55 protein-coding genes and 3 pseudogenes (2 of these 58 cut by a window edge) are annotated in these 56,018 nt (G+C 63.2%); 35 read left to right on the forward strand and 23 right to left on the reverse strand.

The window, feature by feature from the left end; genetic code table 11:
• Nucleotides 1-1,174: pseudogene (locus IVA98_RS06680) on the reverse strand (allantoate amidohydrolase); it reaches 73 nt to the left of the window's first position.
• A gap of 399 nt (nt 1,175-1,573) precedes the next feature.
• Between IVA98_RS06680 and IVA98_RS06685 the strand changes: the two are divergent.
• From IVA98_RS06685 to IVA98_RS06710, 6 genes are read left to right on the forward strand one after another with little or no spacing between them, the layout of a single operon-like run.
• Nucleotides 1,574-2,686, forward strand: a complete 1,113-nt coding sequence (locus IVA98_RS06685; protein ID WP_247354534.1) for a BMP family ABC transporter substrate-binding protein — start codon at nt 1,574-1,576, stop codon at nt 2,684-2,686.
• Complete coding sequence (locus tag IVA98_RS06690; protein WP_247354535.1) at nt 2,683-3,795, forward strand: ABC transporter permease; 1,113 nt, start codon at nt 2,683-2,685, stop codon at nt 3,793-3,795. The genes IVA98_RS06685 and IVA98_RS06690 overlap by 4 nt, the downstream gene beginning before the upstream one ends.
• 1 nt (nt 3,796) lies before the next feature.
• The gene (locus tag IVA98_RS06695; RefSeq protein ID WP_247354536.1) at nt 3,797-4,723 is read left to right on the forward strand and encodes an ABC transporter permease; all 927 of its coding nucleotides are present in this window, start codon (nt 3,797-3,799) and stop codon (nt 4,721-4,723) included.
• A gap of 11 nt (nt 4,724-4,734) precedes the next feature.
• Complete coding sequence (gene biuH, locus IVA98_RS06700; protein ID WP_247354537.1) at nt 4,735-5,418, forward strand: biuret amidohydrolase; 684 nt, start codon at nt 4,735-4,737, stop codon at nt 5,416-5,418.
• Nucleotides 5,415-6,947 (forward strand): ABC transporter ATP-binding protein, encoded by a 1,533-nt coding sequence (locus tag IVA98_RS06705; RefSeq protein WP_247354538.1) that lies wholly within the window; start codon nt 5,415-5,417, stop codon nt 6,945-6,947. The genes biuH and IVA98_RS06705 overlap by 4 nt, the downstream gene beginning before the upstream one ends.
• Before the next feature lie 13 nt (nt 6,948-6,960).
• Nucleotides 6,961-7,446 carry a nucleoside deaminase gene (locus tag IVA98_RS06710; RefSeq protein ID WP_247354539.1) on the forward strand — a complete coding sequence of 162 codons (486 nt, stop codon included), beginning with the start codon at nt 6,961-6,963 and terminating at the stop codon, nt 7,444-7,446.
• A gap of 77 nt (nt 7,447-7,523) precedes the next feature.
• On the opposite strand, the gene IVA98_RS06715 is transcribed toward IVA98_RS06710, so the two are convergent.
• Complete coding sequence (locus IVA98_RS06715; RefSeq protein WP_247354540.1) at nt 7,524-8,627, reverse strand: hypothetical protein; 1,104 nt, start codon at nt 8,625-8,627, stop codon at nt 7,524-7,526.
• A 509-nt stretch (nt 8,628-9,136) separates the two neighbouring features.
• On the opposite strand from IVA98_RS06715, the gene IVA98_RS06720 reads away from it, so the two are divergent.
• The 4 genes from IVA98_RS06720 to IVA98_RS06735 all read left to right on the forward strand — a co-directional run bounded on the left by IVA98_RS06720 (nt 9,137) and on the right by IVA98_RS06735 (nt 13,860).
• Nucleotides 9,137-10,726, forward strand: a complete 1,590-nt coding sequence (locus IVA98_RS06720; protein ID WP_247354541.1) for an ABC transporter ATP-binding protein — start codon at nt 9,137-9,139, stop codon at nt 10,724-10,726.
• Entirely contained in the window at nt 10,710-11,801 is a 1,092-nt protein-coding gene (locus IVA98_RS06725) for an ABC transporter permease (protein ID WP_247354542.1), read from the forward strand. The genes IVA98_RS06720 and IVA98_RS06725 overlap by 17 nt, the downstream gene beginning before the upstream one ends.
• Nucleotides 11,788-12,705, forward strand: a complete 918-nt coding sequence (locus IVA98_RS06730; protein ID WP_247354543.1) for an ABC transporter permease — start codon at nt 11,788-11,790, stop codon at nt 12,703-12,705. The genes IVA98_RS06725 and IVA98_RS06730 overlap by 14 nt, the downstream gene beginning before the upstream one ends.
• Nucleotides 12,706-12,783: 78 nt before the next feature.
• Entirely contained in the window at nt 12,784-13,860 is a 1,077-nt protein-coding gene (locus tag IVA98_RS06735; RefSeq protein ID WP_247354544.1) for a BMP family ABC transporter substrate-binding protein, read from the forward strand.
• A 94-nt stretch (nt 13,861-13,954) separates the two neighbouring features.
• Here IVA98_RS06735 and IVA98_RS06740 read toward each other — a convergent pair whose 3' ends face one another.
• Nucleotides 13,955-15,304 (reverse strand): 8-oxoguanine deaminase, encoded by a 1,350-nt coding sequence (locus tag IVA98_RS06740; RefSeq protein ID WP_247354545.1) that lies wholly within the window; start codon nt 15,302-15,304, stop codon nt 13,955-13,957.
• 153 nt (nt 15,305-15,457) lie between these two features.
• Between IVA98_RS06740 and IVA98_RS06745 the strand changes: the two genes are divergently transcribed.
• Nucleotides 15,458-16,285, forward strand: coding sequence for an FAD binding domain-containing protein (locus tag IVA98_RS06745; RefSeq protein ID WP_247354546.1), 828 nt, complete (start codon nt 15,458-15,460; stop codon nt 16,283-16,285).
• The gene (locus tag IVA98_RS06750) at nt 16,282-19,008 is read left to right on the forward strand and encodes a molybdopterin-dependent oxidoreductase (protein WP_247354547.1); all 2,727 of its coding nucleotides are present in this window, start codon (nt 16,282-16,284) and stop codon (nt 19,006-19,008) included. Before IVA98_RS06745 ends, IVA98_RS06750 begins: the two co-directional genes overlap by 4 nt.
• A gap of 179 nt (nt 19,009-19,187) precedes the next feature.
• On the opposite strand, the gene uraD is transcribed toward IVA98_RS06750, so the two are convergent.
• The 4 genes from uraD to IVA98_RS06770 form a co-directional block, all read right to left on the reverse strand.
• Nucleotides 19,188-20,075, reverse strand: a complete 888-nt coding sequence (gene uraD, locus IVA98_RS06755) for a 2-oxo-4-hydroxy-4-carboxy-5-ureidoimidazoline decarboxylase (protein ID WP_247354548.1) — start codon at nt 20,073-20,075, stop codon at nt 19,188-19,190.
• Between the two features lie 7 nt (nt 20,076-20,082).
• Entirely contained in the window at nt 20,083-21,018 is a 936-nt protein-coding gene (gene puuE, locus IVA98_RS06760; protein ID WP_247354549.1) for an allantoinase PuuE, read from the reverse strand.
• Nucleotides 21,015-21,431 carry a DUF3830 family protein gene (locus IVA98_RS06765; RefSeq protein ID WP_247354550.1) on the reverse strand — a complete coding sequence of 139 codons (417 nt, stop codon included), beginning with the start codon at nt 21,429-21,431 and terminating at the stop codon, nt 21,015-21,017. The genes puuE and IVA98_RS06765 overlap by 4 nt, the downstream gene beginning before the upstream one ends.
• A gap of 100 nt (nt 21,432-21,531) precedes the next feature.
• Nucleotides 21,532-21,789, reverse strand: a complete 258-nt coding sequence (locus IVA98_RS06770; RefSeq protein ID WP_247354551.1) for a hypothetical protein — start codon at nt 21,787-21,789, stop codon at nt 21,532-21,534.
• A gap of 462 nt (nt 21,790-22,251) precedes the next feature.
• Between IVA98_RS06770 and IVA98_RS06775 the strand changes: the two genes are divergently transcribed.
• Nucleotides 22,252-23,118 carry an integrase core domain-containing protein gene (locus IVA98_RS06775; protein ID WP_247354552.1) on the forward strand — a complete coding sequence of 289 codons (867 nt, stop codon included), beginning with the start codon at nt 22,252-22,254 and terminating at the stop codon, nt 23,116-23,118.
• A gap of 435 nt (nt 23,119-23,553) precedes the next feature.
• Here IVA98_RS06775 and IVA98_RS37475 read toward each other — a convergent pair whose 3' ends face one another.
• The gene (locus IVA98_RS37475; RefSeq protein WP_524536347.1) at nt 23,554-23,787 is read right to left on the reverse strand and encodes a superinfection immunity protein; all 234 of its coding nucleotides are present in this window, start codon (nt 23,785-23,787) and stop codon (nt 23,554-23,556) included.
• Between the two features lie 88 nt (nt 23,788-23,875).
• Between IVA98_RS37475 and IVA98_RS06785 the strand changes: the two genes are divergently transcribed.
• From IVA98_RS06785 to IVA98_RS06795, 3 genes and pseudogenes are all read left to right on the forward strand, one after another.
• A complete protein-coding gene (locus IVA98_RS06785) occupies nt 23,876-24,112 on the forward strand; it encodes a helix-turn-helix domain-containing protein (RefSeq protein WP_247354554.1) in 237 nt (78 codons plus the stop codon).
• 343 nt (nt 24,113-24,455) lie between these two features.
• Nucleotides 24,456-24,725: a hypothetical protein gene (locus IVA98_RS06790; protein WP_247354555.1), complete on the forward strand. Its 270-nt coding sequence runs from the start codon at nt 24,456-24,458 to the stop codon at nt 24,723-24,725.
• A 1,490-nt stretch (nt 24,726-26,215) separates the two neighbouring features.
• Nucleotides 26,216-26,761, forward strand: a pseudogene (locus IVA98_RS06795) (transposase); the annotation flags it as partial.
• 266 nt (nt 26,762-27,027) lie between these two features.
• Here IVA98_RS06795 and IVA98_RS06805 read toward each other — a convergent pair.
• Complete coding sequence (locus IVA98_RS06805) at nt 27,028-27,204, reverse strand: hypothetical protein (protein WP_247354557.1); 177 nt, start codon at nt 27,202-27,204, stop codon at nt 27,028-27,030.
• A 1,530-nt stretch (nt 27,205-28,734) separates the two neighbouring features.
• Here IVA98_RS06805 and IVA98_RS06810 point away from each other — a divergent pair.
• Together IVA98_RS06810 and IVA98_RS06815 are read left to right on the forward strand one after the other, a co-directional pair.
• Nucleotides 28,735-29,253 carry a hypothetical protein gene (locus tag IVA98_RS06810; RefSeq protein WP_247354558.1) on the forward strand — a complete coding sequence of 173 codons (519 nt, stop codon included), beginning with the start codon at nt 28,735-28,737 and terminating at the stop codon, nt 29,251-29,253.
• 228 nt (nt 29,254-29,481) lie between these two features.
• The gene (locus tag IVA98_RS06815; RefSeq protein WP_247354559.1) at nt 29,482-29,742 is read left to right on the forward strand and encodes a hypothetical protein; all 261 of its coding nucleotides are present in this window, start codon (nt 29,482-29,484) and stop codon (nt 29,740-29,742) included.
• 349 nt (nt 29,743-30,091) lie between these two features.
• On the opposite strand, the gene IVA98_RS06820 is transcribed toward IVA98_RS06815, so the two are convergent.
• Nucleotides 30,092-30,487, reverse strand: a complete 396-nt coding sequence (locus IVA98_RS06820) for a hypothetical protein (RefSeq protein WP_247354560.1) — start codon at nt 30,485-30,487, stop codon at nt 30,092-30,094.
• 291 nt (nt 30,488-30,778) lie between these two features.
• Between IVA98_RS06820 and IVA98_RS06825 the strand changes: the two genes are divergently transcribed.
• Complete coding sequence (locus IVA98_RS06825; protein WP_247280534.1) at nt 30,779-31,036, forward strand: DUF2798 domain-containing protein; 258 nt, start codon at nt 30,779-30,781, stop codon at nt 31,034-31,036.
• A 1-nt stretch (nt 31,037) separates the two neighbouring features.
• Here IVA98_RS06825 and IVA98_RS06830 read toward each other — a convergent pair whose 3' ends face one another.
• Complete coding sequence (locus IVA98_RS06830) at nt 31,038-32,825, reverse strand: chloride channel protein (RefSeq protein ID WP_247354561.1); 1,788 nt, start codon at nt 32,823-32,825, stop codon at nt 31,038-31,040.
• Nucleotides 32,826-32,836: 11 nt separating this feature from the next.
• Nucleotides 32,837-33,490, reverse strand: coding sequence for an L-fuculose-phosphate aldolase (locus tag IVA98_RS06835; protein WP_247354562.1), 654 nt, complete (start codon nt 33,488-33,490; stop codon nt 32,837-32,839).
• 576 nt (nt 33,491-34,066) lie between these two features.
• On the opposite strand from IVA98_RS06835, the pseudogene IVA98_RS37480 reads away from it, so the two are divergent.
• The 8 genes and pseudogenes from IVA98_RS37480 to IVA98_RS06875 form a co-directional block, all read left to right on the forward strand.
• Nucleotides 34,067-34,189, forward strand: a pseudogene (locus tag IVA98_RS37480) (DUF3606 domain-containing protein); the annotation flags it as partial.
• Nucleotides 34,190-34,195: 6 nt separating this feature from the next.
• Complete coding sequence (locus tag IVA98_RS06845) at nt 34,196-35,014, forward strand: gamma-glutamyl-gamma-aminobutyrate hydrolase family protein (protein ID WP_247354563.1); 819 nt, start codon at nt 34,196-34,198, stop codon at nt 35,012-35,014.
• Nucleotides 35,015-35,017: 3 nt separating this feature from the next.
• Nucleotides 35,018-36,205 carry a carboxylate-amine ligase gene (locus tag IVA98_RS06850; protein WP_247354564.1) on the forward strand — a complete coding sequence of 396 codons (1,188 nt, stop codon included), beginning with the start codon at nt 35,018-35,020 and terminating at the stop codon, nt 36,203-36,205.
• 86 nt (nt 36,206-36,291) lie between these two features.
• Complete coding sequence (locus IVA98_RS06855; protein WP_247354565.1) at nt 36,292-36,498, forward strand: LapA family protein; 207 nt, start codon at nt 36,292-36,294, stop codon at nt 36,496-36,498.
• Between the two features lie 114 nt (nt 36,499-36,612).
• Nucleotides 36,613-37,179 carry a YciE/YciF ferroxidase family protein gene (locus IVA98_RS06860; RefSeq protein WP_247354566.1) on the forward strand — a complete coding sequence of 189 codons (567 nt, stop codon included), beginning with the start codon at nt 36,613-36,615 and terminating at the stop codon, nt 37,177-37,179.
• Between the two features lie 151 nt (nt 37,180-37,330).
• A complete protein-coding gene (locus IVA98_RS06865; protein ID WP_247337160.1) occupies nt 37,331-37,714 on the forward strand; it encodes an Hsp20/alpha crystallin family protein in 384 nt (127 codons plus the stop codon).
• Between the two features lie 8 nt (nt 37,715-37,722).
• Entirely contained in the window at nt 37,723-40,104 is a 2,382-nt protein-coding gene (gene lon / locus IVA98_RS06870) for an endopeptidase La (RefSeq protein WP_247354567.1), read from the forward strand.
• Nucleotides 40,105-40,109: 5 nt separating this feature from the next.
• On the forward strand, nt 40,110-40,265 hold the full coding sequence (locus tag IVA98_RS06875; protein ID WP_247302000.1) for a hypothetical protein: 156 nt from the start codon (nt 40,110-40,112) through the stop codon (nt 40,263-40,265).
• A 71-nt stretch (nt 40,266-40,336) separates the two neighbouring features.
• Here the strand turns inward: IVA98_RS06875 and IVA98_RS06880 are convergent, their stop codons facing one another.
• The 4 genes from IVA98_RS06880 to IVA98_RS06895 all read right to left on the reverse strand — a co-directional run bounded on the left by IVA98_RS06880 (nt 40,337) and on the right by IVA98_RS06895 (nt 44,928).
• The gene (locus tag IVA98_RS06880) at nt 40,337-40,639 is read right to left on the reverse strand and encodes an HU family DNA-binding protein (protein WP_084805933.1); all 303 of its coding nucleotides are present in this window, start codon (nt 40,637-40,639) and stop codon (nt 40,337-40,339) included.
• Between the two features lie 283 nt (nt 40,640-40,922).
• On the reverse strand, nt 40,923-42,155 hold the full coding sequence (locus tag IVA98_RS06885; RefSeq protein WP_247354568.1) for an acetyl-CoA C-acetyltransferase: 1,233 nt from the start codon (nt 42,153-42,155) through the stop codon (nt 40,923-40,925).
• Nucleotides 42,156-42,343: 188 nt separating this feature from the next.
• The gene (locus IVA98_RS06890; protein ID WP_247337169.1) at nt 42,344-43,804 is read right to left on the reverse strand and encodes a GH1 family beta-glucosidase; all 1,461 of its coding nucleotides are present in this window, start codon (nt 43,802-43,804) and stop codon (nt 42,344-42,346) included.
• Nucleotides 43,805-43,974: 170 nt separating this feature from the next.
• A complete protein-coding gene (locus IVA98_RS06895; protein ID WP_247354569.1) occupies nt 43,975-44,928 on the reverse strand; it encodes a LysR family transcriptional regulator in 954 nt (317 codons plus the stop codon).
• Nucleotides 44,929-45,011: 83 nt separating this feature from the next.
• Here IVA98_RS06895 and IVA98_RS06900 point away from each other — a divergent pair, with 83 nt between their 5' ends.
• Complete coding sequence (locus IVA98_RS06900; protein WP_247354570.1) at nt 45,012-45,587, forward strand: YybH family protein; 576 nt, start codon at nt 45,012-45,014, stop codon at nt 45,585-45,587.
• Between the two features lie 173 nt (nt 45,588-45,760).
• On the opposite strand, the gene IVA98_RS06905 is transcribed toward IVA98_RS06900, so the two are convergent.
• The 3 genes from IVA98_RS06905 to IVA98_RS06915 all read right to left on the reverse strand — a co-directional run bounded on the left by IVA98_RS06905 (nt 45,761) and on the right by IVA98_RS06915 (nt 47,071).
• On the reverse strand, nt 45,761-46,174 hold the full coding sequence (locus IVA98_RS06905; RefSeq protein ID WP_247302014.1) for a hypothetical protein: 414 nt from the start codon (nt 46,172-46,174) through the stop codon (nt 45,761-45,763).
• Nucleotides 46,175-46,236: 62 nt separating this feature from the next.
• Nucleotides 46,237-46,404: a hypothetical protein gene (locus IVA98_RS06910; protein ID WP_247302016.1), complete on the reverse strand. Its 168-nt coding sequence runs from the start codon at nt 46,402-46,404 to the stop codon at nt 46,237-46,239.
• 322 nt (nt 46,405-46,726) lie between these two features.
• On the reverse strand, nt 46,727-47,071 hold the full coding sequence (locus IVA98_RS06915) for a hypothetical protein (protein ID WP_247337181.1): 345 nt from the start codon (nt 47,069-47,071) through the stop codon (nt 46,727-46,729).
• A gap of 351 nt (nt 47,072-47,422) precedes the next feature.
• Here IVA98_RS06915 and IVA98_RS06920 point away from each other — a divergent pair, with 351 nt between their 5' ends.
• From IVA98_RS06920 to IVA98_RS06930, 3 genes are read left to right on the forward strand one after another with little or no spacing between them, the layout of a single operon-like run.
• Entirely contained in the window at nt 47,423-47,689 is a 267-nt protein-coding gene (locus IVA98_RS06920; protein WP_247354571.1) for a hypothetical protein, read from the forward strand.
• Nucleotides 47,682-47,978 (forward strand): hypothetical protein, encoded by a 297-nt coding sequence (locus IVA98_RS06925; RefSeq protein ID WP_247302020.1) that lies wholly within the window; start codon nt 47,682-47,684, stop codon nt 47,976-47,978. The genes IVA98_RS06920 and IVA98_RS06925 overlap by 8 nt, the downstream gene beginning before the upstream one ends.
• A gap of 58 nt (nt 47,979-48,036) precedes the next feature.
• Nucleotides 48,037-48,315, forward strand: coding sequence for a DUF1488 family protein (locus IVA98_RS06930; protein WP_247302023.1), 279 nt, complete (start codon nt 48,037-48,039; stop codon nt 48,313-48,315).
• A gap of 110 nt (nt 48,316-48,425) precedes the next feature.
• On the opposite strand, the gene rpsU is transcribed toward IVA98_RS06930, so the two are convergent.
• Nucleotides 48,426-48,701, reverse strand: coding sequence for a 30S ribosomal protein S21 (gene rpsU / locus IVA98_RS06935; RefSeq protein ID WP_247280516.1), 276 nt, complete (start codon nt 48,699-48,701; stop codon nt 48,426-48,428).
• A gap of 439 nt (nt 48,702-49,140) precedes the next feature.
• Here rpsU and IVA98_RS06940 point away from each other — a divergent pair, with 439 nt between their 5' ends.
• Complete coding sequence (locus tag IVA98_RS06940; RefSeq protein WP_247280515.1) at nt 49,141-49,350, forward strand: cold-shock protein; 210 nt, start codon at nt 49,141-49,143, stop codon at nt 49,348-49,350.
• 97 nt (nt 49,351-49,447) lie between these two features.
• Nucleotides 49,448-49,684, forward strand: coding sequence for a transcriptional regulator (locus IVA98_RS06945; protein ID WP_247302033.1), 237 nt, complete (start codon nt 49,448-49,450; stop codon nt 49,682-49,684).
• A 222-nt stretch (nt 49,685-49,906) separates the two neighbouring features.
• Here IVA98_RS06945 and IVA98_RS06950 read toward each other — a convergent pair whose 3' ends face one another.
• The 3 genes from IVA98_RS06950 to IVA98_RS06960 all read right to left on the reverse strand — a co-directional run bounded on the left by IVA98_RS06950 (nt 49,907) and on the right by IVA98_RS06960 (nt 54,305).
• Nucleotides 49,907-50,119 carry a hypothetical protein gene (locus IVA98_RS06950; protein ID WP_247354572.1) on the reverse strand — a complete coding sequence of 71 codons (213 nt, stop codon included), beginning with the start codon at nt 50,117-50,119 and terminating at the stop codon, nt 49,907-49,909.
• A 192-nt stretch (nt 50,120-50,311) separates the two neighbouring features.
• Nucleotides 50,312-52,780 carry a TonB-dependent receptor gene (locus tag IVA98_RS06955; RefSeq protein ID WP_247354573.1) on the reverse strand — a complete coding sequence of 823 codons (2,469 nt, stop codon included), beginning with the start codon at nt 52,778-52,780 and terminating at the stop codon, nt 50,312-50,314.
• Between the two features lie 166 nt (nt 52,781-52,946).
• Complete coding sequence (locus tag IVA98_RS06960) at nt 52,947-54,305, reverse strand: histidine kinase (RefSeq protein WP_247302042.1); 1,359 nt, start codon at nt 54,303-54,305, stop codon at nt 52,947-52,949.
• A 210-nt stretch (nt 54,306-54,515) separates the two neighbouring features.
• Between IVA98_RS06960 and IVA98_RS06965 the strand changes: the two genes are divergently transcribed.
• Complete coding sequence (locus IVA98_RS06965; protein WP_157326983.1) at nt 54,516-55,136, forward strand: response regulator; 621 nt, start codon at nt 54,516-54,518, stop codon at nt 55,134-55,136.
• 70 nt (nt 55,137-55,206) lie between these two features.
• Nucleotides 55,207-56,018: the 5' portion of an S-formylglutathione hydrolase gene (gene fghA, locus IVA98_RS06970; protein ID WP_247302043.1), read on the forward strand. The gene runs 34 nt beyond the window's last position; 812 of the gene's 846 nt are visible here — the first part of the coding sequence; the start codon lies at nt 55,207-55,209; its stop codon lies beyond the right edge, outside the window.

Consider the following 56,018-nt stretch of genomic DNA (forward strand, 5'->3'; position numbering starts at 1 on the left):
TCGACATGCTCGTCCGGGTGATGACTGATGCCGCCGCGGCAGCGCACGAAGATCATGCCGACATCGGCAATGTCGATCATCGCCATGTCGTCGTGGCCTGCTCCGCTCGGCAGCTCGAATACTGAAAAGCCTTCCGCTCCGATCGCCTGAGCGATCTGCTCCTTGAGCCAGGGCGCACAGGGTGCCGTGCCGTTCTCGTGCGTGACGTCGAGCTGAAGCACCAATTGCAGGCGCTTCGCGATCGCCTCGATCTGGCGGACGATGTCGGCGACTGCACGCTTGCGATGCATGTCGATTGGCGCGCGCATGTCGATGGTGAAAGACACCTCGCCCGGGATGACGTTGGTCGCGCCGGGCCTTGCCTGGATGTATCCGACGGTCCCGACCAGCCCGCCCTCGTCGGTCCGGCAAAACTGCTCGACAATGCATTCGGCCGCGCCGGCGAGCGCATCACGCCGAAGCGCCATCGGCACCGTGCCGGCGTGCCCGGCCATGCCGGTCAGCCGCGCGGCAAGACGCGTCGCGCCCGCAATCGCGGTGACGACGCCGACAGGCAGGTTCTGTGCTTCCAGCACCGGACCCTGCTCGATATGCAATTCAAGGTAGGCAATTAGCTCGCGCCGCGTCCGTGCAGCCGCGCCGATATGATCGGGGTCAAGGCCGAACGTGATGAGCGCATCGCGCATCGACACGCCGTCACGGTCGCGCGTGTTCAGGACGCTCTTGTGCCGGCCACCGCACGGCTGCCGAGCAGGGTCGAGGCGAAACGTACCCCCTCTTCATCGGCAAAGCCGACGACCTCGATCGCGAACGGCAAGCGCCTGCCGCGGCGGTTGAGATCTGCGACACAGGCGATCGCGGTGATCACGCCGAGAGGCCCGTCCCATTTGCCGGCATCGCGCACAGTGTCATAGTGCGAGCCGAGCATCAGGCAGGGCGCACCCGGCCGCTCGCCTTCGTAGCGGCCACAGACGTTGCCGATCGCATCGAGATGCGCGCTCATGCCGGCCTCGCGCATCCAGCCCAGGATGAGGTCCGCAGCCTCGCGCAACTCCTTGCTCAGATAGATGCGGGTGAGCTTGCCGGCCTCTTGCGAGATCGCACCGAGCTCGTTGATGCGACGCACGATTTCTTCGCCGAGCGATGTCCTCTGAACGGCGTTCCCAGCAACCATCTCGGCTTTCCATCTTTCGGGGACCCCAGCAGCGGAGGTCCTGATGACAATCGATACAAGTTGGATGCGAGCGAAAATCGCGCACCGGCGCTGTCCCAATCCGGGCGTGATTAGCATGAACGCGAGTAGCCCGCCGGCAGTCTCCCGGCATGCACACGCACGGACAGGTTAAAGCTGCTTAACTCCATTGCATACAATTGGGAGTTACTGCCCATAAATTAATCTGTCGATATCCTGATCAGGATTCAGGCAGCATAGAGAATCTTATATTTCAATAGCTTATCCGCAATTGAACACTCCGCAGCCTGTGGCACGAAGCTTGCGACACGTGTCCCGAGCTCCGCCAGATCGGCGGCAGCCGCGAGATCGAGGCGGGGCATCCGCCCAGGGGAGCAAGCAATGGATTTTGGCAGGATTTCACGACGGCATTTGTTGCAAGGCGGTACGGCCCTGACCCTCGGCGCCGCGGCTGGCCTCCGCCCGGCCTTCGCAGCCGAGACGACCATCGGCTTCATCTATGTCGGCTCGCGTGACGACTACGGCTACAACCAGGCGCACGCGCAGGGGGCAGCGGCGCTGAAGAAGATTCCCGGCCTCAAGGTCATCGAGGAAGAGAAGGTGCCGGAGACCGACGCGGTCGAGAAGACGATCGAGTCCATGATCAATCTCGACGGCGCCAGCCTGCTCTTCCCGACCTCGTTCGGCTACTACAATCCGCACATGATCAAGATGGCCAACAAGTACCCGAAGCTCCGTTTCGAGCATTGCGGCGGCCTGTGGAGCGACAAGGATCCGAAGAACGCCGGCAGCTATTTCGGCTATATCGACGAAGCTCAATACATCTGCGGGATCGTCGCCGGCTACACCTCGAAGAGCGGCAAGCTCGGCTTCGTTGCGGCCAAGCCCATCCCGCAGGTGCTGCGCAACATCAACGCTTTCACGCTCGGGGCCAGGCTCGCCAATCCCAAGGCGACCACGCAGGTCATCTTCACCGGTGACTGGTCGATGCCGGTCAAGGAAGCCGAAGCCACCAACAGCCTGATCGACCAGGGCGTTGACGTGCTCACCTGCCATGTCGACGGTCCCAAGACCATGGTCGAGAATGCGGCACGACGCGGCGCCTTCGTCTGCGGCTATCACACCAACCAGTCGCCGCTCGCGCCGAAGGCGTATCTCACCGGCGCGGAGTGGAATTGGGAAGCGCTCTATCCGAAGTTCGTGAAGATGATTGCCGCCGGCGAGAGCATCCCGAACTTCTACCGCGGCGGCCTCAAGGAAGAGATCGTCAAGACATCGCCCTATGGCGAAGCGGTTTCCGCAGAGGCCCGCAAGCACGCCGACGACGTAAAAGCCAAATTCCTGTCGGCTGAAGGCTACGCCATTTTCAAGGGAGGGCTGGTCGACAACAGGGGCAGGACCGTGATCGCGGCCGGCACCGATCGCGGTCAGAAGGATCCCGAGCTCGAGAAGATGGACTATCTCGTCGAGGGTGTGATCGGAGCCACTTCGTGACAACGGAAGCTGCGGATCCCCTTGACGCGGCCGGGACGATCGCCCCGGCCGCCGATCCCGGCTTTCTCCAGCGCCACGGCGCAACAATTGAATACATCCTCATCCCGGGCGCGGCGCTCGTCGGCGCGCTCGCGGTCTTCGGCATCTTCGTCGCGATGTTCGGCAAGAATCCGCTCGACCTCTATTTCTACATGTACTACGGCGCGTTCGGCACCTGGTTCTCCTGGCAGAACACGCTCACGCGCGCTGCTCCCTTGATCCTAACAGCACTCTGCACGGCGCTGCCCGCGCAGCTCGGCATGGTCATCATCGGCGGCGAAGGCGCGCTCCTGATCGGCGCATTGTCGGCAACCAGCGCCGCATTGGCGCTCCAGGGCCTGCCGCCGCTTGTCGTCCAGACTTCCATGGTCATCGCCGGCGTGATCGGCGGAGGCTCGTGGATCATGCTGTCGGGCGGCTTGCGACAGTATCGCGGCGTCAATGAGACCATATCGAGCCTCTTGCTCGTCTACATCGCGCTCGCAATCCTCAACCATCTCGTCGAAGGCGCGATGCGCGATCCCGCGAGCCTCAACAAGCCCTCGACGCGCGAGATCGGCGCCGCCAACATGATCGGCACCATTCCCGGCACCGATGTGCATTGGGGCCTGGTGTTCGGCCTGACCGCCGCGATCGCCGCCTACGTCCTGGTCTATCACACCGTGTTCGGCTTCGCCGCGCGGATTGCCGGCGGCAACATCCGCGCCGCGAAGATCGTCGGCCTCGGCGTCGACAAGCTGATACTGACCGTTTGCTTCCTTGCCGGCGGCGCCGCTGGCCTTGCCGGCATGGTCGAGGTCGCCGCCGTGCAGGGACGCACCAATGCCAACCTTGCGGCCGGCTACGGCTTCACCGGCATTCTCGTCGCCTTCCTTGCGCGGCAAAGTCCGCTCGCCATCATCCCCGTCGCCATCCTGCTCGGCGGTATCAGCGCCAGCGGCGGCCTGCTGCAACGGCGCCTGGGACTGCCGGATGCGTCCGTGCTGGTGCTCCAGGGCATCATCTTCGTCTTCGTGCTGGCCAGCGATGCGCTCTACGGCCGCACCGGGTTCCTGAAGGGAAAATCCTGAGATGGCAGACGGATCGATCGGACTCTGGACCGTCCCGCTCGCCGTGCTCGGCGGCGCCATTCGCGTCTCCACGCCGTTCCTGTTCGTGAGCTTAGGGGAATGCATCACCGAGCGCTCCGGCCGCATCAATCTCGGCCTCGAAGGCACGTTGGTGATGGGCGCGATGAGCGCCTATGGCATCTCCTATCTCACGGGCTCACCGTGGCTTGGCGTGCTCGCCGCCGGCATCACCGGCGCGCTTTTGGGCGCGCTGCACGCCGGCATCTGTTCGCTGCCGCGCGTCAACGACGTTGCAGTCGGCATTGCGCTGATGCTGTTCGGCACCGGGCTTGCCTTCTACCTTGGAAAGCCGCTCATCGAGCCCACCGCGCCGCGGCTGCCCGCGATCGATTTCGGCTGGTGGAGCGACGTCCCGCAGGTCCGCGCTGCACTGCGTGTCAACGTCCTTTTTCTGATCGGCCTCGCGCTTGCGCCGATCCTGTACTGGGCCTTCCGCATCACGCGTTGGGGCTTGCTCATCCGTACCGCCGGCGAGAGCTCGGACGCCGCGCGCGCGATGGGCCACTCCGTGCTGCTGATCCGCCTGCGCGCCACCATGATCGGCGGCTTCCTCGCCGGCATCGGCGGCTCGTTCCTTTCGCTGTTCTATCCCGGCAGCTGGAACGAGGGTCTCTCCTCGGGTCAGGGCATCACGGCGGTCGCACTCGTGATCTTCGCACGCTGGGATCCCCTGCTCTGCCTATGGGCCTCGCTCGCCTTCGGCGGCGCCGCGGCGCTGGGGCCGGCGCTGCAATCTGTCGGCGTCACCTCCGGCTATCACCTCTTCAATGCCGCGCCCTACATCCTGACGCTGGCGATCATGATCGTCACCTGCTCGCCCAAACGCACACTGACCGGCGCCCCGGCCGAATTGTCGATCACCCGCTAGAGAGCAAGATTATGCCCGAGCGCCACATCAAATCCGAACCCTATGCCTGGCCCTACAACGGCGATCTTCGTCCCGAGAACACGGCGCTCATCATCATCGACATGCAGACCGATTTCTGCGGCGTCGGCGGCTATGTCGACAAGATGGGCTACGACCTCTCGCTGACGCGGGCACCGATCGAGCCGATCAGGAAGCTGCTCGCAGTGATGCGCAGCCAAGGCTTCCATATCATCCACACCCGTGAAGGCCACCGCCCCGATCTCTCCGATCTTCCCGCTAACAAGCGCTGGCGCTCGCGCCAGATCGGCGCCGGCATCGGCGATCCCGGCCCCTGCGGCCGCATCCTGGTGCGTGGCGAGCCCGGCTGGGACATTATCCCGGAGTTGGCACCGCTGCCGGGCGAGCCGATCATCGACAAGCCGGGCAAGGGCTCGTTCTGCGCCACCGACTTGGAGCTGATCCTGCGCGTGCGCGGCATCGATAATATCGTGCTGACCGGGATCACGACCGACGTCTGCGTTCACACTACGATCCGCGAGGCCAACGATCGCGGCTTCGAATGCGTGCTGCTGCACGATTGTTGCGGCGCGACCGACAAGAGCAACCATGACCACGCGCTGAAGATGATCAAGATGCAGGGCGGCGTGTTCGGCGCGGTCTCAACCTCCGACGCCGTCATCGGAGCGATTTCGTGATCATCGGCGAAACGCCACCGCCGTCAGGCGCCTTCGGCGTCGACGCCGTCGCCATGACGATGCGCTTCGGCGATTTCTTGGCGCTGGACAATGTCGAGCTGAAAGTGCGGCCGGGCTCCTTCCACGCGCTGCTCGGCGAGAACGGCGCCGGCAAGTCGACCCTCGTCAAATGCATCATGGGCTATTACCACGCGACCGAAGGCGACATCCTCGTCGGCGGGCGCGAGCAGGCGATCGGCAATCCGAAGGACGCCCACGCGCTTGGGCTCGGCATGGTCTATCAGCATTTTACACTGGTGCCCGCGATGACGGTCGCGGAAAACCTCGTGCTGGCCCGCGACGACGTGCCGGCCGTGGTGAACTGGTCGAAGGAGATGAAGGAGCTCGAAGCGTTCTTGAGCCGCATGCCCTTCAAGGTGCCGCTCGGCGCGAAAGTCGCGGACATCTCTGCCGGCGAACGGCAGAAGTGCGAGATCCTCAAGCAGCTCTACCTGAGGCGTCGGTTCCTGATCCTGGACGAGCCGACCTCGGTACTGACGCCGGCAGAAGCCGACGAGGTGCTCGGCATGCTCCGCGATATGGTCGTCAGGGGCGAGCTGACCATCCTGATGATCACGCACAAGTTCCGCGAGGTCATGGCCTTCGCCGATGACGTCACGATCCTGCGCCGCGGAAAGCTCGCCGGAGCCGGCAAGGTCGCCGACCTCACGCCGGACGCGATGGCACGCACCATGATTGGCGCCGAGCAATTGACGGTGCAGCCGCCGCGCACCGGCGCGGCTGGCCAAACCAGGCTCGAACTGCAAAAGCTTCGCGCACTCGACGATGCCGGCGCAGTCGCCGTGCATGACGTCTCGCTCACCGTCCGCGCCGGCGAGATCGTCGGCATTGCAGGTGTTTCCGGCAACGGCCAACGCCAGCTGGTCGAGGTGCTGGCGGGCCAGCGCGAAGCCGAACGCGGCGAGATCCGTGTTGCCGGCGATCCGTACCGCGCCAGCCGTGAGGAAATGCGGCGGCACAAGATGTCGCTTCTGCCCGAGGAGCCGCTGAAGAACGCCTGCGTCGGAGGCATGAGCGTCGCCGACAACATCGCCTTCCGCGAATTCGACCGTGCGCCCTTCGCCCGTGGCGGCTGGTGGCTCAATCGCGGCGCCTTTCGCGACGAGGCAAGGACGAAGATCGCGCAGTACAAGATTAAGACCCGCACGCCGGACACGCCGATATCGGCCCTGTCGGGCGGCAACGTGCAACGCGCCGTGCTCGCCCGTGAGCTAGGCGGCCATGTCGAGGTTCTGATCGCGGCCAATCCCTGTTTCGGCCTGGACTTCGCCGCGGTGGCGCGGATCCACGCCGAGATCATGGCCGCGCGCAACCGCGGCGCCGCCGTGCTGCTCGTCAGCGAGGACCTTGATGAGCTGCTCGAACTGTCCGACCGGCTGGTGGTGATGTTCCACGGCGAATTCGTGTATGAAGCACGGACCAGCGAGGCCGATCTCACCGTGATCGGCCGCCACATGGCGGGACACTGACCAGGGAGTAGCGATGAGCGGCGCATCCGAGCGGGACGAGCACTTTCTGCGTCTAGCCTTCGCGGTCGCCCGCCGTTCCCTCACCCATGGCAATCATCCCTTCGGCTGCATCGTCGTCGATGCCGACGGCAACGTGCTGATCGAGGCCGAGAACGGCTACCTACCGGATCATGACGGCACCGCGCATGCCGAGCGCCTGGCGGCGACGCAGGCCTGCCGCAAGCTCAGTCGGGAGGTGTTGGCGATGGCGACGCTCTATTCCTCCGCAGAACCCTGCGCGATGTGTTCAGGCGCGATCTACTGGGCCAGCATCGGCCGCGTGGTCTACGGTCTCAGCGAGCACCGCCTGCGCGGCCTTACCGGCAACCATCCGGAGAATCCGACGCTCGACCTGCCCTGCCGCGAGGTCTTTGCCAGCGGACAGCGCCCGACCGAGGTGGTCGGGCCTTTGCTGGAGGATGAGGCCGAGGCGCTGCACGAGGGGGTGTGGACGAAGTAGCAGCACATCCAAAAGGGAATGACGCCGCGGAGGTTTGACGCGGCGCCATCGTTTTTCACCTGGAGAGCGTCAGATGACTAGAACTTTACGGTGATACCGGAGTAAAGCGAGGACTCGGTGCAGGAGCCGGTGCTCACCGTCCGGCCACCGACGGCCGTGGTACAGCCGACGGCAAGATTGTGATCGAGGCCGAATTTGTTCTGCCAATAGCGGTAAGCCACCCAGACATCCACGAAGTGGGAGTACTTGTCACCCCAGGCTGCCTTCGAGGCATCGAAGGTTAGACGGATCGGTTCCGAGTTAAGCTCAACAGCGGTGTTGTAGACGCCATTCGCTGGGCTGTAGGGCAGCGGCTCGGTGTCGGTGCCCTTCTTGCCGTACCAGCCGGCACGGCCGCTGATCGAGAAGTACTGCATGTTCGGCGGCAGGAAGCCGAGGTCCATGTAGTAATTGACTTCGACAGCCCAGGTTGGCTTGAATGACGTGTTGCCGTCCGCCAGACACGTGACTCCGGGAACGCCCGGACCGAACAGGCCACACTGGCTGAAGGAATTGTGGTTGGCGAACTCCCAATAGACCAGCGGCGCGACGTTGATGTAGCCCTTGTAGGGCAGGTCGAACGCAAACTGCAGACCGCCAACGACGTCGCGCTTGGCAGCGCCGAAATACCTGTTCTCGGTATTGGCGTCCATGCCGACTTCGAACGAGATGTTGTGCAGCGGCCCCGCGCTGAAAGCCTTGGTGTCGAAGAGCTCGTTCCAGCCGAAGGTCGAACGGAACAGGCCATAGATTTCGGTCGCCCCGGCGCAGGATGCCGGCGTGCCGAAGATCGCGCCCGCATTGGTGCAGGGCCCCGCCGGGTCATTGTGATCCGACTTGTACATCGAGATGGTGAAGAAGTTCGTGCCGTACGCCCAGGCGTCGAAATGGGTGAACGAGTAGACCTGCTTTGTGGTCTTGCTGTTGATCGACCCATCGGGCCGGAACGACCACGCGCCCGGCTGCGAAGCGTTGAAGATGTACGAGAAGGTGACGCGGTTGTCGATGACCAGGAAGAATGGAAGGTCCGGCGCCTTCTTGGCCGCCTTCACTGGCAGATCCGCCGCCTGAGCTAGGCCACCGGTGGCCAGCGTAGCAAGTGACAGCGCCGTTGCTGCCATTGCCGTGTAACGAAACGACATCCTGAATACCCCCAAGTTTGGACGTTCAAAAATGAACGTCCCTGGGTGCGACACTTGCGCCGATCTCCCGGAGTGCGAAGCCTCAACTTTTCACATGGCGTGCCGCTTGTTGCGGCAGCACGCGACGTTTCAAGGAGGAGATTGCAAAGTGGCCGGACGCGGTGAGGACGAGCGGCGAGGATCGCTATTGCCGAACATTCCCGATTGTTTTTATTCGGATTTTCTGATCGCGCCCCGAGCGAAGCCGAGTTGAAGCAGACGTCGCGACCGCTGTGCTCTGAGCGATGGATGGACGGACCTACGATTGCTCAACATGGCGTCAAGCCTGCCCACAGGGTTCCGATTTGGCTTGAACCGTCACAAATTTGCAACAGGCACCGCAGCGATCGTCACACCCATGGACCGGCACACCGGCACTGCCACGCCTGCCGCGGCGTTGAGCAAGGCATGACGCTTTTTCGCATCTTACGCGGCGGCTCAAACTAGCTCAGTATTGAGGCACTTCATCCATGCCGATGCATCAGCGAATGTTCGATCCGACGCCTCAAGGCCTGCACTCCAGCGAGCCCCCGCTGCTTCAAACGGTTGAGCTCACCAAACGCTATGGGGACTTCATCGCCAACGATTCCATCGACATCGAGATCCGGCCGAGGGAAATCCACGCGTTGCTCGGCGAGAACGGCGCCGGCAAGTCGACGCTGGTCAAGGCAATCTACGGATTGATCCAGCCCAGCGGGGGCGAGATCCGCTGGCACGGCGAACCAATCGTGCTGTCCGGTCCCTCCGACGCGCGCAGCCGCGGCATCGGCATGGTGTTCCAGCATTTCTCGCTGTTCGACAATCTCACCGTCGCCGAGAACGTCGCGCTCGGCCTCGATGGCAAGGAACCCTTCAAGGACATGTCGGCGCGGCTGGAGCAGGTGTCGAAGACCTACGGACTGCCGCTCGATCCCCGGCGAGAGGTCTGGCAATTGTCGGTCGGCGAGCGCCAACGTATCGAGATCGTCCGCGCGCTGATGCAGGATCCGAAATTTCTGATCCTGGACGAGCCCACCGCGGTGCTGACGCCGCAGGAGGCCGACCAGCTCTTCATCGTGCTGGAGCGGCTCAAGGCCGAAGGCCGCGCCATCCTCTATATCAGCCACAAGTTAGACGAAGTGAAGCGGCTGTGCGACACCGCAACGATCCTGCGCGGCGGCAGGAAGATCGAGACCTGCAATCCCCAGCGCGAGACCGCCGCCTCGCTCGCGCGCATGATGGTCGGCGGCGAGATCAAGCAAGTGAGGGCCGCATCCGGTCGCAAGACCACTGTGCCGCGGCTCGTCGTCAACGGTCTCTCGCTGGCCCCTGCCGAGGCGCATGGCGTGCGGCTCGAGCACATTTCCTTCGAGTTGAAGGGCGGCGAGATCCTAGGCATCGCCGGCGTCGCCGGCAACGGCCAGGATGAGCTGTTCGCCGCACTCTCCGGCGAGCGCCTGTCGAAGCACTCCGGCACCGTCGTGATCGAGGGTATCGCCGCCGGCCACCTCTCGATCACGCAGCGGCGCAAGCTTGGCGCCGCCTTCGTTCCCGAGGAGCGGCTCGGTCACGGCACTGCACCGCGCATGAAGCTGTCCGAGAATGCGCTGCTCACCGGGCATGCCGCCAGCGGCATGGTTCGTCACGGCTTCATCGATAGCGCCGCCATGCTCAAGACCGTCGACCGCGCGACCGAAACGTTTGACGTGCGCAAGGCCAGGCGCGATCCGGAAGCAGCATCGCTTTCCGGCGGCAATCTGCAGAAATTCATCGTCGGACGCGAGATCCTGCGCAACCCCGCGGTGCTGGTGGTGAGCCAGCCGACCTGGGGCGTCGACGCCGGCGCCGCCGCGATCATCCGCCAGGCGCTGCTCGATCTCGCAACCGCAGGCGCCGCGGTGCTCGTAACCAGCCAGGACCTCGACGAGCTCGCAGAGATCGCCGACCGCATCGCCGTGATGTTTCACGGCCGGCTGTCGGCCCCACTCGCCGCCAGCGAGGCGAGCCGCGAAAAGCTCGGCCTTCTGATGGGCGGCAGCAGCCTGGAGCCGAAGGAAGCCACGCATGCAGTTGGTGCTTGAGAAGCGCGCCGAGCGCTCCAACACGATCGCGCTGATCTCGCCGCTGATCGCGATCGGCCTGACGATCGTGACGATGGTCATCCTGTTCGCGATCCTCGGCAAGAATCCGCTGCTCGCCTTGCATGCCTATTTTATCGCGCCCCTGACCGACGGCTATTCGCTCCAGGAGATCGCCGTGAAGGCGACACCGTTGGTGATGATCGCGATCGGGCTCTCGCTCTGCTATCTCGCCAATGCCTGGAATATCGGCGCCGAGGGACAATTCCTGATCGGCGCCGTCGCCGGAAGCTGGATCGCGGTGAATACGCAAGGTACTGACGTCGGCCCTTGGGTTTTGCCGGCCATGCTCGTGCTCGCCGCCGCCGCGGGCGCGCTCTATGCGCTGATTCCGGCGATCTGCAAGGTGAAGTTCGGCGCCAGCGAAATCCTGACCAGCCTGATGCTGGTCTATGTCGCCGACCTCTTCCTCGACTATCTCGTGCGCGGGCCCTGGCGCGATCCGCACGGCTTCAACTTCCCGACCACGGCCGAGTTCGATCCGATAGCGACGGTGCCGCTGCTGATCGAAGGCGGCAGACTGCATCTCGGCGCCATAATCGCCCTGCTCGTCGTCGCAGCCGTGGCGGTCCTGCTGGGGCGCACCATCAAGGGCTTTGAGATCCGCGTGGTTGGCGCAGCGCCGCGTGCCGCGCGGTTCGGCGGCTTCAATGCCAACCAGCTCGTCATCCTCACCTTCGCCATCTCCGGTGCGCTGGCGGGCCTCGCCGGCATCATCGAGGTCGCGGGCCCCGTCGGGCATCTCCAGCCCGGCATTTCGCCTGGTTACGGCTTTACTGCGATCATCGTGGCCTTCCTCGGCCGCCTGAACCCGCTTGGAATATTAATTGCAAGCCTGTTCCTCGCATTGACCTTTATCGGCGGCGAGCAGGCGCAGATCGCGATGAAGATTCCGTTGGATGTCACCAAGGTTTTCCAGGGCATTCTGCTGTTCTACGTGCTCGCCTGCGATTCCCTCATTCTCTACCGTTTCAAGCTGGTCTTCCCGAACCGACAGGTGACCCGTGGAGCTGGTTGAGGCCATCATCCTCGCGGTGCTCGCGGCGTCGACGCCGCTGCTGATTGCTGCGAGCGGTGAGCTCGTGACCGAGCGCTCCGGCGTGCTCAATCTCGGTGTTGAGGGCATGATGATCGTCGGTGCGGCCTGCGGCTTTGCCGGCGCGTGGCTCACTGAATCCACCTTCATTGGTGCGCTGTTCGGCATGGTCGCGGGCACGTTGATGTCACTGATCTTCGCGCTGATGACGCTCGGGCTCGCCGTCAACCAAGTTGCAACGGGTCTCGCGCTGACCATCCTCGGCATCGGGCTCTCCGGCCTGATCGGCGCCGGGTTCGTCGGAGAGCGCATCACGCCGGCAGTGCACCTCGCCATTCCCGGCCTCACCGAGATCCCGCTGATCGGGCGCGTGCTGTTCGGCGAGGACGGTTTCGTCTACTGCTCGGTCGCACTGATCGTCGGCGTCTGGTGGTTCCTGCACCGCACGCGTATGGGATTGATTCTGCGCGCCTGTGGCGACAATCATGTCTCCGCGCATGCGCTCGGCTATCGCGTGCTGCGCATCCGCACCTTTGCCGTCATGTTCGGTGGCGCCTGCGCAGGGCTTGCGGGCGCTTATCTGCCGCTGGCCTATACGCCGTTCTTCATTCCCGGCATGACCGCAGGTCGCGGCTGGATCGCACTGGCGCTGGTCGTGTTCTCGTCCTGGCGGCCGGGCCGGCTCGTCGTTGGTGCTTATCTCTTCGGCGCCGTGACGATCCTGCAATTGCACGCCCAAGGCTGGGGCGTCGGCATTCCCTCGCAGTTCATGTCCGCGCTGCCCTACCTCGCAACCGTTATCGTCCTGGTCCTGCTCTCCCGCGCGCGCACCGGCGGCTCGACCGCGCCGGCCGCGCTCGGCACCGTGTTCGTACCTGACCGCTGAGTTTTCATTTCCGCAGCGTGCGCGATGGGGCGCGTGCGTTGCGGATCGTGGCTTTCCCCTGATCTTTGGAGACTGATGATGAGGAAATCACTTCTTGCGGTGGCTGCCGGGCTTTTGCTTGCCGGGAGCTTCGGTGCAGCCTCCGCCGCCGACAAGCTGAAGGTCGGCTTCATCTATCTGGGTCCGATCGGAGACCTCGGCTGGACCTATCAGCATGATCTCGCGCGCCAGGCGCTGGTGAAGGAATTGGGCGACAAGATCGAGACCACCTATCTCGAGAACGTACCCGAAGGCCCGGACGCCGAGCGCTCCATCGAGCAGCTCGTCCGCGCCGGCAACAAGCTGATCTTCACGACGTCGTTCGGCTACATGGACCCGACGCTCAAGGTCGCCAAGAAGTACCCGAACGTGCATTTCGAGCACGCCACCGGCTACAAGCGCAACCCGAACATGTCGACCTATTCGGCGAAATGGTATCAGGGCCGCTACATTCAAGGCCTGATCGCGGCCAAGATGTCGAAGTCCGGCGTGCTCGGCTATATCGGCTCGTTCCCGATTCCGGAAGTCGTCTCCGGCATCAACGCGACGATGCTGGCGGCGCAGACCATCAACCCGAACATCAAGGTCAAGATCATCTGGGCCAACACCTGGTTCGATCCGGGCAAGGAGGCCGACGCCGCCAAGGCGTTGATCGATCAGGGCGCCGACGTCATCATGCAGCACACGGATTCTCCGGCCGCGATGCAGATCGCGAGCGAGCGCGGCAAGCTCGCCTTCGGCCAGGATTCCGAGATGATCAAGTTCGGACCCAAGACCCAGCTGACCTCGATCCTCGACACCTGGGGCCCCTACTACATCGAGCGCGTCAAGGCCGAGCTCGCCGGCACCTGGAAGTCCGAGGACACCTGGGGCGGCCTCGACAGCCACATGTTCGCGATGGCCCCCTATACCAACATGCCTGATGACGTGAAGAAAATGGCCGAGGATGCCCAGGCCGCGATCACAGCCGGCAAGCTGCACCCGTTCAAATGCCCGATCGTTGGGCAGGACGGCAAGCCGCTCGAGTGCAAGGGCGGCGATCACCTCGATGACAGCCAGATTCTCGGCATGAATTTCTACGTGAAGGGCATCGACGACAGGCTTCCGGGCAAGTAGCACGCTTCTTGCTTTGACCAGATCACCTGCTCCTCCCGGAGGAGGTTCGGAGGGGGTGGCCAGAAGCACCCGGCACTTGTGGTCGCCCCCTCTTTTATCCCAGATGCATGCTGCGCGCCGCCGAACTGTGGCGGCGGATGAGGTCCGCCACATCGAGGCCCGGGATGGCGCCATCAACCACGGCCCATCGTCCCGCAACCATCACCCGATCGGCCCGATGCGCCCCGCACAGCACCAATGCCGCCAGCGGATCGCCATGGCCGGAGAAGCGCAGCTCGTCGAGCTTGAACAGCGCGAGATCGGCAGCCTTGCCGATGGCGATCTCGCCGAGTTCCGGACGGCCCACGCACGCCGCCGAGCCCCTGGTGGCCCAGCGCAGCGCGTCCCTGTGGCTGACCTTTCTCACACCGTAGCGGGCCCGTTGCAGCAGGAATGCGGCGCGCACTTCCTGCATCAGGTTCGACCCGTCGTTGGAGGCTGAGCCGTCGACGCCGATGCCGATGCCGACGCCGGCCTCCTCCATCTCGCAGACGGGACAGCAGCCGGACGCCAGCAGCTGGTTGCTGCACGCGCAATGGCTGATGGTCGTCCTGGCCTTACCGAGCCGCTTGATCTCGTCGGCGTTGAAGAAAATTCCGTGAGCCAGCCAGGTCCGCGCATGGAGCCAGCCGCATTGTTCGAGATAGTCGAGCGGGCGGCAGCCATACATCTGCTCGCAGAACTTGTTCTCGTCCTCGGTCTCGGCGAGATGGGTGTGCAGGCGCACATCGAGCTTGTCGGCGAGCTCGGCAGTGGCGCGCATCAAGGATGTCGTCACGGAGAATGGCGAGCACGGCGCGAGCGCGATCTGCACCATCGCATCCGCGCCGCGCTGGTCATGCTTGGCGACCACGCGCGCACTGTCGGCGAGGATGGTGTCCTCGTCCTGCACGACGCTGTCGGGCGGCAGGCCGCCGTCGCGCTGCGACAGGTTCATCGAGCCGCGCGTGAGCAACACGCGCACACCGAGGCGCTTCGCCACCGCCACTTCGATATCGACAGCATCTTCGAGTCCTGCCGGGAATACGTAATGGTGATCGGTCGTCGTCGTGCAGCCAGACAACAGCAGTTCCGACATCGCGACGGTGACGCCGAGCTCCAGCGCCTCCGGCGTCAGCTTCGCCCACACGGGATAAAGCGCCTGGAGCCAGGGAAACAGCTCGCGATCCATCGCCGCCGGCAGCGCCCGCGTCAGCGTCTGGTAGAAATGGTGATGTGTATTGATGAGGCCGGGCAGCACGACGTGTTCACCGGCATCGAACACCGCGACATCCGCGGTCGCAGGCGTCCCGCCAGCCGGCACCAGTTCGACGATCCGGCCATCCTTCACGACGATCCCGCGCTCCGCCCCGTCGGCGAAGACGGCCAGGGGGTCCCTGATCCAGATCGCACTTGCGTCGGTCATGATTGCCGCTTCTCCTCACATCCGCTGATGGCAGGCCTGCAAGGCAGAGGCCAGCCCGATTGCGTTCCGGCTGCGACTTGTTGTTGCGACTTGGCTCCGGTCTTGCGAGACTTTCTCTTGTCCGATTCACCCGGCGGAAGCGTTGGCGCAGCCATGGATTTGAATACCATCACAGCCGTCGTCCATCCGCAAACGCGGGCGCAGCTGCCCGTTTGGACGGCGGGCGACGCGTGGCTCGCAGGCGGCACCTGGCTGTTCTCGAAGCCGCAGGTCCACCTGACGCGGCTGATCGATCTCACCGACCTGAAATGGCCGGCGCTGAGGATCACCGAGAGCCATCTCAGCATCGCCGCCACCTGCACCATCGCAGAGCTCGATGGTCTCGCCTGCCCGTCCGACTGGCTCGCGGCGCCGCTGATCGGCCAGTGCTGTCGGGCCTTCCTTGCTTCGTTCAAGATCTGGAAGACGGCAACGGTCGGCGGCAATCTCTGCATGTCGCTGCCTGCGGGACCGATGATCTCGCTCACATCAGCGCTCGAGGGCGTCTGCACCATCTGGAAGGCTCACGGCGGCGAACAGAGGATCTCCGTCGCCGACTTCGTCACCGGCAACCAGCGCAACCGCCTGACGTCAGGCGACCTGGTCCGGCAGATCGATATCCCGATTGCCGCGTTGAGGCGCCGTACCGCTTTTCGCCAGATCTCGCTGGCGCCTGTCGGCCGCTCAGCGGCGCTTCTGATCGGCAGCCTCGATCCGGACGGCACGCTGACTTTCACGGTTACCGCATCGACGGTGCGCCCGATCCAGCTCACCTTTCGCAAGGCCCCGGACCCGAGTGCGCTTCGCGATGTGATCGCGCAGCAGATCACGGACGACCTGTACCATACCGACATCCATGGCAAGCCGCTCTGGCGCAAGCACATGACGCTGCGGCTCGCAGAGGAGATCCGCGGCGAGCTCCTGGGGGGATCGCCATCATGAGCTTCGAGGTCAACGGCAAGGCGTTTGCGCAGGAGCCGCGCGCCGGCCAGTGCTTGCGCACGCTCCTGCGCGAGCTCGGCCATTTCGGCGTGAAAAAGGGCTGCGATGCCGGTGATTGCGGGGCCTGCACGGTGCTGCTGGATGGCGAGCCGGTACATAGCTGCTTGATCCCGGCGTTCCGCGTCCAGGGGCGCACCGTCACCACGATCGAAGGTCTTGGCGGGGACCACGGCGTCCATCCGATGCAGCAGGCGTTCCTCGATGCGCAAGGCTTTCAATGCGGCTTCTGCACCGCCGGCATGATCCTGACCTGCGCCTCGCTGAACCAGGCGCAGCGCACCGATCTCGGCATAGCGTTGAAGGGCAATATCTGCCGCTGCACCGGTTATCGTTCGATCGAGGATGCGATCCTCGGCAAGACCAATGTCGAGGCGAGCGTCGAGGCCGGCGCCGCATTCGGCCGCAGCCTGCCGGCCCCTGCAGGTCCCGACATCGTGCGCGGCAAGGCGCGCTACACCTTCGACACCGCCATCGACGGACTGCTGCACATCAAGCTGCTGCGTTCGCCTCATGCCCACGCCAGGATCGTTGCGATCGACAAGTCGGGCGCCCTTGGCGTCCCCGGGGTCCACGCCGTGCTGACGCATGAGGATGCGCCGCCTGTCCTGATTTCGACCGCGCGGCATGAGAAGGAGTGGATGGATCCCGAGGACACCCGCATCCTCGACGACGTCGTCCGCTTCGTCGGCCAGAAAGTTGCCGCCGTCGTTGCCGAGAGCGAAGCGGCCGCCGAGGAGGCGTGCCGTCGGCTGAAGGTCGATTACGAGATCCTGCCCGCGCTGATTGATCCGGAGCAGGCGATGGCGCCGGGCTCGCCCGTCGTTCATCCTGCCCGCACCATCGCGAACCGCGTCGCTGACGCCCAGCGCAATCTCGTCGCGGAGACGCATGGCGAATTCGGCGACGTCGCCGCTGCGCTCGCGACCTCCGCCGTCACCTTCGAGGGCACCTTTCACAGTCATCGTGTGCAGCACGCCGCATTGGAGACCCATGGCGGCCTGGCCTGGCTCGACGACGCGGGCGTGCTCAACGTCCGCACCTCGACGCAGGTCCCGTTCCTGACCCGGCGTGCGTTGGCCGATATCTTCAAGCTTCCCATGGACAAGGTCCGCGTGTTCTGCGAGCGCGTCGGCGGCGGTTTTGGCGGCAAGCAGGAGATGTTCGTCGAGGATGTTCTGGCGCTCGCTACGCTCAAGACCGGGCGGCCGGTGAAACTCGAGCTGACCCGCGAGGAGCAGTTCATCGCGACCTCGACGCGCCACCCGATGCGGGTCCACATCAAGGCCGGCGCGGATGCCGCAGGCAGGCTCACCGCGCTCCAGCTCGACGTGCTCTCCAACACGGGCGCCTATGGCAATCACGCCGGCCCCGTGATGTTCCACGCGCTGGCGGAGTCCATCAGCGTCTATAATTGCCCGAACAAGCGCGTCGACGGCGCCGCCGTCTACACCAACACGGTGCCGGCGGGCGCGTTTCGTGGCTACGGCCTGCCGCAGACACTGATCGCGGTGGAGGCCGCGATCGACGAGCTGGCGAAGCAACTCGGCATCAGTCCCTACGAAATGCGCCGGCGCAACATCGTCAGGCCCGGCGATCCCATGCTGTCGCCGCCGCCGTCCGAATATCACGACGTCGTCTATGGCTCCTACGGGCTCGACCAGTGCCTCGACCTCGTCGAGCGCGCGATGCAGGCCGATGGCCCGCAACCGGACCTGTCGCCGGAATGGCTGATCGGCGAGGGCATCGCGCTGACCATGATCGACACGGCGCCCCCGGCAGGCCATATCGCCGACGCCATGATCGCGCTCAACGACGACGGCGCTTTCGACCTGACCGTCGGCACTGCCGAGTTCGGCAACGGCACCAGCACCGTGCACCGGCAGATCGCGGCAACGACGCTTGCGACCACCGTCGACAGGATCCGCCTGCGCCAGTCCGATACCGCCCATGGCGGCCACGACACCGGCGCCTATGGCAGCGCGGGCATGTTCGTTGCCGGCAAGGCGACGCATGCGGCGGCCATCCAGCTTGCGACCGAGCTGAAGGCGAGGGCCGCAGACGCCTGGCTGTGCGATGCCGGGAGTTGTGCGCTCGAAGCTGACGGCGTCGTTAGCGGCGACCGGCGCATGCCTTTTACCGAGCTGGCGAAGCTCGCGCGCGAACGGGGACAGCCGTTGGCAGGCATCGGCAGCTCGGACGGCACGCCCCGCTCGGTCGGCTTCAACGTGCAGGGTTTTCGCGTCGCCGTGAACAAGGGCACCGGCGAGCTCAAGATTCTCAGGAGTGTGCACGCGGCCGACGCCGGCGTCGTCGCCAATCCCATGCAATGCCGCGGGCAGGTCGAAGGCGGTGTTGCGCAGGCGCTCGGCGCCGCGCTCTACGAGGAGATGGTGATCGACGCAGGCGGCCGGGTCACCAACCCGAAGTTCCGCGACTACCACCTGCCCTCCTTCGCCGACGTGCCCCGCACCGAGGTGTTCTTCGCCGAGACGTCCGACACGATTGGACCGCTGGGCGCGAAATCGATGAGCGAGAGTCCGTACAATCCGGTTGCGGCCGCGCTCGGCAACGCGATTGCCGATGCCACCGGCATCCGCTTCACCGCGCCGCCTTTCAAGCCGGACCGGCTGTTTCCGGCGCTGCTCGAGAAGTTTGGCGGCTAGAGCTGGATGGTTCGCTTCACCTCTCCCGTAGGGAGAGGTCGGAGCGCATCGAAGATGCGATCCGGGTGAGGGGTTTGGGTCTCACTGAGTCCCACCGCCCCTCACCGGATTGCTGCGCAATCCGACCTCTCCCCGTCGGGGAGAGGTGAACCACCGACAGCCCGTCGAACTTACATGTTTTAACTGCCGCGATAGGTCGAATAGCTCCACGGCGTGACGAGGAGCGGCACGTGATAGTGCCCTTCCGGCTCGCTGAGAGCAAAGCGCAGCGGAATCTCGTTGAGGAACGGCGGGTCGGACAACGGCACGTTACGTTCGGCGTAATATGTGGCAACGCTGAACCTGAGCTCGTAGCGGCCGATCGGTATGGGGCGACCGCCGATCAGCGGCTGATCCGTGCGGCCGTCCGCGTTGGTTACTGTGCGCGCAATGACACGGCTGTCGCCGAGGCTCGCAAGCTCGACCAGCTCGACCGGGATGCCGGGCGCGGGCTTGCCGGTGTGATTGTCGAGCACATGCGTCGACAGCCGGCCGTGCACCCTCAGCTTGTCGTCGGCGACGATGAGCTGATCCAGCCGCAGCGCGGAGATGCGGCCGATCTCCTCGATCGCACGCCTTGTCTCGGTCTTGACGATGTTGAGCAGCCGCATCTCGAAGTCACGCAGGATGGAATCCCTGGTGTGACGGCGCACGCAGACGATGTAGGGGAAGCCGAACTTCTCCCGATAGGCATTGTTGACACGCTCGAACGCCGCGAATTCGGCGTCCGACAGCCGGTCGAGGCCGGCGCTGTTTTGCTCGTCGGTCGATTCCGCCGTGAGACCGGCGGCGCGCTGCGTCTTGTTGGCGAGATCGGGATGCGCCCGGATCAGCGACAATTGCACGTCCGGTTCAGCGCTCTGGATCGCCGCCAGCAGCGCGGCGTGCAACTGGTTGATGCCCGCGAACGGCCGCTTGCCGGCGAGCTGCTCGGCGATCCATGGCGAATATTCCACGACGTTGGCGAGTGCCGCGACGAAATCGGCTTTGCTTGCGGCGTTGAGTTCGGCCAGCGAGATCTGCGACATCACCCTCTCACTCGATCTCGAATGCGTCGGCCGCGAGGTGCGCGTGCTTGTCGTGCCAGTGCTGCGCGATCTGCAATCGCGTCGGCACCCAGACGCGCTCGTGCCTGCCGATGTAATCCAGGAAGCGCATCAGCCCCGCAGCGCGGCCAGGCCGGCCGGCAAGGCGGCAGTGCAGGCCGACCGACATCATCTTCGGCGCGGTCTGCCCTTCCGCATAGAGCACGTCGAAAGCATCCTTCAGATAGGTGAAGAACTGCTCGCCGTCGGCAAACCCTTGCGGGTTGATGAAGCGCATGTCGTTGGCATCTAACGTGTAGGGAATGATGAGCTGCTTGCCGCCTGCGCGCTTGACCCAATAGGGCAGATCGTCGGCATAGGAGTCGCAGAGATAGAGGAAGCCGCCCTCCTCCATCAGGAGACGGTTGGTGTTGATGGAGGAGCGCCCGGTGTACCAGCCGAGCGGCCGCGATCCGGTCGCCTCGATGTGGACGCGGATGGCTTCGGCGATCTCGGCGCGCTCCTGCGCCTCGGTCATGTCCTTGTGCTCGATCCACTTCAGGCTGTGGCTGGCGATGTCCCAGGCTGCCTCCTTCATGGCAGCTACGATTTCCGGATTGCGGTTCAGCGCGGTCGCGACTCCGAACACGGTAGCCGGCCAGTTGCGTTCGCCGAACATCCGCCACAGCCGCCAGAAGCCTGCGCGCGAGCCATACTCGAACATCGATTCGATGTTGGCGTGGCGCTGGCCCGGCCAGGGCTGCGCGCCGAGCACGTCGGACAGAAAGGCTTCCGAGGCGCGGTCGCCGTGCAGAATATTGTTCTCGCCGCCTTCCTCGAAATTGACGACGAACTGCACCGCGACCCGCGCGTTGCCGGGCCACTCGGGATGCGGCGGATTGCGGCCGTAACCGCGAAGATCGCGCGGGTAGCTTGCGTCGGTCACTCAACTTCCTCGAAGCGGATCGGTAGTGCGCCCTTCCACAGCACGCTCTGGCCGAGCGTCGCCAGATTCTCCAGGCCCGAAGTGAGCGTGATGAAATGGTTGCCGGCGAGCTGGCCCATCTTGCTCGCGAAATGCACGCCGCCATAGGCGAGCAGGATCTCGGTCTCGCTGATGCCGCCGGGATAGAGGATGATCTGCCCGGGCGCGGGATAGCTCGTGTGGTTCTCGTAGCCGACGCCGAAATCGAAATCGCCGAGCGGCATCCACACCCCTTCGCCACTCCAGCGCACATGGATGATGTGACTTTCGAACGGCAGCGCCTTGCGGAAGGCGGCGACAGTCTTGGGTGCCAGCTGCTCCTCGAAGCGGGCATCGAAGGTGAAATCGCCGGTGCGGATAACGAGTTTGCTCATCTCATCTCTCTGGGTCGGGGGCGTAGCCCACCGTGGGCTCCTCGGCAAAGAGCATTCCGTCGGGCTTCGCGCAAGAGGCGTGGCCGCATCACCGGCGGTCCTAGGACCAGCCGAAAATGCCGCTCCGCTGGACCTCCGGCTCCGCGGCAGGCAGCGGCGCCTCCTTCAGCTCCGTGTGCAGCGACGGGAGCGGCGCATGCAGGGTCTCGCATGTCATGGAGTAGACCAGCTTGCCATCCGCCGTACGCCCGATCGGGGCACAGGGGTCCGGACGTGCGGCCGTGGTCTGCGGCTTCATCTTGACCTGCGCAGCCGCCGGCGCGGCGATCAGCAGCAGAATCAGCAGATATCTCGACATTGTTGTCGCCTGAAAACTCAACGCGGCCATTGAACCGGATTGCGGCGGGCAAGTCCACCGGCGCGGCGGGCACGATTGCCGAATATTTAGCCGGGCGCCCGGTCGTCACGGCGAGCGCAGCAATGCAGCCCTCTCGTGTCCCGGACAAGCTGCCACGCGCCAGCGTTGCGGCGCAGAGCCGGGACCCAGAAAGCCACACGACAGAATGCGGAGAGATGGGCCCCGGCTCTGCAGCGCACCGCTGAAGGGCGCTGCGCTGCGTCCGGGGCACGAGGCGAATGAGGCAGTGCTCGCATGTGTGCATGTTCACTAATTCGCTGATTGGATCGCTCCAGCGGAGGACGAACCGATGCGCGACAACAGCTATGACCGACGATTGAGCGCAATTATCTGCAGAAGTGGCGTTTTCTGATCCCGGAGTATGAGGCGGTGAAGGCTGGCCTATCGCCGTTGTTCAAGCGGATGGGCGACTTCTATCGGCACCACGGGACCTGCTCGCAGACCTTCCGCAAGTATTACAATCGCTATCTGCAGAGCGGCGATGAAGCGGACCTGCTGCCGCGGCGGCGCGGCCCGAAGTGGCGGGAACGGCGCGAGCCGGAAGGGATCGAGGCGGAGATCGTCACCCATCGCAAGCGGGGGATGAACCGTTATGAGATTCATGCGGTCTTGCGCGAGACGCGCGAGACGGTACCTTCGCCGATCACGATCTACCGGGTGATGAGGCGCTACCAGCTGAACCGCCGCACGCCGGCGATGCGCGAGGAGAAACGCCGTATTACCAAGGACAAGCTCGGGGAGCTGGGCCACGTCGATCTGCATCAATTGCCGCGCGATATGTTCCTCGCGCCACCCCCGGTCACGGCCTACATCATCAGCCTGATTGACAGCTGCTCGCGCCTGGCCTGGGCCGAGGTCCTGACCTCCAAGAAGGCGCTGCCGGTCATGTTCAAGACCCTGAAGATGATCAATACCCTCAACGTCACTTACGGGCTCGTCTTCCAGGAGATCCTGTCCGACAACGGCGCCGAGTTCGCTGCCCCCACTAACCCGGACGAGCATCCATTCGAGGCCATGCTGCTCGGGCTTGGCATCAAACACCGCTACACCCGGCCCTATCGGCCACAGACCAATGGCAAGGTCGAACGCTTCTGGCGCACCCTCGATGATGACGTCATCGAAGGCGCGACCTTCGACAATCTCGACCACTTCGCCAACGAACTGTTCGACTATCTCGTATACTACAACCAACCACAGACCCCATTAGGCCTTGGCAGGACAAACTCCCAAGGCCTTCGCCGCTACCAAGACCACCGCGCGCGCCGCTGAGCGTATCCTGCTCGCTGACGAACCTGCGCCGCCTGTTGATGACCTTCGTCAGACACGTGAGCTGGCATTGTTGATCTGCAAGAGCGAGGACGCAATCGAGACTTTCATTGCGCACTGCGAGATTGCCGCTCGTGACCTGCTGATGCCTTATGGCGATCTTCTGATGGTTGTCTCGACTGTCCTTCGGATCAAGCGCACGCTGGACGGTATCGAGATCGACAAGATCATTTGGGACGTGCAGGTCCGCAGTGCGCTAGAGAAGGAGCGTCTGAGGCGTAAGCAGTGGCAAGCCACCGTCGAGGGCGCGAGGCGTTCAACTCAGTGTAGGCCATACGGCGAACTCAGCAAGGTGGCGGATGTACCTGCCCCGCTGATGGGGCGGTCCTGGCTCCGGCTTGGGCCGTCCCCGTGCGATGGAAGCAAGTCGCGAGGCGGCTATTCGGACCTCACGACACGCTCCACCAGAACGATCTCCGTCTTGGCGGGTGAGGTAAGCGACCAGACGAAAGCCACGATCCAACCAAGAAACGTCCAGCCAAGAAACAAATTGACGACCCAGATCGCCACAGCGTTGTGATGGTGGCGCGTTGAAGCAACAATCCCGGGCAGCGCATAGAGCGCAAGAAGCGCCAGAGTTACGATCCAGTGCCAGATCGATAGACTGCCCATACCTTAATCCCCCTTCAGCTTCCTCCAGCGCCAACACCGGATCAGTGCTGGCAATTTTGTCTACTCAACAAGAGGCATCAACTCCCGCATGGATCTGCGGGAGAGATTCGCCACTAATTTGCGCCGTCTGCGCAATGACAAGGGATGGTCTCAGGACGACCTCGCCCTTAAGGCGAAGATCAGCCGCAGCTATCTGAGCCAGCTTGAAAAGGGTGTCTACTACGTTAGCATTAAGGTTATCGGCCGACTTGCCGAGAAGCTGGATGTAGAGCCGGAAGAGTTCCTAAAGCGGCCTACGAAACGGATTCGAACGAAATCAGGATGACTGTGATGCGTAGCGTCGGTCATAAGGCTCCCGGACCTTCACCTTAGTCCCCAAGAGGTCTCGAGACGATTCGCTGGCACGGAAGGCACTTGTAGACCCGTACAGCTTGCCGATCAGCGATTGCGCGCAAAGCTCCGACCGGCACCATTTCGCGGGTGCACTTCTCGCAAGCAGGAGGTGCCAGGGCTTTGCTGTCAGCTCGATTCATAGCAACTAAGCGCATACCCGAACCCAGGACCGGCGAACACTTGGGAAAAATACGGGTGGCAGAAGTCGCCGTTGCTTATTTCGGCTGTGGTTCTCTTTCGGGAAAAAATGGGTACATTCCCGGAGAGGAACGACCATGAAGGACATGCAAGCCCACCTAGAGCTACTTCGCGGGCAAATTGCAGAATGCCAGCGCATGCAGCAGGCCGCGAAGAGTGAACTCAAGCGGGATGCGCTCGCGAGGCTGCTCGTGCGCTACAGCGCTATCGCGGTCGAGCTTGAAGAGGCGATTGCAAAAATGCCTGCTCGAGAGACTTTCAAAGGTCGGACCAAGGAAGTACGGCAGCTCGCCAAAAGAGCTGCCGATGACCTGCTGGTGCTAGCAAAGAAGCTCCGTCCTGATTGAACTAAGCCCGCTTCAGCGGGCGGCCGCTTTCGTTCGTGAGCATCGAGCGCCAACGTGGTGGGCACGCGGTCGCGCTGAGCGTCGCGGCAGCGAGGCCTAAGCCGTTGAGCTGCTTTGGCGCCGACGTTCCAGCGCCGCCATGATTCGAATATGCCGATGATGGACCCGAGCAAGACGGTTCCTATGGTCAGCGTGATGAGAAGCATACCCAGCATAATCTGGCTAACACTCGATACGGCCAGGCTATCCAGCCGGGGGACGAGGTTCCTACGAATATTGATACGAAAGCGAGGCCCGCCACAGCGAACCTGCGGCCCGCATAGGTAAATCAGGAGCACTCGTCCACAGCAGCTCGTCGGCCGCGGCTATCGAGCTCGGCGGCGTCTCACCAGCCAATACACGCCATAGCCAACCGCGAGAAGGGGAAGACCTGCGCCCGCGATGGGTCCAGGGGCCCCACTGACGTTGCCCGGTTTATTCTGCCCCGGCGCGTTCTCGCAATTCCCTTTGCCGTTGCAAGCGAACGCTGTCGGCGAGCCCATCGTCAGAACGACGGTCAAAGCCGCGGCGGAGAGTAAGGACGCGGTGAGTTTCATTGATCTTCTCCATCCCATGATCAACCGACCCGCCCTCGCAAACTGTACCCCTTTTTCGCAGCGCGGCAACATTAAATAAATTAATGCGACATAATAATTTGAACAATGGCGTCGCTAGCTCACTTCGATTTATCGATGGCAGAGAGACGGCCCCGGCTTCAGGGGGCTTTTGGGGTAGGCCGGGGCCGCTCCACCAGCTCGGCAGGCAGCTGGCTAAGCTCAAGCAGCAGGCCGCGCTAGTGTTCCTTCGAAATCCGCGGGGCACGGTGGCGGCGGCCGCCTTGAATTTCGCCTTGCAATTGCGTCCATCTGCCGACGTAATGCTGAGATTGCCGGGATTATTTACACCCTTGTTTGTTTTGAGGTCGTAATGAGTGTTTCTGGTCGAACTTCCTATGCCGCCAGCACCTTGCTGCAACGTATCGCACTTCTAGAAAGTCAGATTGCAGAATTGAGCGTACTGCGAAATCGATTGGCGCAAGCCGAGTTACGCCGCTCTTCGTCAAGATCGCTTCGGTCAGCTTCCCGAAAACTACGACGACGAGCTAGGTGTAGATAATCGTGGCGACGAGGCTCGGGATGCCCTGTACAGGTTTTCTGGGCAGTAGCGCAAGCACGGATGACGCTTGTTGCGGCTACATTCGCTTGGGATGCGATCAACATCTACCTAGCAATAATCGGCCTCATAGCGGCCGGTGTCTTGGCTGATTGGCTACGCGCTCCGACGCGGAGATGATGTCATCTCGAAACTCAACCGAGACAATTAAATGGAGGTCGCCTCAGCGGGCGACCACTTTCGTTTCGGTGAAGTCGCTTACTGGCCCAGGCTGTGTGAAAGGCTCTGTTTGCTGTGATTCGCGGGGTAACATTCCCGGTGATTTTGCGGGGCATCTGATGAAGCGCTTTGTTGAAGGATTGGATCGCGGGGAGCACACTGTTTCCGGCATCGCTCGACGACTTTGTGACCGCTGATAACCCGGTGCGGGCGGTCGACGTGTTTGTCGACGGTCTCCATCTCAACAAGCTCGGGTTTGTCGGTGTCCAGCCACTCGACACTGGGCGACCCGGCTATCACCCCGGCATGATGCTCAAGCTCTACATCTACGGCTACCTTAATCGCGTGCCGTCGAGCCGACGCCTGGAGCGGGAATGCCAGCGTAATATCGAGATGATCTGATGATCTGGCTGACCGGGCAGTTGGCGCCAGATTTCAAGACCATCGCAGATTTCCGCAAGGACAATGGCAAGGCCATTCGTGAGGTCTGCCGCGAGTTCGTCGCGCTGTGCCGCAAGCTTGATCTGCTTGTTGCAGCGAGCGTCGTCATCGATGGATCGAAGTTCAAGGCCGTCAATGCGCGGGACAAGAACCTCACTGAGGCGAAGATGAAGCGGCGCCTTGAGCGGATAGCCGCACATACGTGCCGCTCTCATGCAGCTCTAGCCAGCCTCGCTCCTGCGCCAACGTGACTGCGGCGCGGAATTGCTCACCCGTCCCGCCCTGCTTCAGGAACGGCACATTGATCAGCTCGATGAAGATGCGTCCATCCTGCACGGGCTTGATGCCGGAGGCGATCTCAACCAGCTTGTGAGCGGCGGTTTCGGCGTCGGCCAAGGGGCGAGCAGAAGCGTATTTCATGGTAGCGATCGATACATTGAGTCGCCGTAGCTGACCAACTAATCGAGCGTATCGGCCTTACGATACGCGGCTACTTCGGCTCGTGCTTGCCAGCTAATTCGCGAGCGGCCAAGCTGAGCTCCAGCTCTCTGAGTTGTTCAACCAAGTGTTCTACGATCTCCTCGTAGTCAGATCGCGAAAGGGAGTTTATGCCGCGCGATGTCATTTGGTCTTGGAGAATAGTTGCCATCATGGCTTTGACGCTCATGACCTCTCGCTCAAAAAGCTAATCGTCATAAAAACAATCGGAAGTAGACGCCAAACACCGGGGGTGCGCAATCTCCGTAGAATTACGGCCATGACGGCGCTTTGCAGTGCAAATAACGCATGCTCGACGACCGCTTTGGCCGGGCGGGCTTCGACCATTAAGCGCGAAAGAACGTACTGGATTGCGCCCATTGTGGTTGACGCGCGATTTGAAACCGCAACGAAAGCCGATCGCGCTTCGGAAAGCAAAATTGGTTCTAAGCTATAACTATGATGACTCCGACGCAAAAATAGAAAATAGGGTGGAAAAAACAAAAAAATAAATGGGAGGAGTAAATGGATACTGCGAGTCGCCTGCGCGCGATGGCATCGCTGTGCCGTCAGACCGCCGCGCATCATCCCGACAGAAGTTGGAGATTGCTCGCCGAAGCTGAGTATTGGGAGCATTTAGCCAAGGATGCGCTGCGCGATCATTCGTGCACATCTGCCTTCCCGCTCCCAGCAATCGGAGATGATGCGAACACCAGGCAATCGGCGCCTAGTATGGCGGCATGAGCGTTCTCGGTTAGTTTCTGTTCTGGCCGGAAGGGCTCTCAAACTTCAAGCCGAGCGGACTCTCAGACCTCGTCGCGCGAGTACGAGCAAGTCAGCAGTTGGAATCGCACTTATATTACGAAAGAACTGAACTAGTCTTTTTTGGCAGGGGTTGCGTTCATGGATAGCGTAGAGCGGTGCTTCGCCGCAGTGACGGCAATCGGTTTCTTTGTGACCATCGTCGGAATGATATTGCTGCAAACGATCTGAGTTCTGCATTTTTCGCAAGTCGCAACGGCACTCACGGTGGGAGCCGAGGCTTTGGGCTGTAGGTCAGCCGCGCTGCGCTGAAGACGCTCGGGACTACTTCTTCAACAGCAGTCCCAACGTTCGCGCCATGCGCCTCACCGATCCCGAGTGGCGACCGAGTTCTGCGGCTATCCTCGATGTGCCAACTCCCTGCCGCGCCAGTGTGATCAAGCGTCGGACCTCCTGCTCGGCCCATTGCTTTGGCGTTTCATAGTGCGGCCCTCCACCGGCACCACTAACGAGCGTGAGCAGTGCGGGCACTTGGGAAATTTACGGGTGGCTCGCGTCTTGGCGAAATGTGAGGCGGGGCCCGGCGGGTGAGCGTCGGCATCACCGGATCAAAGCGCCGGGTAGCGACGCTGGCAAAATTGTCAATCGGTTGTGGATCGGAGCGACGGCAAGACACTGGTCTTCCCGGGTCCGGACGGGAGCGTCCATAATCTCGCACTGCGGCACGGACGCGGACTCGGCCGCGAACGTAATGCAGGCTGGCCTTTTCGAGACTTGCTCCGGTGGTGTATGGTTCGACCGCTACTTGCTGCCATCGAGGGATGTGCCGAGCATCCGAATTTTAGGGCAGCGACAGAGCCATCGGCAGGCAGCGAGGCTCTTACCGCCAAGCGACGTTTCTTTTTGGGCGACTGCCCTCAATTGATCATGCCAAACAGTCAATCTCAGGAGCAATTCAATGGCAAAACCCGTCATCGTTACGGTTGCGGCTACAACTCTTGTGATGATCGCCGCATGCGAAATAGCGCGAGCAGAGACGGTCGGGCGATATGAATGCAACATTGTCGGAACGGCAACCCAAGACGCGATCGGTGACCACGATGGTCATCGGATCAACAGCGTCCAATACGCTTGTGTCGGCGTAGACGGCCTCCTGACGGGCGCCTCGTATACGGGAATCTCGATAAGTGAATGGGACGGTCCCAAAGGCCGGTACTTGAACGGCATCGGAGTGGTTCGCGCACCCAATGGCATTGCGGTCACGCAGGTCACAGAGGGTGTAGGAGCGGCGGTCATGAAGGATGGCAAGCCGGTCGGAAGCGAAGGCACCGGCAAGGCGCTCTATCAATTTGCCAGCGGCATATTTGCGCCGCTCTCAGGAAAGGCCGTGAGATGGGCCACCCAACCGGCAGGATTTAATCGGTTCAGCCTCGAAGTCAGCACCGACGGTGAGTTGGCCGCTGCTGCGAAGCAATAACCAGCTCACACCCGCAGATCATCCGTGAAACCCCGCCTTGAAGTGCATCTCAAGGCGGGGATGTCTTCGACGTCGAGCACGACCACAACGACTTTCGGAACTCTTGCAGACCGCAATGAGTTACAGAGCGGCCGACAGAAGAGAGCATGAGCCGTCGCGTGCGCGATAGCACGTGTGATGGTTTCTCGATCGCGCCGGTCGGCAGCACTTGAACAGAGAGAGGCGATAATGAAGGCACCACTTCTTCTTGCTGGCGCATTAATCATCGGATGCGCCGCCCCGGCACTGGCCGATGAGTACTATGTCGTGCAGGGTCCGAACCAGCAATGCACCGCGACACGTCCGGCGGACAAGGAGGTCGTAACACAGATCGGTCCGCTGGCTTTCAAGAGCCGCGTGGAAGCCGAAGATCGCATTAAGCAGACCAAAGTCTGCGAGGAAGGGACAGTTGGTAGTAGCAGCAGCACAACTGTCATCAAAGAGAAATAGTCGAAGGCGTCATTCCTGATCGTCTTTGGCTATTCGAGAGAAGTCGCGTCGGCCGGCGCGACTTTTTGTTTGCAGACCAATCTAGTTGGACCCGCGTCTCTCGAAGCCAAACATAACCGCGCTCAGTGTGCTTGTCGCGTCGGGGACTCGGGCTTCGGTAAAGCGGAATATTTTCGCCCAAGGGGATTGACAGGCAGGCGACACATGAGACGGCAGGGAGAGCCGAAACCGGAAACAACAACGGGGCGGTGCAAAGCACCGCCCCTTCTTCGCGCGTTCCAGAAGCTTGCCGCAGATTTGACCGACGCCGTGCCGGATCGCACCCCCGGCATATGGCGAAAACGATCGCTTAATATGGCTGGGAATAGTAGCGCGGGCCGTAATAAGGACCGCCGCCGTAATAACCCGGGCCGCCGTAGTAAGGACCCGGGCCATAATAATAGCGGTTCTCATAGTATTCGCGGCGCTGGCTCTCGGCGATTGCTCCTCCGATTAGGCCTGCCGCCGCGCCCATGAAGGCGAGGCCCGCTGCGCTCGGGCCGCGGCGGTAATAGCGATGACGGCGAGCGGCGCTGAAATCGGTGGCGCTCAACACGGCCTGGCCAGCGACGTCTGCCCTGGCGGACGGTGTCCCGGCCGAAGCGGCCGCGGAGGGCGAGGCGGAGACTGCGATCAGGGCGAGACTTGCGAACGCGGCGACGAGCGTGCTGAGGCCGGCTGTGGGAATCATGGGTCTAATGCTCATTTTTGACCTTCCTCTGTTCTCGCCCAAAGAGCCATCAGCAAACGACACGTAACGCGCAAACCACTGGAATGGTTTCCTGATCGCGGCGATCTGCCACGCTTTGAACGATTGTAAACCGAACAATTACGTCCAGCTTGAACCATCCAACCTGAGCGGATAATGAACGGCCGCGCCGTTTTTCGGTCGCCGTAAGCGTTTGACGTGAACCAACGCATCAACCGACGCCGTCGGGATCGATGCCATTTACGGGTTCAACGTGATCGACGCGTCCTTTTCCTCGAAAGAAATCAGATGATTGCGGTTCGCAAACTGCCGGCGCGCTATGCGCCGATCGTAATGCCCTTTGTGCTATCCGTCCTCATGACCGCGGTGGTGTCGGTCATTTCAACGCTGCGGAGCCTCGGCGCAACGCCGGCGTTCCTGGCAACCTGGCCCGGCGCCTGGGCGCTGTCATGGCTCGTCGCGTTTCCGACGCTGCTCGTGGTGCTGCCACTGGTCCGCCGGATCGTAGCCTGCCTCGTCGCCTCGCCACCTCGACAAGGCCAATAGACTACGACAGCGCCCCCAAAACCCCGCGCGTCGCCTTGTCGATTTCCTCGACATAGCGGCGGCGGGCGAAGGTCTCGGTGAGGAAGCCGACCACCTTGCGGCTGTCGGTGGAATCAACCACCGCCAGCATCTCGGCTTCCGCCTCGTCGAACACCGCCATCGCCGACTTCACGTTCATTTCCGGGATCAGCACGATATCAGTCAGGCGCGCCAGCTCGACCACCTGGATGTCGTCGGCGATGGTGTCGAGGTCGTTAGAGAACAGGTCGGGCAGCATGACCAGGCCGACATATTCGTCGGCATTGTTGACGACGACGATTCCGGGCCGCGACCCCAGCGCGAATTCGCGGCGCACGGCCGCGATCGTCGTGGTCGACGGCACCTTGCCGACGTCGGAACGCATCAAGCGCTCGACGGTGAGGTTGCGCAGCCAGCCGACGTCGTTGGCGCTGCGAATGGTCTCGCCACGCAGATGCAGGCGCCAGGTCGAAAAGGAATGGCCGAACATGAAGCGGACGCAGATCGAGGTGACGATGCAGCCGGCCAGCACCACGGCGGTGACGTCGACATTGCGGGTCATCTCCAGCACCAGGAACGACATCGTCAAGGGACCGCCGACGATGGCGACGCCGAGCGTCGCCATGCCGGTCAGCATCGCGACCAGCGGATCGATCACGAAGTTCGGGCTGATCAAGAGCAGCACCGCGGCAAAGAACTTGCCGATCAGGCTGCCGACGAACAGCGAGGCGAAGAACAGACCGCCACGGAAGCCCGAGGCGAGCGAGATCAGGCAGGCTGTCACCTTCAGGGCAATGATCAGTGCGATCAGGCCGATCGTCATGTCATGAAAGAGATCGAGCACCATGGCGCCGTGGCCGGCTGCCAGCACCTGCGGCGTGACAATCGCGAAGCCGCCGACGATGAGGCCGCCGATCACCGGACGCAGCCAGACCGGCATCCAGGCGAACAGGCGCTCGAACGTCGGCGAGGAGCGCATCACGGCAATGCCGACGCCGCTGGTGACGAGCGCAAGTCCGATCAGGGCAAGGTACTGCTCGACGCCGACGGCGCTGACCTTCGGTATCTCCAGCGAGTACGGCGCGCCGCCGAGCCATTGGGCGGTCAGGGCGCCGGCGAGCGAGGCCGCCAGGATCGGAGCGGCGCTACCGACCGAATAGACGCCGACGATCAGCTCGCAGGCGTAGAAGGCGCCGGTGATCGGCGCGCCGAACGCCGCCGCGATGGCGGCGGCAGCTCCGCAACCGACCATCAGGCGCAGATCGTTGCGGCGGAGATTGAAGAACTTGCCGAGCCGCGAGGCGATGCCGGAGCCGATCTGGGTATAGCCGGCTTCGAGGCCGACCGAGGCGCCGCAGCCGTTGGAGATCAGGGTCTGGCTCGACACCACCAAGCTATCCCGCATCGACAGATTGCCGCCGCGCAGTGCATTGGCCTCGATCGGGTCGACCGCATTCGAGATCTTCATGCGCCGCCGCGACCATTCCATGATGCCGAGCGAGAGCCCGCCGAGTGCAGGCGCGATCAGCGCCGCCCAGGGACTGACGCTCGCATTGGACGAGAGGCGGACATCGACGGGAATGCCGTAGATCACGACGTGCGCGATCTGGGCGATCTCGGCCATCAGCGTCACGATCGCGCCCGCGAGTGTACCGATCACCAGCGCGAGCGGGATCAGATAGAACTCGTTGCTGCGCAGCAGGGCACGCAGCCGAACCATGGTGCGGTTCGTCCCCTTGCGATCGACGAGATGTCTGATCCGCACGAACACTTCTGCCCGCCCTATTCTTCCGACAGGCCGTAGCCTGCCATGCGCTGGCGGACCCGTTCGATCTCGGCGCTCGGCAGCAGCGGTGGTTGTCCGATCTGGAGACAGCCGTGATATTGCCGCGCCAGTGTCTCGACCTCGACGGCGAGCCACATCGCCTTGTCCAGCGTCTTTCCGATCGCGATCATGCCGTGATGGTCGAGCAGGCAGGCAAGCCGGCCCTCCAGCGCCCGCACCGCATGTTCGGACAGCTCCACGGTGCCGAAAGTGGCATAGGGCGCGCAGCGGACGCTGTCGCCGCCGGCGGCCGCGATCATGTAGTGCACCGGCGGGATCTCCATGCCCATGATCGCCAGGATGGTGCAATAGGTCGGATGGGCGTGCACAACGGCGTTGACCTCGGGCCGGGACTTCAGGATGTCGCGATGGAAGCGCCACTCGCTGGACGGCTTCTGCCCAGGGGCATGGGAGCCGTCCATCGCCATGAACACGATCTGGTCCGGCGTCATAGCGTCATAGGGCACGCTGGTCGGGGTGACCAGAAGCCCGTCCACATGCCGGATGCTGATATTACCCGAGGTGCCCTGGTTGATGCCGAGCGCATTCATGCGGCGGCAGGCGTCGATGATGGCCTGTCTCTTGGCGAGCTCGTCCGCTGTCATCGACATCTCGATTTCTTCTCGGCTTCTTGGCGGTTTGCCCGCGATCGGCGTTTGCAGACCGGGAGTACGTCAAAGCAATAAGGCAGCGCAAGAGAAAGCGACCCGGACCGGCCCATGTCTTGCCGGCACGGCCGCAACGTCTAGAAATACATCGCAAAATCAACGAATTACCAGATTGTCGCAGCCTCGCCGAATGCCGGCTGGACTGCCGCAATCCCGTTGTCGCGAATTGGACCGAGAGCATGCCGAGCATGCGCGAGCGCACGGCATTTGCGGTGCGCTCGAGGGTGCGGACGATCAGGTGAGCGGAGGCGAAGCACAGCAGCAGGAGCGGGACCGCGAGCACGACCACGACGATGATCGCGAGCTTCGCAGCATCACGAAGGCGGACAGGGAGATGGCGGACTGGGAGATGTCAATCGTTGCCGTCTCTTCCGGCCCGGCTTCTTCAAGTGCCGCGCCATAACAAAAGTTAGCCCGCGTGCTTTGTAAAACGATCGGGCAGCTCGATCGCACAGCAACCATTCTGCACCATTGCCGTTTCACTTGGGATCGACACACGAATAGAAGCAGCCGCGACAATTGCACGAGCACCGTTCCACAATTGACCCGCACGATCCCGTTGCCTGTAGTCACTGGGCGCTTCGATTAGGGACAAACGTCAGCGAGCTCAAGGCTGCCATTCATCAATTCGGTAGCGCTGCGGATGCGGTGGCCTATGGTCTTCAGCAATGGAGGCACAGCGCATCGCTTGGCCAGTGGCAAGCCCGCAGCGGCGCGCCGCAGGTCGGTATTCTCTCCGATTCCATGGTCGCACGCGGCGAGCAACTCGCCTCGGTCGCCTTGATCTGCGTCAACGCCGTCGGGCTCGTCGCGGGCGCGGTGCCCCGAATCCTGCCGGCAGCGCCCGAAGCAGACATCGATGCTTACCTCGACGGCCTCGACGGCATTTTCATCGGCGGCGGGCAGACCAACGTCCATCCCTCCCGGTATGGGCAAATGGCCGACGAGGCGCGCGACGGTCCGTTCGATGAATTCCGCGACGAGATTGCGCTTCGCCTGATCCCGCGTGCATTGGCGCGGGGCATCCCCGCTCTTTTCATCTGCCGCGGAATGCAGGAGCTGAACGTTGCGCTCGGCGGCACGCTGGCGAAGGAGCCGGACGATGTGCCCGAGGGCCAGCGTCATGGCACGCCCGAGGCGGATAATGAGGATGCCCGCTATCGATTGCGGCAGAGGGTGACGCTGCGCAAGGGTGGCGTCCTGCAGCAGATCTGTAGCGCAGACGCCATTACGGTAAATTCGCTGCATAGTTTCTTGATCGCCGATCTGGCCCCGCGCCTCGTCGCGGAAGCAGTGGCCGAGGACGGCTCGATCGAGGCCGTCAGCGTCAAGGGCGCGAGCGCGTTTGCGCTCGGCACCCTCTTTCATCCGGACTATTGGGCCAGCACGGATCATGCCTCGGCCCGCATCCTCTCGGCGTTTGGAGACGCGGTTCGCAAGCATGCCAAGCCGCAAGGGGCAGCGTAGGCCATGCACCGTTACCGCTTCGGCATCGAGGAAGAGTATTTTCTGGTCAATCGGCAATCAGCGGCGCCTAGATCCGAGCTGCCCAAGCCCTATATGGCGGCGGCCCAGAAGCGCCTCGGCGAACGGCTGACCACCGAAATCCTGCAATCGCAGATCGAGGTGGCGACGCCGCCGCTGGCGTCTTCGACCGATGCGATCGCCGAGCTCACGCGCTACCGCTCGGTTCTCGCCGAGGTTGGCAAGGACCACGGGGTCGGCATCATTGCCGCGGGAACGCATCCACTGGCTCAACCGCAGCAGCAGCGCATGACGCGCAAGCGCCGCTACAGCAAGGTCATCAACGATCTCGGAATGGTCGGCCACGGCAATCCTATCAGCGGCCTGCACGTTCACGTCGAGGTGCCTGAGCCGGACCAGCGCGTCGAGATCATGCACCGCCTGGTGCCGTTCCTGCCGCTGCTGCTGGCGCTCTCGACCTCGTCGCCGTTCTGGTGCGGCTATCCAACGGGACTGCTGGGCTACCGCAATGCCGCAAACGACGCCCTGCCCCGGACCGGTTTCCCCGAGATGTTTCGCAACCTCGCCGAATACGAGATCTATGTGAAGACATTGGTCGACGCGGGCATCGTCCCCAATGCCACCTATGTCTGGTGGGCGCTACGGCCGTCGCTCCAGCATCCAACCCTGGAGCTGCGCATCACCGACTGTTGCACGGCAATTGCAGATTCGGTAGCAATCGCAGCCCTGTTTCGCGCGCTGGTCCGGCGTGTCGTGCACCATCCCGATCTCAATGCCACCTATTCGCCCGTGCACCGCGCACTGATCGAGGAAAACCGCTGGCGAGCCCAGCGCTATGGAACCGACGGCACGTATATCGATCTGGCGTCCTTTGAGCCGATCTCATTCAGGAGCTGGCTCGACGCGGTGATTGCCATGCTGGCACCCGACATCGCGCATCTCGGCATCGAAGGCGATATCCAGCATTTGAAGACGATCCCGAAGCGCGGCACTTCGGCGCATCTTCAGCTCGAATATTTCCGTAGTTTGCGGAAATTCGGCCGCTCACCGCGGGAGGCCATTGCCGACGTGACGAAATGGCTGCGGACTTCGACTGAGGCCGGTGACTTCACGGCGCGCGGCAGTGAGCCGAAGGGCACGCCGGTGCGGCCGCCTCTGGCGTATCTCGTCTGACACCCCCGGGCGCGGCCGCATGGAACGAGGTTTCGGCAGCCGACTTAGCTCAGCATGACCGCAATGGACATCGGTGGAGACCAACTATGAGCGACAGCGGAGTTAGCATGCTGCTGGGTCACGCCTCGGCCCAGATGCTTTGGCTCTGGTTCATCGGCGCGTTCGTGCTCGGCGGCATCCTCGTTTACGGAGTGATGAAGGCCGGCCGCCTGCGCCGCAGCGAGCGTGCGCGGCTCGATCGCGCGACGGAAGAGCGACAGCGCCAGGAAGACCCCTATAAGCGCCCGACCTGAGCGATCGCCACGAACCCCGGTTGCCAGTTTGGAACTTTCGTTCTCCAAACGGTTTTGATCGCCTGAGGATTGAGGAAGGCGACGCCTTCCCGTGTCACCTCAAGAGGAGGACGTATGGCTAAACGAGCGAAGAAACGCACAACCAAGAAGACCGCGGCGCGGCGACCGCGTCAGGCGCCGAAGATGCTCAGCGACCTGTTCCTGGAGACGCTGAAGGACATCTATTTCGCCGAGAACAAGATCATCAAGACGCTGCCAAAAATGGCAAAGGCCGCAAACTCGAAGGAGCTTGCGGCGGCGTTCAACAAGCATCTGCGCGAGACCCAGGGCCAGGTCAAACGTCTCGACCAGGTCTTCAAGATGCTGGGCAAGCCGGCGCGCGGTAAGCCGTGCGAGGCCATCAACGGCATCGCGGACGAGGGCGCCGAGATCATGAAGGAGTTCAAGAACGCCCCCGCCCTCGATGCGGGTCTGCTCGCCTCGGCACAGGCGGTCGAACATTACGAAATCTCCCGCTACGGCACGCTGCGAACCTGGGCCGAGGAGCTCGGCATGCAGGATGCGGCAAGGCTGCTTCAGGAGACCTTGGACGAGGAAGAGGCGACCGACCATGCGCTGACCGAGCTCGCCACCTCCGTGATCAACCTCGAAGCGGAAGAGGAGTACCGCGCAGCGGCCTGACGCCGTGCGTGGCCGATAAGGACGCCGCGGTGCGAGCCGCGGCGTTTGCCTTTTCTGGATCGCACGCTCCGCATGGCACGTCCGCGCCGGCGGGCTGGAATTCTCGGGAACCAGCCCCATATGCAGCCTTTCCCATCGCCGAGTCCGCATCATGCAACCCAAAAATCCCCTCGACTGGATGCTGTCCGAAGCCCTGGACTCGTTGACCCGCGCCGAACGGCTGCGCCAGCAGTTCGGCCGCCAGGAAGCCTGCTGGGAGCCGCCGATCGACGTGCTCGAAACCGAGCATGAGCTCCTGATCCTGGTCGCGCTTCCCGGCGTCAATCCGAGCAATGTCGAGACGGTGATCCATGAGGGCGTGCTCGTGATCTCCGGCCAGCGCACCCTTCCCCCGGAGCTTCGTAACGCCCGCATCCACCGGCTCGAGCTGCCGCAGGGCCGCTTCGAGCGGCGCATCGCGCTTCCCCTTGGCCGCTACGCCATCAGCCGCTTCGTGATGGACGGCTGCGTCGCGCTGCGCCTCGCCAAATCCTGAGATCGATCATGGCCCCCGAACAGATGAATACCCAGCAAAACGGTCCCGACGTGAAGATCCCCGAGGACGCACTGATCGTCATCCCCGTGCGCGAGATGGTGCTGTTTCCCGGCGCCATCGCGCCGATTTCGATCGGCCGCGCAAAGTCCATCGCCGCCGCGCAGCAGGCGCTGCGCGAGCAGCGGCCGGTCGGCATCGTCCTGCAACGCAGCCCCGAGATCGACGAGCCCGGACCGGACGACCTCTACCGGGTTGCGACCATCGCCAATATCGTGCGCTACATCACCGCGCCCGACGGCAGCCACCACATCGTCTGCCAGGGCGTGCAGCGCGCCCGCATCCTCGACTTCTTGCCGGGCACACCTTTCCTGGCTGCTCGCATCCAGCAGATCCCGGAGCCGACCACGACCTCACCCGAGATCGAGGCGCGCGCGCTGAACCTGCAGCGCCAGGCCATCGAGGCGATCGAGCTGCTGCCGCAGGCGCCGCCCGAGCTGGCCGCGATGTTCCAGGGCACCAGCGCGCCCGGCGCGCTGGCGGACCTCGCGACCTCGTTCATGGACATCAAGCCGCAGGACAAGCAGGAGGTGCTGGAGACCATCGACCTCGCCTTGCGGGTCGAGAAGGTGTCGAAGCACCTCGCCGAGCGGCTGGAGGTGCTGCGCATCAGCAACGAGATCGGCCAGAAGACCCGGGCCAGCTTCGACGAGCGGCAGCGCGAGGCGATCCTGCGCGAGCAGATGGCGACCATCCAGCGCCAGCTCGGCGAAGGCGACGGCAAGCAGGCTGAGGTCGCCGAGCTGACGGCTGCCATCGCCAAGGCCAACATGCCGCCCGAGGCGGACGCGCACGCCAAGAAGGAGCTGCGTCGCTATGAGCGCATGCCGGAGGCCGCCGGCGAAGCCGGCATGGTCCGCACCTATCTTGACTGGCTGATCGAGCTGCCCTGGGCCCTGCCCCCGGAGAAGCCGATCGACATCAAGGAGGCCCGCCGCATCCTCGATGCCGATCATTTCGGCCTGGAGAAGATCAAGAGCCGGATCATCGAATATCTGGCGGTGCGCAAGCTCGCCCCGCAGGGCAAGGCGCCGATCCTGTGCTTCGTCGGCCCGCCTGGAGTCGGCAAGACCTCGCTCGGCCAATCCATCGCACGCGCGATGGATCGCCCCTTCGTGCGCGTCAGCTTAGGCGGCGTGCATGACGAGGCGGAGATCCGCGGCCACCGGCGCACCTATATCGGCGCGCTGCCCGGCAACATCATCCAGGGCATCAAGAAGGCGGGCGCCCGCAACTGCGTGATGATGCTCGACGAGATCGACAAGATGGGTCGCGGTGTGCAGGGCGACCCTTCCGCCGCCATGCTGGAGGTGCTCGACCCCGAGCAGAACGGGACGTTCCGGGACAATTACCTGGGCGTGCCCTTCGACCTGTCGCGCGTGGTGTTCATCGCGACCGCCAACATGCTGGATCAGATCCCGGGTCCGCTCCTGGACCGCATGGAGTTGATCAGCCTCGCCGGCTACACCGAGGACGAGAAGCTGGAGATCGCGCGGCGCTACCTGGTGCGGCGCCAGCTGGAGGCCAACGGCCTCTCGGCCGAACAGGCCGAGATCGAGCCGGAGGCGCTGAAGCTGATCGTCAAGGGCTACACCCGCGAGGCCGGCGTGCGTAACCTCGAGCGCGAGATCGGCAAGGTGTTCCGGCATGCCGCGGTGCAGGTCGCCGAGGGCACCGCTGCAAAGATCGTGGTGGGCCCGAAAGACATCGCCATCGTGCTCGGCCAGCCGCGCTTCGAAGGCGAGATCGCGCTGCGCACCAGCGTTCCGGGCGTTGCCACCGGCCTTGCGTGGACGCCGGTCGGCGGCGACATCCTGTTCATCGAGGCGACGCGCGTGCCGGGCAAGGGCGGGCTGATCCTGACCGGTCAGCTCGGCGACGTCATGCGCGAGAGCGTGCAGGCTGCGCTGACGCTGGTGAAGAGCAAAGCCACCCAGCTCGGCATCGATCCGCAGCTGTTCGAGAAGAGCGACATCCACGTTCACGTTCCCGCGGGCGCGACCCCGAAGGACGGACCGAGCGCGGGCGTTGCGATGTTCACGGCACTGACGTCCCTGCTCACCAATCGCACGGTGCGCAGCGACACCGCGATGACCGGCGAGATCTCGCTGCGCGGCCTGGTGCTGCCTGTCGGCGGCATCAAGGAGAAGGTGGTGGCGGCCGCCGCTGCCGGATTGAAGCGGGTGATGCTGCCAGCGCGCAACAAACGGGACTACGACGAGATCCCGAAGAGCGCGCGGGACAACCTCGAATTCATCTGGCTGGAGCGCGTGGACGAAGCCATCGCCGCGGCGCTCGAGCCGGCTGACGCCAAGGTCGAAGCTGCGGAGTAACGGTGATGAGCGGATTGCTGGAAAGAGCGAAGCGATCGCGGACAACGCAGCGGCTGCGCCAGCTGCTCGATCGCGCCATCGACCGGGTGCGCGATGCGCTTGCGGCGCCAGGACCGCGGCTCGAGCCGGTCCCGGTCCGGGTGAAGCGCCGCAAGGGTTGAGCCCTCCGTCTCAAGCCCTCGCGGCAGCCCCAAATAAAAGGCCCCCTCGGACTGAGGGGGCCTTTGCGTTGTCAGGCCACGGCGTCCTTGGCAGCCTTGACCGGGCGGGCGCGGACGATCTTCCGGGCCGGCTTGGCCTTGAACATCATCTCTTCACCCGTGAACGGGTTGGTACCCTTGCGCGCCTTGGTCGCGGGCTTCTTGATGACCACGAACTTGGCGAAGCCCGGCACCAGGAACAGGCCGTTCTTCTTGAGCTCCTTGTGACCGACGTCGGTCAGCGTCTCCATAACGCTCTTGACGTCACGCTTGGAAAGCTCGGTGGCGGTCGCAATCTTTTCGATCAGCTGCGATTTCGACATTTGGGTTGGCATCGTGTCTCCTCTGATTCGTTGCCGGTTGCATATTAGACCAACCGGCGAAGGCCTATAGCCTTCTGCACAGTTTTGTCGCGGTTTTTACGGGCTTTTTTGGCCCTCTGTGGCAAAAAACCCTGCATTTTAGCTGCTTCCGGAGCGAAAGGAGCCTCAGGCAGCGGTTTTTGCCTTGTTTCAAAGGCCCGCAAGCCACCTTGCTAAAGCTGATTCGATGCTTTCGACAAGCGACGACCGGCCTCTTTGCCGGAGGCCGGTCGCGATTCACCCTGAAATATAAGGGCTAGATGCGCTCGATGATGACCGCCGGCGCCATGCCGCCGGCGGCGCACATGGTCACGAGACCGCGCTTAAGGTCGCGCCGTTCGAGCTCGTCGAGTACGGTGCCGATCAGGATCGAGCCGGTCGCGCCGATGGGATGGCCGAGCGCGATCGAGCCGCCATTGACGTTGACCTTGGCGCGATCGAGCCTGAGATCGCGGATGTATTTTTCCGCAACCACCGCAAAGGCCTCGTTGATCTCGAACAGGTCAATGTCATCGACGGTCAGCCCCGCCTTCGCCAGCACCTTGCGCGTCGCCGGGACCGGCGCGTTCAGCATCAGGGTCGGCGAGTCCCCCATGTTGGCCATCGCCACGACGCGGGCGCGCGGTTTGAGGCCATGTGCCTTGGCGTAGGCCGGCGAGGCCAGCAGGATTGCGGCGGCGCCGTCGACAACGCCGGACGAGTTGCCGGCGTGGTGCACGAAGTCGATTTCGAGCTCGGGATACTTTTGCAGGATCAAGCCGCGATAGGTCGTGCCCTTATCGTCGAGCGCATAGTCGGCGACGGCGGAGAACGCCGGTTTCAGGCTGCTCAGCCCCTCCATCGTGGTCTGCGGGCGCGGATATTCTTCATGGTCGAGCGCAAGGCTGCCGTCCTCGCGCTGGACGGGCACGAGGCTCTTCTTGAAGTGGCCGTTCGCGATCGCATGCGCTGCCCGTTTCTGGCTCTCCAGCCCGAGCGCGTCGACGTCCTGCCGCGTGATACCCTCCAGCGTCGCGATGGCATCGGCGCAGACGCCCTGATGCGACTGCGGGTGCCGCGCCCGCAGGCGAAGATTGCCGCTGTCCATCATCATCGGACCAGAGCCGCGCCGCCCCTCCATCGACATCATCTCGCAGCCGCCGGCGATGACGAGGTCTTCGGCGCCCGCCATGATCGAGCTGGCGGCCATGTTGACGCTGGTGATGCCGGAGCCGCAGAAGCGGTCGAGCGTCACCGCGCTCGCGCGCACGTCATAGCCGGCATCCAGCGCCGACATCCGCCCGAGATCACCGCCTTGCGTCGCGACCTGCGCGCTGCAGCCCCAGACGATGTCGTCGACATCGGCGGTATCGATGCCGGTGCGCTCGGCAAGCGCGCGCAGCACGGTTGCACCCAGTTGCTGCGGATGAATGCCCGAGAGTGCTCCCTTGCCGGCCTTGCCGATGCCCCGCGGGGTGCGGCAGGCATCTATGATGAGCGCGTCAACCATTGGCGTTGTCCTCTTGTTTATGGATGTTGAGAGGCGTTGTGAATTAGGGGGCCAGGTGAGTCAATGCGTGGCGTGTGCACCCCTCACCCGGATTTTCCGCTACGCGTAAAATCGGGCTAGGGGCATGCGATCTGAGCGATGGCGCGAAAGCCGCAGCGACGTCATGGACCTACACGGGAACAAGGCGCTCACACACCCGCCGCGTTGTTCGCGATCACGTTGCGGTAGAAGCTGGCGCTGAGCTTTGGGGTGCGGACCTGGGTGTCGAAATTGACGTGATAGAGGCCGAAGCGCTTGTTCAACCCGTACACCCATTCGAAGTTGTCCATCAGGCTCCAGAGGAAGTAGCCGCGCACCGGCACACCCTCAGTGGTGGCGCGCTGGAGCTGGGCGAGATAGTTGCGCAGATACATGATGCGATCGGTGTCGTAGATCTTGCCGTCCGCCGTGACGACGTCATCGCTGGAGGTGCCGTTCTCGCTGATATAGATTGCGTCGGTCTTCCAGATCTTCGCAGCCAGCTTCGGGACCCAGTAGATCGTCTCGGGACCGACGCGCAGCCAGTCCGAGTTCATGTGCGGGAACGATTTCGGCATCGGCAGCGGCATGAAGCCGGCACCCTGGTCGGAAGCCACCACATAGTTCTGCGGGGCGTAGATGTTGAGGCCAAGGAAATCGACCGGCGAGGAGATGATCTTCAGCTCCGCATCGGTGTATTTCGGCGCGTTGGGCCCGGCGAATTTCAGGAAGGCGTCGGTATATTTGCCCGTCATGATGACGTTGAGATAGCCGGCATTCATCTCGCGCAGAGCGATTCCCGCGGCGCGGACGTTCTCCGGCGTGTCGATCGCGGGCGCGCAGGCGTCGATGTTCTCGGCCGGCCCTACGCGGGTGCCGCGGCGGCCATGGGCGCGCACGGCCTGCACGGCGAGCCCGTGCGCGAGCGCGCTGTTGTGCCTGATCTGGTTGACCTCGGCCTGCGGCAGCGTCAAGCCCGGCGCGTCGATGCCGATGCCGTAGCCAAAATAGACGAAGCGGCCGCTCTCGTTCAGCGTGAACACGTTCTTGACCCGGTCGGTCAGATGCTTGGCGACATAGGCCGCATAGTCGCCGAAGATCTTGCAGGTCTCGGTCGAGCGCCAGCCGCCAAAACGGTCCTGGAGCGATTGCGGCAGGTCCCAATGATAGAGTGTCAGCCACGGCTCGATGCCGTTCTTGAGGAGCTCGTCGATCAGGCGGTTGTAGAAGTCGAGCCCCTTCGGATTGGGCTTGCCGTCGCCGTCCGGAAACACCCGCGGCCAGGCCACCGAGAAACGATAGGCCTTGCAGCCGAGCTCCTTGATCAGCGCGACATCCTCCTTGTAGCGTTGATAATGCTCGTTGGCGCGGTCGCCATTGGTGCCGTCCTCAATCTTGCCGGGGATGCGGACAAACTTGTCCCAGATCGAGGCCCCTCGCCCATCCTCGTTGACCGCACCCTCGACCTGATAGGACGACGTCGCCGTGCCCCAGAGGAAGCCTGCGGGGAAGCCGTTTCCGCGCGGCGGCGATGCCGGCTTGACCTCGAGAGCTTCAAGGGGACTCGCAACTCCGGCTGCGGACAATCCCGCCAGCTTGGCAAACTGGCGACGCGAGACCTTGTCCGACATTGATGCTGCTCCGCTTCTTCGTTTCGGCCCGGCACAATGAACAGTTCCGGGCCGTTTGAGAAGCGCATGTGGGAGGACCCAGATCCGGCAAGCGTAGAGGGCGCAGCAGCACGATGCCGTCCATTTTCCTGCGTCGGATGAACACCTCTCGTGTTCAGGGCCGGCGTTTCTTAGCTCCGGGCTGTTCCGACTGAACCGACTACAACCTGCATCAGCCAGGCGATGCCCGCGTCCCTCATCGCTGCCTTGGTTGCGATGGCCCGGATCGTATCCGGTTTGCGCGCGAAAGGCAGCTCGACAAATACCAAGCCGAAGCGGCCGGCGTGGTGCTCCATCAGTCGGCGCGGCAACGCTGCGATCAGATCAGACCCAGAAAGCTGGACAAGCGCCATCATGAAATTCGGGACCGTCAGGGCGATGCGGCGTTCGAGGCCACGCTTGGCCAACATCTCGTCGACGAAACCACGCGGTTCACCGCTGAGAGACACCAGCAGGTGCTGTGATTGCGAAAATGCAACACGGGGTGAAGCTCTTTCCAAAGGATGTCCCCTGCGCATGGCCAGCACGAACTCCTCGTCATAGAGCCTGCGCGCCTCGAAACGCGGTGATACCGCCGGCAGCGGCAGCATTGCGATATCGAGCTCGCGTGTTTCGAGCATGTCGAGACTTTGATGCCAGGGCTCTCCGATCGCGCCGCCGCGCGGCGCGGGCATCAGATGGATCAGCCCGATGTCAATGTGAGGTGCCGCAGTCGCGATCGAACGCAAGAGCGGAACGGTTGTGGAGACCAGTACGGCGTCGGGGGCGCCAATCGTGAACCGACGGCTGCTTTTCACAGGGTCGAACGGCGCAGCCGACCGGATCAGCTGTTCGACGCGCGCGATGATCTCGGCCACCGGCTCCCCAAGCTCCAATGCCCGCGCCGTTGGAACGACGCCCTTCGGTGTCCGCAGGAACAGCGGATCGTTCAGCAGAAGTCGAAGCCGGCCAAGCGCATGGCTGACAGCCGACGGCGTCAGGCTCAGCCGAGCGGCTGCCCGCGCGACATGACGTTCTTCCAGAACGACGCGGAAGAGCACGAGCAGATTCAGATCAATCCTGGATAGATCAATTTTGTTCAGCATATTGCTGAAATCATATCGCTGGATTCATCAAGATCAAGGCCGCATGGATTGGGCTCGCTCGTCGTTCGATCAGGAGTCGTGAAATGACCGAGAGACCGCCCGGGGTGAACAAATCGCCAGGCTCGCCGGAGATGATGTCGCGGCGCTCGATGATGACCGCTACGGCTGCACTTCCTCTGTCCGTTCAGCTTTCGGCCGATGCCGCCGCCGGGAACGACGCGATAGCCAGCCTCATCGAACGCGCCCGCGAGAAGAATGCCGCCTTCATGCGTGGCGACATGGATCGCTGGTTCCAGCTTGTCCGCATTGCGCCGGATTTCACGCTGATGCAGCCCTTCGGCGGTCCTGCAAGTCGCGGATTCGACGCCGGCCCCAAGCGCTTGGCTGACCTATCGCGATACTTCAGGGAAGGCGAAACCGAACTCGAGGTTTTGCAAACCTATGCGTCGAACGAGCTCGTCGTTCTCGTCATGGTCGAACACCAGCGGGCCGAGGTGGGCGGGTTGGCGGCTCAAGACTGGTCGCTGCGCGTGACTGAAGTCTACCGCAAGGATGGCACGGATTGGCAACTCGTGCATCGTCATGCGGATCCGCTGGTCCGAAGCATCACGTTGCAACAAGCGGCGATACTCGCCCGGGGTTGGAGGGAGGAAAAATGATTTTGCCTCGCCTCGCTGGAGCAGCCAACTGACTCAGGACGTCGCCGCATTCAGCGCGAAACGTCTCCCCCTGGTTGGTGAGCGCGGGGGATTCTGCGTCGCCATTCCTGAAGTTTGCAGGGCGTTAGGTGGCAAGGCTTCGACGAGCGGTTTCGTCGCGATGGCGCATGCGCTCAGCGCGAGCGCTTCGGCAACTTCGGCAGCTTGTCGGGATTGAACTCCGGCATCTGCCCGGCTCGTTCTCGTTCAGGTGCCGGTGGCTGCTGTTCGGTCAGGATGAGCGTGCCCTGGAGGATCATTCCCGGGACTTGTACGGCCGTCGCCGTGTAGCTCGCGATCTTGCCGGGGCAGCTTCCCTCGATGTGCAGCGTGAGCTCATCGTCGTTGCCGAAGACCGTTACGCGGCCGTCGGTATGGCGCTTGGTCGATACCGTAGCGGTGAAGCGATCGCCATCGACGTGACAGGAGCCATGATACGTCATCAGGCTGTCGCGGCCCCAGATTTGTCCGTCTGCGACATGGACGATGCCGGTGCCCTGGTCGAGCGGCGTCTTGTACCAAGCCGCGTAGGTGCCGTCCTTCAGCATGGGAGCCATTTCCCCCTGGTATTCCCGAGGGGATAGTCCGCAGCATTAGTGCTAAGAAAGGGTTAATCGCGCGGCCCGTGCAAATCCGGTTGGTCCCTCCGCAGCTCGGCCTCGAGCTCCTCGATGATGCTGTGAAGCAGACATGCGGCGAGCGGATCTGTCACTTCCCGCTCCAGGCGCCGATAACGCGCGATCTGGAATTCCTGCTCTCGCAACTGGTGCTCTGTCATTGGACGGGCCCTCCGACGAAACGACGCAGAACCGGCCGGGGGGTTTCGTTAAAATTTTCGGATCATTCGCGATGGTTTCTGCTTGGTTAAACATCAATACGGCGGCGATGAATTCAGGGTGGCGATCTTGTGCCGTCCGGCCGAAACCGGCGGCCGCTCTCGATTTCCAATCAAGCGATGTCACTTGGGAAGAGCAGAAATGGAACGCCGACGCGCCGTCCGCTATGGACGAACAGGCGACATCAGAAGTTGCGAGTTAACTAGGAGAGTCAATTCGGGCGGCGCCTCGAGCGCTTGCCCGTCCGTTCGGCCTCGTTCCTCGCTACTTCTTTTTCACCGTCCCGAAATCCGGCTGCCAAGCGGCTTCCTTGCGGTTCGGCGCCGCAGCGATCACCTTGGCCTTTTCCTTCTTCGGCTTCTTGGCTTCGCGATTGCCGCGTTGCTGGCCCTTCGCCATGTCGCTCTCCTTTGGTGGTTTGAGTTCGTCGAGTTCGTTCGACTGCAGCACCCGTCCACGCGGAGTGCAGACCCTGACGTCCATGTAGCCTTCGCGCAGCAGTTTTCGCGCGAGCCGCAGCGCGACCGTTGCACTGCCGCGGCCGAGATTGGAGCTGCCGTATTCGTTGGTTCCGCTGACCAGATATGGCACGCGGGTTGTCCTAGCCATTGAGGACGGCGGCTCCGCATACGAGAAGCAGCAAAAACAACGGAACGATCACCGGCGGCACGATCCATTCCGAGATGCGAACGCGCGACATCGAATGCTCCTGCGAGGCCTTCGGCGGGAGCACACGTGACCCTCATCACCGGTCGAAGCCGTTGAGATGTGCGGTGATGGTGGCGAGGCTACGCCCGCGCCGAGCCAATAGCGAGCGTTAAATGCCACGCGGGCGACGGCTCCGCCGCGACATCTTCATTTGCCGGCTGGTCACGATAGTGCTGGCTATTGCCATGCGAAGGGCGCATGGTCGCGACAGCCAGCATCGGTTGGGGCTTCACTTGCGAAAGGCAGGCGTGCATGACCATCCGCTCGCGGCGAGAAACCGTCAAGTTCAAGCATCCGTTCCGCATCCGCGGCATCGAGCGCACCTTACCGGCCGGCGCCGATGAGGTCGTCACAGACGAGGAGACGATCGAGGGCCTGACCTTCTCGGCCTATCGCCGCATTGCCACGATGATCACGGTGCCCGCCGAAGGCGCTTGCGGCGCCACGGAGATGCTGTCGATCGGCTCGATCGATCTTGCGAACGCACAAGCCGCGGACGCGAGCATCACCAATGACTGACCGGCCGGTCGATCTCGATAAGCATCGCGGCATGGCCGCGCAGAAGGCAACCGACCTGCGCCGTGCGTTGGCTGACGTCGAGGCGCATCTCCGCGAGCTGCGCGAGCGTGAAGCCGATCTCGAAAACCGCATGATGACGGTGCCAGCCGCGTCCTGGCCAGAGGCGGCAGTGAAGGCGCGCCATCTGCTCAACCTCTATGCTGCAAGTCTGCCTTCCGAGGATACGCGCCATCGCGCGCTAGTGGCAGCACTGTTCGACGATTTCGCCCGGCTGTCGGGCGAGGTCTGAGGCGAACGACGGCCGCCCCGCATTCTCGACATGCCGCAATCAGGTAACGGAGCAAGCCATGACATTGACCAGCGGCCGCTTTATCAGCCACGAATACGACCGAATGATCGTCCGGTTCTCGATGCATGACGGTGCCCGGGAGATTCCTTGCGCGATCTCGACTTCTGCGATGGACGACCTCGAGCGCGGCCCGCAAGTCAAACCCGAGCAGCGGGAGGCCCAGTTCAGCCGATTGCGGGATCGCATCGAAGCATGCGCGGCGAGCAAATATCGTGCGACGGAGTTCGAGGGCACGCCGCCAGGCATTGTGCTGCGAGGCATCGATTTCAGGTCATAAGCAACGACAGCACCGCGACCGGCCTTCTTGCGACGTCACAGGTGACGCCGCCATTATGTTATGAGACCGGACATGCCGTTGCTGCGGAATCTCCGGAACGAGGATTCTTTCTACTCCGCGCGCGCCTTGATCTCCGGCAGTGGCGCCTTGCGCTCGAACGGCTTCTTCTTGGGCGGCGCGGGCAGCAAGCCCTCCCTGATCGCCTGCTTGCGAGCGAGCTTGCGGGCCCGGCGGATGGCTTCGGATTTCTCGCGGGTCTTTCGCTCCGACGGCTTTTCGTAGGAACGCCGCTGTTTCATTTCCCGGAAGACGCCCTCGCGTTGCATCTTCTTCTTGAGAACGCGGAGCGCCTGGTCAACGTTGTTGTCTCTGACAAGTACGTGCAATTGATCATCCTCGCTGGGGGCTGCGAATGCGACACGTCCTGCAGGGCAGCCAATTGCGCAGGAGCTTCATTGCGATTTTTGAGGATAGCGGCGGCGACATTCGTCGCGGCTTCGGACGAGCCGATCTGCTTGTCACAGCGATGCATCTTGGTGACACCAACGTGACCACTGTCGTGCTGTGCTGTCAATCGCTAACGTCTTGCTTGCAGGCCGGCAGACACACCCGAAGTGCTGCGATCGGAACACCCGGGGAGCCTCGCAGATACAAATTGGCTTGCGTCCTTGCGAAATCGGGAATGTGATGTATATTGACCTTGTTCGATTAGCCGCTGTGCCTTGTTGAATGCGCCCGCGGGCTCCTTTTCCAAAGACATCGACGAAGTTGAAGATAACCGCGTGATTGTCGCGCGGAACGCGTTCGCGCGCTTTGGAGAAGAAAATGACGACAGGTACTGTGAAGTGGTTCAACGGCCAAAAGGGCTTCGGTTTCATTCAGCCGAACGATGGTAGCAACGATGTGTTCGTTCACATCAGCGCCGTCGAGCGCGCCGGTCTGGCGGGCCTCGGAGAAGGCCAAAAGGTCAATTTCGAGGTCAAGACCGACAAGATGCGAGGCAAAGTCAGCGCTGAGAACCTCTCGCTGGCTTGATATCGTGGCGCCGTTTCACGGATGTACTGAAACGGCCCCCCTGCCCGCTCGATCTTCGGATTGAGCGGGTTTTGTCGTTTGCCAGGCCGGGTGAGCAATGAGCGCCAAGAAATCGGCAGACCTGTCACCCGAAGGCATCGCGCGCCTAAATCGTAAGCAGCTGGCCGCCGAAGAGGGAGCGCGCGCATTGGCGGACGCCGAAAGACAGGCTATCGAAATTCGCAAGAACATGGCGCGGCTCCGCGAGGTGCGCGAGGCCAAGGAAGCGGCCGATGAAGCTGTTCGAATAGCTTTGCCGGCACCCAAGAAGCGTTCGAGGAAGCCGGCGCGATAGTCGCCTTCAACGCCATCGCCGAAACTTAAAGACGATCACATGCCGGAAGTGCAGGTCGTGGCCTAGAATCACGCCAGAATCATCACTTTCCTTCTCGCTTCCGGCGCAAATCGGCAGATGTGCCGGCTCGCGACGACATTCAACACGCGGACGCAGGCCTTGCTATCTCCAGAAGCATCGAACGGAGTTCGAGCGCATGGCGCCGGGCGCGACATCGATCTGTCAGGGCTTCGAGGGCTTTTGATCCCACGGGCGCTTGCCGTCCGCGTCACGATCCCAGGGCCGCGTTGTGGGTGCACTCTTTTCGGCCTCGGCCGCTTTCGCGCGGTCATGCTTAACCTGTTCGCGATCGGTAAAGGGCGGGTTTTGAGTGGAACTGACTTGAGCGAGGACCGGACCTGTGGTGATGAGCGCAATCATAAGGAATTTCATCATCCCCGTGTCTAGCACCGATCTCGGAACGCGTCCGATTTAGTTTGTCCGCTCGCCGTTTCGGGCTGCAGAGCTTGGCCTCTCCTCCCTTGGCTGTCGGCCCAGCGCCGGTATTCCTCCGCCAATTCCCGGAGAGCCGCAGTGCCGGTGCGAGTCCGCCTCAGGCGATAGCGGAAGGCAGTGCATCGAGCACGCCTAGAACGTCACCCGCATGCCCGCATAGAACGCCCGCGGCCTTGCCGGGCTGAGCGAGCGCGGGTCGGTGAATTCTGCGCCGCCATTGGTGAAATTGGGCACGGCCTCGCGGTCGAAGAACTGTCCGTAGGTCGCGTAACGCTTGTCGAAGACGTTGTCGATGCGGCCGTAGAGCTGGACGTTCTTTGCGACCTGATAGGAAGTGTGGAGGTTAAAGACCGTATAGGACGGCAGCTTCGCGTATTGGTTGGACTCGTCGCCGACCAGATACTGGCTGGAGACGAACAGCGCGTTGCCGCCGACCTTCCAGACGTCGGTCACGGCGTAATCGACGCCGACCTTGACGCGATGGCGCGGGACCGCGGGGATCTGGTTGCCGGGCAGGACCCGGATGGTCTCGGTGGCCGGATCGGAAAACGGGCTTTCCGAGCCGAGTTCGAGCGGGTCAAGGAAGCGCGCGTCGACGAAGGCGTAGCTCGCCTGGACCTGGAGCGTCGGAGACTTGATGTTGACTTCGGCTTCGAGCCCCTGGCGCCGCGTCCGGCCGACATTGGAAAAATAACCGAAGCCTGTGCGCCCGACGGCGGGTACCGCAAGGATGTCGTCATGATTGGTGGCTCGGAAGCCGCCGATCTTCCATCCGAGCGTGCCGATGTTCAGCTCCCTGGTGCCGCGCAGGCCCGCTTCCACGGTCTTCGACACGACCTGGTTCAGCGGCGGATCGGAGACGAGAAACGCTGCGATCAGGCAGGGACGGGCTGGATCGGAGCAGCCGAGCTCGAGCGGCGTCGGCACGCGGTTGGCCTCGGAATAGCCGGCATAAGCAGTCAGCTCGGGCGTGATCTTGTAGGTGCCGCCGATCACCGGGTTGAAGCGGGTGAAGGTGTGATCGCCGTTGAGCGCAGTGCCGAGCTGATCTTCCAGCGTGATGCGCGCCACGTTGAAGCGACCGCCGCCGGTGATGGCGAAGGCATCCGTGACGTTGAACGTGTCCATCGCGTAAAGGCCGTTATATTGGTTGACGGTCCGCAGCGAGACAGGACCGGCAACGGGATTTGGTAAGCCGGTCGGCCCCAGGAAGACACCGCCGCCGCTGACGGCGTAATTTTCTGCAATCGAGCCGATCTCGGCGGTGGCGTTGTAGCGCGTGACACCGGCGTCATAGGTTGCGCCCATCACGAAGCGGTTGTCGTGCCCGAACAGCTGATCGGTGTTGGTGGCCTGTCCCGAAACGCCGAAGCTGGTCGAACGGATGGTGCCCCGGTCGATCTCGCCAAGGATCGTTCCCGGCGCAAACGGATTGGCAAGCCGCACGCCGTTCACGCCGTTTGCGGGCGTGATGTCATCGCCGAAGCACAGCAGCGTCGGATCTGCACCGCACTCCTGCGCATCGGTCGGGTTTCCGTCGACGATCTTCTGCTCGTAGCGGCGCACATGCGCAGTGCCTTCGAGCGTCCAGGTCGGCGTCGCATCGACCTTTCCGGTCAAGTTGAGATAGCCAACGCGGTTCGAGGTGGTCTGCGGTGTGGTGTAGGTCGCGCCCCAATATTTTTCGAGCAGCTCGGCGGGAACAGTGGCGCTGGCGCCGAAATCGTTTTTGGCCACTCCCATGTTGGCGTGAAATTCGCTGTCGCCCGCCTTGTAGCCGACATCGCCGTAGAAGCGCCGCACGTCCGATCGGGAGAAGTTGCGGAAGCCGTTGTCGTGCATGCCTTCGAGCGCGCCGTAGACGGCGTAATTCTTGTCGACCTGCTTGCCCCATTGCGCCGAGCCCTGGATGCGGCCGAACGAGCCCCCCATGACATCGAGCTCCGCACCCTGATAGGTGAAGCCGTCCTTCATTTGCAGGTTGATGGCACCGCCCAGCGCATTGAGACCGAAGGCGGGATTGTTGGTTACCAGCGTCACGGACCTGATCGCGGCGGTGGGGATCAGGTCCCAATTGACGGCGTCGGAGAAGGCTTCGTTGATGCGGACGCCGTTCTGGTACACCGCAAGGCCTTGCGGCGTGCCGGTCACGGGCGAAGCGACGAAGCCGCGGAATTCGACGTCGGGCTGAAACGGATTGCCGGTGACTTCGCTGATGTTGACGCCGGCGATGTTGTCGCGCAGTGCGTCGGTCACGTTCAGCGAGCCGGTGCGCTTGATCTGGCTGGCATCAACAGCGTTGATCGCCGACGGGACCTTGTCAACATCAAGACCTCTGCCGGTGCCCGGCGCGGTCGGATAGACGTAAATGCGCGTCCTGGGGCTGGCGGACCCCGGTGTCCCGATGCGTGCGACCGGTCGCGACGGCGTCGTGCGCCTCGTCGCCGACGGTGGCGCGGTCACCTCGACCGGTGGCAGGTTCTGAACGTTCGTCTCCTCGTCCTGCGCGGCCGCGGCAGGGTGCGCGAACAACCCGGACACCAGCCCCGTCGAGATCGACGCCATCAATAAACGACGCTTGAACCAGAGATCCTTGCCCATCTCCGCCTTCCCATCCGTGACGACCGGCTGTTGTGATTTTCCGCCGTTCGGTCGAGATGAGTGTATTCGGCCGCAATGAGTGCGCCAGCCACAAAAGATCGGACGATATCCGCGCTCGTTTTCCCGATGAAATCGGGAATTTTTCCCGATCGTTTTTCGGGCGCGATCAGGCCGCCGCCGTCGGAACCAGCGCCTCCACGGTCAAACCGTTCTCGCCAGAGACGACATTGAGGGTGCCGCCCAGCGCCAGGATCCGCTCGCGCATGCCGACGAGACCGAAGCCGAGCTTCTGACCCGGCTCCATGCCGTGGCCATTGTCGCTGACCCGTACCCGGGCGCAGACGCGGCCGTCGCGCCCGTGCTGCCCGGCCGGCTCGATGATGACGTTGACCGCGGTCGCGCCGGCATGGCGGAACACGTTCGTGAGCGCCTCTTGCACGATGCGGTAGATGGTGAGGTCGGCAGTCTCGCCCGTCGCGCCCAACGCCGGCGAGATCGAGGTCTCGATGCTGACCTCGGGATGCGACTCCCGCCATAGCCGCGATAGCGATTCGAGCGCCTGGCGCAGGCCAAGCTCGGCGAGGCCGACGGGCCGGAGGCGCTCCAGCACGCGGCGGGTGAACTGCTGGAGCGCGTTGATCTGCTCCAGCAAGGCGCTGCCGTGCTTTCGCACCGCCTCCGCACTCGGCGCCCGCCCGTCCGCCAGCTTCGCCAGCGCGCTGGCATGCGCGCGCAGCGAGAACAGATACGGTCCGAACTCGTCATGCAGCTCGCGCGCGATCTCCTTGCGCTCGACGTCCTGGAGCGACACCGCACGCTCGGCAAGGCGCCGCTTGTCCTCGACCGCCTCACCCAGCGCTGCTGCGAGATGATTGAGCTTGCCGCAGATCGCGGCGAGTTCGGGCGCACCGCCTGGGGTGACCCGCGCGTCATAATGCCCTCCCTCGATCTCGGCCATTGTCTCGGCCAACGTCTGGAGCGGCGCCAGAGCCCGGCCGACCACATTCATCATCACCAGGAACAGCACCACCGCGATGACCGAGCCGACCTCGAGCTGGGTCACGATGCTGTCCCAGATCTCGGCAATCTCGTCGTTCGGATGCGAGGTGATCACGAGCGAGCCGGGCTTGCCATGGATCGAGACGGGCACGCTGACCGCGGTCTGCTCGGGATGAACCAGGCTGACGAACCAAGCCGGCGGTCCGCGCGTATCGGCGTCGGCATCGGCCCGGGGCGGCGTCAGCGGATTTCCGCCGGCGTCATGGAGCGCGATGCTGACATGGCGCAGACGACTGAGATCGCGCGCAATCTGTTTCAGCCGGGCGTCCGGATCGGGCGCCTCGTTCAGGTCCGCCACAATCATCTCGATGAACTCGCGTGCGAGCCGGATCACGCTCTGGTCCTCGGCCTGCACGCGCGGCCCCGCCTCCGCGACTTGACGGCCGATATTGACGGCCAACCCCAGCGCCAGCAGCAGCGCCAGCAACAGGTTGATGCGCCCGCGCAAGGAAAGATTTTGCCACATTGGTATCGCTCGTGCCCCGCGAAGGTTCTGCCCCGCCTCTCCGATGACGTTGACAGAGGCGAAGCGGCGGATATCTAATCGGAAGCGTACAGCAATCCCGGCCGGGTTGCATGAGGCGACATGAGACGCGCGCGTCTTGCGTGGTCGGCCTCATGCGGCGCAGAACAGGCAGTTTCTATCAGGGAGAACGCGCTGTCGCGGGGAACGCCTATGCGCATTCTGATCGTCGACGATCATCCCATCGTCGCCTCCGGCTGCCGTGCCGTGCTGGCCGACGAGGGCGAGATCGAGATTTTGGAGGCTGCCGACGCGGAAGACGGCGAGTGCGTGTTCATCGTCGAACGCCCCGACCTCTGCATCATCGACATCAACCTGCCGACCGTCTCCGGCTTCGAGCTCGCGCGCCGCATCCTCGAGCGCGCGCCCGAGGCCCGCATCATCATGTTCAGCATGAACGACGATCCCGCCTTTGCCGCGCGGGCGATCGAATGCGGCGCCAAGGGCTACGTCTCCAAGACCGGCGACCCCGACGACCTCGTCGAGGCGATCCGCGCCGTCGGCGGCGGCGGCACGTACCTCCCGAGCGCGATCGCGCGCAGCATTGCCTTTGCGGGACCGGCGCTGGCGCAAAGCCCGCTGTCGAAGCTGAACGCACGCGAGATGGAAATCCTGCGGCTGCTCAGCGCCGGAAAAAGTCTGTCCGAGATCGCCTGGCTGGTGCAATCGTCCTACAAGACGGTGGCCAACACGTCCTCGATTATGCGCCAGAAGCTGGGCGTGAAGACCTCGGTCGAGCTGGTGCGGCTGGCGATCGACAGCGGCGTTGCCTGACATCGCCACAAATTTCGGTCACACAAGCGTTGCAAATCTTGATGTGGCGAGATGCCACGGAGCTTTGGGCATGACGATTCAGACTGTCTCGACCAACAAATCCTATGGCGGCGTCCAGGGTGTCTATCGCCACGCGAGCCAGACGACCGGAACGGACATGACGTTCTCGGTCTATATTCCGCCGCATGCGGACGGCGCCAAGCTGCCCGTGGTCTGGTATCTTTCCGGGCTCACCTGCACGCATGCCAATGTCACCGAAAAGGGCGAATTCCGCAAAGCCTGCGCCGAGCTCGGCCTGATCTTCGTCGCGCCCGATACCAGCCCGCGCGGGCCCGACGTGCCGGGTGATGCCAACAACGCCTATGATTTCGGCCTGGGCGCCGGCTTCTACGTCGACGCGACGCAAGAGCCGTTCTCCCGCAACTATCGCATGTGGAGCTACGTGACGGACGAGCTGCCGAATCTGGTGGCGGCGAATTTTCCGGTCGACGCCAAGCGGCAGTCGGTGATGGGCCATTCGATGGGCGGCCACGGTGCGCTGACGGTAGCCTTGCGCAATCCGCACCGATTTCGCGCGGCAAGCGCTTTCGCCCCGATCGTGGCGCCCTCGCTCGTGCCCTGGGGCATCAAGGCGTTGACCGGTTATCTCGGGCCGAACAAGGACGCCTGGCGCAGCCACGACACGGTGGCGCTGATCGAGGACGGCGCCAAGTTTTCTGGCTTCCTGGTCGATATCGGGGAAGCCGACAATTTCCTGAAAGAGCAGCTCAAGCCGGAACTGCTCGAAGCCGCCTGCACCAAGGCGAGCATCCCGCTGACGCTGCGGCGTCAGGCGGGCTACGACCACAGCTATTATTTCATCTCGACCTTCATGAGCGATCA

The organism is Bradyrhizobium sp. 160 (assembly GCF_023073735.1).
Lineage (GTDB): Bacteria > Pseudomonadota > Alphaproteobacteria > Rhizobiales > Xanthobacteraceae > Bradyrhizobium.

Coding starts and splice junctions, on each gene's coding strand:
- IVA98_RS06710 (WP_247354539.1), top strand. CDS start 6,961: ATGAGCGGCGCATCCGAGCGGGACGAGCACTTTCTGCGTCTAGCCTTC.
- IVA98_RS06820 (WP_247354560.1), bottom strand. CDS start 30,487: ATGAGCATTAGACCCATGATTCCCACAGCCGGCCTCAGCACGCTCGTC.
- IVA98_RS06805 (WP_247354557.1), bottom strand. CDS start 27,204: ATGAGCGTCAAAGCCATGATGGCAACTATTCTCCAAGACCAAATGACA.
- IVA98_RS06905 (WP_247302014.1), bottom strand. CDS start 46,174: ATGCTGAAGGACGGCACCTACGCGGCTTGGTACAAGACGCCGCTCGAC.
- IVA98_RS06920 (WP_247354571.1), top strand. CDS start 47,423: ATGACCATCCGCTCGCGGCGAGAAACCGTCAAGTTCAAGCATCCGTTC.
- IVA98_RS06875 (WP_247302000.1), top strand. CDS start 40,110: ATGAGCGGATTGCTGGAAAGAGCGAAGCGATCGCGGACAACGCAGCGG.
- IVA98_RS06860 (WP_247354566.1), top strand. CDS start 36,613: ATGGCTAAACGAGCGAAGAAACGCACAACCAAGAAGACCGCGGCGCGG.
- IVA98_RS06910 (WP_247302016.1), bottom strand. CDS start 46,404: ATGACAGAGCACCAGTTGCGAGAGCAGGAATTCCAGATCGCGCGTTAT.
- IVA98_RS06855 (WP_247354565.1), top strand. CDS start 36,292: ATGAGCGACAGCGGAGTTAGCATGCTGCTGGGTCACGCCTCGGCCCAG.
- IVA98_RS06895 (WP_247354569.1), bottom strand. CDS start 44,928: ATGCTGAACAAAATTGATCTATCCAGGATTGATCTGAATCTGCTCGTG.
- IVA98_RS06950 (WP_247354572.1), bottom strand. CDS start 50,119: ATGATGAAATTCCTTATGATTGCGCTCATCACCACAGGTCCGGTCCTC.
- IVA98_RS06835 (WP_247354562.1), bottom strand. CDS start 33,490: ATGTCGATGACAGCGGACGAGCTCGCCAAGAGACAGGCCATCATCGAC.
- IVA98_RS06925 (WP_247302020.1), top strand. CDS start 47,682: ATGACTGACCGGCCGGTCGATCTCGATAAGCATCGCGGCATGGCCGCG.
- IVA98_RS06955 (WP_247354573.1), bottom strand. CDS start 52,780: ATGGGCAAGGATCTCTGGTTCAAGCGTCGTTTATTGATGGCGTCGATC.
- IVA98_RS06865 (WP_247337160.1), top strand. CDS start 37,331: ATGCAACCCAAAAATCCCCTCGACTGGATGCTGTCCGAAGCCCTGGAC.
- IVA98_RS06765 (WP_247354550.1), bottom strand. CDS start 21,431: ATGAGCAAACTCGTTATCCGCACCGGCGATTTCACCTTCGATGCCCGC.
- IVA98_RS06810 (WP_247354558.1), top strand. CDS start 28,735: ATGGCAAAACCCGTCATCGTTACGGTTGCGGCTACAACTCTTGTGATG.
- IVA98_RS06685 (WP_247354534.1), top strand. CDS start 1,574: ATGGATTTTGGCAGGATTTCACGACGGCATTTGTTGCAAGGCGGTACG.
- IVA98_RS06890 (WP_247337169.1), bottom strand. CDS start 43,804: ATGTCGGACAAGGTCTCGCGTCGCCAGTTTGCCAAGCTGGCGGGATTG.
- IVA98_RS06770 (WP_247354551.1), bottom strand. CDS start 21,789: ATGTCGAGATATCTGCTGATTCTGCTGCTGATCGCCGCGCCGGCGGCT.
- IVA98_RS06745 (WP_247354546.1), top strand. CDS start 15,458: ATGGATTTGAATACCATCACAGCCGTCGTCCATCCGCAAACGCGGGCG.
- IVA98_RS06695 (WP_247354536.1), top strand. CDS start 3,797: ATGGCAGACGGATCGATCGGACTCTGGACCGTCCCGCTCGCCGTGCTC.
- IVA98_RS06750 (WP_247354547.1), top strand. CDS start 16,282: ATGAGCTTCGAGGTCAACGGCAAGGCGTTTGCGCAGGAGCCGCGCGCC.
- IVA98_RS06940 (WP_247280515.1), top strand. CDS start 49,141: ATGACGACAGGTACTGTGAAGTGGTTCAACGGCCAAAAGGGCTTCGGT.
- IVA98_RS06850 (WP_247354564.1), top strand. CDS start 35,018: ATGCACCGTTACCGCTTCGGCATCGAGGAAGAGTATTTTCTGGTCAAT.
- IVA98_RS06930 (WP_247302023.1), top strand. CDS start 48,037: ATGACATTGACCAGCGGCCGCTTTATCAGCCACGAATACGACCGAATG.
- IVA98_RS06775 (WP_247354552.1), top strand. CDS start 22,252: ATGGGCGACTTCTATCGGCACCACGGGACCTGCTCGCAGACCTTCCGC.
- IVA98_RS06785 (WP_247354554.1), top strand. CDS start 23,876: ATGGATCTGCGGGAGAGATTCGCCACTAATTTGCGCCGTCTGCGCAAT.
- lon (WP_247354567.1), top strand. CDS start 37,723: ATGGCCCCCGAACAGATGAATACCCAGCAAAACGGTCCCGACGTGAAG.
- IVA98_RS06725 (WP_247354542.1), top strand. CDS start 10,710: ATGCAGTTGGTGCTTGAGAAGCGCGCCGAGCGCTCCAACACGATCGCG.
- IVA98_RS06945 (WP_247302033.1), top strand. CDS start 49,448: ATGAGCGCCAAGAAATCGGCAGACCTGTCACCCGAAGGCATCGCGCGC.
- IVA98_RS06880 (WP_084805933.1), bottom strand. CDS start 40,639: ATGCCAACCCAAATGTCGAAATCGCAGCTGATCGAAAAGATTGCGACC.
- IVA98_RS37475 (WP_524536347.1), bottom strand. CDS start 23,787: ATGGGCAGTCTATCGATCTGGCACTGGATCGTAACTCTGGCGCTTCTT.
- IVA98_RS06740 (WP_247354545.1), bottom strand. CDS start 15,304: ATGACCGACGCAAGTGCGATCTGGATCAGGGACCCCCTGGCCGTCTTC.
- IVA98_RS06715 (WP_247354540.1), bottom strand. CDS start 8,627: ATGTCGTTTCGTTACACGGCAATGGCAGCAACGGCGCTGTCACTTGCT.
- IVA98_RS06960 (WP_247302042.1), bottom strand. CDS start 54,305: ATGTGGCAAAATCTTTCCTTGCGCGGGCGCATCAACCTGTTGCTGGCG.
- IVA98_RS06790 (WP_247354555.1), top strand. CDS start 24,456: ATGAAGGACATGCAAGCCCACCTAGAGCTACTTCGCGGGCAAATTGCA.
- IVA98_RS06720 (WP_247354541.1), top strand. CDS start 9,137: ATGCCGATGCATCAGCGAATGTTCGATCCGACGCCTCAAGGCCTGCAC.
- IVA98_RS06900 (WP_247354570.1), top strand. CDS start 45,012: ATGACCGAGAGACCGCCCGGGGTGAACAAATCGCCAGGCTCGCCGGAG.
- IVA98_RS06815 (WP_247354559.1), top strand. CDS start 29,482: ATGAAGGCACCACTTCTTCTTGCTGGCGCATTAATCATCGGATGCGCC.
- uraD (WP_247354548.1), bottom strand. CDS start 20,075: ATGTCGCAGATCTCGCTGGCCGAACTCAACGCCGCAAGCAAAGCCGAT.
- IVA98_RS06735 (WP_247354544.1), top strand. CDS start 12,784: ATGAGGAAATCACTTCTTGCGGTGGCTGCCGGGCTTTTGCTTGCCGGG.
- IVA98_RS06825 (WP_247280534.1), top strand. CDS start 30,779: ATGATTGCGGTTCGCAAACTGCCGGCGCGCTATGCGCCGATCGTAATG.
- IVA98_RS06885 (WP_247354568.1), bottom strand. CDS start 42,155: ATGGTTGACGCGCTCATCATAGATGCCTGCCGCACCCCGCGGGGCATC.
- biuH (WP_247354537.1), top strand. CDS start 4,735: ATGCCCGAGCGCCACATCAAATCCGAACCCTATGCCTGGCCCTACAAC.
- IVA98_RS06915 (WP_247337181.1), bottom strand. CDS start 47,071: ATGGCTAGGACAACCCGCGTGCCATATCTGGTCAGCGGAACCAACGAA.
- IVA98_RS06965 (WP_157326983.1), top strand. CDS start 54,516: ATGCGCATTCTGATCGTCGACGATCATCCCATCGTCGCCTCCGGCTGC.